Source organism: Leisingera sp., assembly GCF_982940295.1.
The window spans coordinates 1-46,101 of the sequence record NZ_CEYXRG010000028.1 but is presented as its reverse complement, the minus strand read 5'-3'; the positions used below and the strand labels follow the sequence as shown (position 1 = coordinate 46,101).

The following is a 46,101-nucleotide window of genomic DNA, read 5'->3' as shown; positions in this document are numbered from 1 at the left end:
AACAACACCGTGATGACCTCGCTGACCAACATCAACTCGCCGATGACCTTCGACGACGTGATGATGGGCTCGCTGGAAGTCTACGCGCAAAACATGCAGGCCTGCATCATCTCGCCGTTCATCGTCGGCGGCGCGATGGCGCCGGTGTCGGTGGCCGGCACGCTGACCCAGGTTCTGGCCGAAGTGCTGACCGGCGTTGCCTACAGCCAGCTGGTCCGCCCCGGCGCGCCCGCGATCTTCGGCGCCTTCGTGTCCTCGATCGACATGAACTCCGGCGCGCCGACCTTCGGCACTCCCGAGGCGTCGCTGGTCACCTATGGCGCAGGCCAGCTGGCCCGCCGCCTGAACCTGCCGTTCCGCTCGGCCGGCTCCTTCTGCGGCTCCAAGCTGCCGGATGCGCAGGCCGCCTATGAAACCGCCAACTCGCTCAACATGGGCCTGCTGTCCGGTGTGAACTTCATGCTGCACTCCTGCGGCTGGCTCGAAGGCGGTCTGGTCGCGGACTTCGAGAAGTTCGTGATGGACGCCGACCAGTTGGGCACGCTGCACGGCCTTGCCAAGGGCATCTCGGTTGACGAAAACGGCCAGGCGATGGAAGCCATCCGCGAAGTCGGCCCCGGCGGCCACTACCTCGGCTGCGCCCACACCCAGGCCAACTTCAAATCGGCCTTCTGGAAGTCCGACCTGCTGGACTACAAGCCGTTCGAGCAGTGGGAAGAGGAAGGCAGCCGCGACACCTATGCGCTGGCAACCAACCGGGTAGAGAAACTGCTGGCCACCTATGAGCAGCCGGCTCTGGATCCGTCCATCAAGATGGCTCTGGACGAATACGTCGCCGAGAAGAAAGCCTCGATGCCCGACGCGTTCATGTAAACGCCCGGCGCCAGTCTCAGGGGCAGGGGCCTGCGCTCTCTGCCGCAATGGAACGGCGGTCCGTATGGGCCGCCGTTTTTGCATCGCCCGAGCGCCCTGATGCGCGCAGATAGCCCGCTTCGCCCGCCAGCGCGATCAGAACATCCACATGGCGGATCATCGAATACCCCGCTTCGCCGGCCTTGCGCGCCGCGTTCAGGGCGCTTTCCATTTCCAGAAGCCGCATCACCGCCGCGGCTGGCTTGGGCAGGTTCCCATAGCCCAGAATCCGCCGCAGGTCGCGCTGGCGGCAATAGCTGCCGGCCCCCAGACGGGCCGCCCGTGACAAGATCCGCGGGCGGCGGAGCATTGTGACCCGGCTGAATACATCCTGCATGTGTCCTCTCCTTTCCAATCTCTGTGCCGGACCTGCTATAACACAACCTATCGTGGTGTTGCGGAGAGGGTGCTACCGGCGAACGGTCCGTTTTGTGATGATTATTCATTTTCTGGAAACAATAGCGCCTGATCTGAATTTCTTTTCAAAACCAGTCGGGTGACCGTGGAGGAGCCTCCGGGCGCAGTGCGCGCGCCCGGCGGGCGGGCCCGATTGACGACCGGGGGTCTGAAAATGCAAAACGTACCGCACGCACCCTTTCCTGGCTGGGTGCCGCTTGAGACATGCCGTTATCTTCAGCATACGGAGGCGGGCCGCCCGATCCGGCAGCTGGCCCGCAAGGCGGGATGCCATCCTTCCACCATTCTGCGGCAGGTGCGCCGGGTGGAAACCCTGCGGGATGACCCGCTGATTGACGAGGTTCTGAATTATCTTGCCGGGCGCTTTCGGGCCGCCGCCAAGCCCGGCGCGGCTGCGGACAGGCCCGCGCCGCGCGGCCTGACAGCCGGGTTTGAGCGCGAAGCCGCCAGCGTTCTGACCCTGCTCAGCCGCGGCGGCGCGGTTCTGGCAGCGGCGGAAGGTATGGAAATGGCAGTTGTCGTGCGCGAGAGCGAGCATAGCGATGGCCAGAAGGTTGCCGTTTCGAGGCCGCTGGCCGGGGCACTGGCGCTCACCGGCTGGATTTCCTGCTCCCGCAGGGGAAGGATCAGCCGCTATGCCATAACGCCTGCCGGCCGAAACGCCCTGAAAGGGATCATTGCCGATCAGGAAAACCGGGCGCGGGCGCGGCTTGAGGGCGGGTTTGCCGAGGCCCAGGCCCCGTTCCAGGCCCCCGGCGGCGCCGGCAAGTCCGGCTATGGCCGCAAACCGCGTTATGGCACGTCGGAAACCCCGCTGGAGATGCTGGCGCGGCTGTCGGACAAGGACGGCAAGCCGTTTCTTTCTCCGGGGATGGTGAGCGCGGGCAAGAGGCTGCGCGAAGATTTCGAGCTGGCGCAGATCAGCAGCCACCTGACGCAGGAGAAGCTTTATTTCACGCCCGGCAGCCAGGCCCTGCGCAGCAACAGTCACGAGGCCGGCGCCGCCGCGCAGCAGCGGATGACAGAGGCGTTGCAGAAACTGGGGGCTGGCCTTGGCGACATTGCCCTGCGCTGCTGCTGCCACCTGGAAGGTCTGGAAACCGCCGAGCGCAGCCTCGGCTGGCCGGCCCGCTCCGGCAAGGTGGTGCTGCGCATCGCGCTGCAGCATCTGGCGGATTACTACGGCGAAACCAGCGCTCAGGCAGCGGAGCTGATCGGCTGACAGGACGTTGCCCGCAAAAAGAAAACGGGTCCGCACTTGGCGGACCCGCAATACTGCCTGAAGAGGCTAAGCCTTAGGCGGCGACTTCTGCCTTGGCTTCTTTCAGGTGCTTCAGCACGGTCTCCGGGGAGGAGACGCCATAGGGATCTTCGCCGTGGTTGTCGGACAGGCCCGGCTCTTCGAACCATGCTTCAACCACGCCGTTGTTGACGATCGCCGCATAGCGCCAGGAGCGGTTGCCGAAGCCCAGGTTGTCCTTGGCGACCAGCATGCCCATCTTGCGGGTGAACTCGCCGGAGCCGTCGGGGATCACTTCCACGTTTTCCAGCTCCTGGGCACGTGCCCATGCGTTCATCACAAAGCTGTCGTTCACGGACATGCAGTAGATCGCGTCGATGCCCTCGGCCTGGAAGTCGGCAAAGCCTTTTTCAAAGCCCGGCAGCTGATAGGTGGAGCAGGTGGGCGTGAAGGCGCCCGGCAGCGAGAACAGCACAACGCGCTTGCCTGCAAAGTAGTCAGCGGTGGTCTTGTCTTCCCAGCGGAACGGGTTCGGGCCCTCGATCGACTCGTCACGGACACGGGTGCGGAAGGTCACGTCGGGCAGCTTAACGCCAGCTTTCATCTCTGAATCTCCTGAAGGTTCATGCTCGTTCGGCGCGCAGACTTAAAATGATTCTAAGCCGGTATCAACACGTCCATGAATCCAGGATGCAGGTTAAATTTCTGCGCCGCGGCAAGCAGCGCAGATGCGTCTTTCAAGGCGCGGATCGCGGCATGTGCCTGCCGCCGATCCTCGCTTTCAGCCGCCGGGCGCGGCGCTAGGCCGCAGCTTTCTTGATCGTCACCGTGGTGCCGCGCACCTTCCGCTCGGCCGCGGCGGTGAGGTCATTGAATTTCTTCAGCGTCGCCAGCAGCTTCTTCTTGTCCTTGGAATCCTCAATGGCGCCCGGGAACTTCTTCTTGGCGGTCTGGTACTGGTCATTGATCTTCTTCAGATCCTTGTACTTTGCCGCTGCCGCCTTGAGATCCGGCGCCGCCGCCTTGAGATCCTGGCCCGCCTTGTCGATCGCCGCCACGCAATGGGCGTTGATCGCCTTCACCAGCGCGCCGACCTGGTTGGTGTATTTCTTAAGGTTCCGGTCCACCAGCAACTGCGGCAGCTCGGTCGCGTCCTTCTTCTTGTCATGGCTGTCCGGCGTTTCCTTCATAATCTTTGCCACGTTCTTCTGGAAATTCGCCGCATACAGCTTCTGCATGGCGTTCAGCTTGCCCTCGTATTCCGAAGCCTTCTTGACCCCGGCAATCTCCTTGGCCAGCGCGGCCTGCAGGGCCTCTATGTCCTTCTTGGAGTCCGAGGTCTTGGACCGCTTTTTGAGGTCCTTTTCGATATCCGCCGCCAGTTTGTTCATCTTGGCCAGATGCGCCTTGGCCTCCGTGCAGAAGCCTTTCATCGCGTCGACCTCGCCCTGATGAATGTCCACTGCCTTGTTCCAGGTGGTCATGCCGTCCTTGAAATGCTTGTTCTTCTGAAAATCCGCCATCTTGCCGGAAGTCACCCCGTCGGCCCGCGCCTTGGCCAGGCTCTCGCGGAAATAATCCTCGCCCTCCCAGGCGTTGCCCAGCGAAATCCCGATCCGTTTCTTCAGTTTGTCGCCCTCAGCGGTGGTGAATTTCTTGGTGCCCGCAGCCAGCTTCTTGTGCTCCGCCTTGAACTTCTCCAGCTCCTTGGCCATCACGTCCTCCCTGTACCATTTAACCGTGCGTTTGCCCTGTACAGCTAGACTATGTGCGGCGATGCGGCGCTTTGGCAAAGGAAAACGGCATGTGTATCAGGTGACCCCAGCCATGATCTCGCCGCAAGGCAGGGTTGACGATATGCCCGTGCCAAGCCACATCAGCTATGGTACACCCGCTCAGAAGCCAGAGGCCGGAAGGGAAACCCACGTGAGAGACCTAAAGATCCCGGAGCAGCGCCACCCCGAAAAGGCGCATCGTCCCGATAACGCTCAGCCCAAGAAGCCAAGCTGGATCCGGGTCAAGGCGCCGGGCGGCAAGGGCTATGCCGAAACGCACAAGATCATGCGCGACAACAAGCTGACCACGGTCTGCGAAGAGGCGGGCTGCCCCAACGTCGGCGAATGCTGGAGCCAGGGCCACGCCACCATGATGATCATGGGCGAGATCTGCACCCGCGGCTGCACCTTCTGCAACATCGCCACCGGACGCCCCGATGCGCTGGACGCGTTTGAGCCCGGCCGGGTGGCCCATGCGGTCGAAAAGCTGGGTCTGAACCACGTGGTGATCACATCGGTGGACCGCGACGACCTGCAGGACGGCGGCGCCGAGCATTTCGCCCAGACCATCCGCGCGGTGCGCCACCGCAGCCCCAAGACCACCATCGAAATCCTGACGCCCGATTTCATCAAATGCGATGACAGCGCATTGGAAAAGGTGGTCGAGGCCAAGCCCGACGTCTTCAACCATAACCTGGAAACCGTGCCTGGCCTCTACCCTGAGGTCCGTCCGGGCGCGCGCTACTTCCACTCCCTCCGCCTGCTGCAGCGGGTGAAAGAGCTGGATCCCTCGACCTTCACCAAATCCGGCATCATGGTGGGCCTGGGTGAGGACGCGCAGGCGGTGAAACAGGTGATGGACGACATGCGCGCCGCCGACGTCGATTTCCTGACCATCGGCCAGTACCTGCAGCCGACGCCCAAGCACCACGCGGTCGACCGTTTCGTGACGCCGGAGGAGTTCAAGACCTACGAGAAAGCCGCCTATGGCAAGGGCTTCCTGATGGTCTCGGCGACGCCGCTGACCCGTTCGTCCTATCACGCCGGCGACGATTTCGCCCGCCTGCGCGAGGCCCGCAACAAGAAGCTGGGCCTGGCATGACGCCGGAGCGCCTGGCGCGGCTCACCCGGCTGCGCCACGCCCTGCATCAGATCCCCGAAGTCTCCGGCGCCGAGGAAAAGACCGCTGCCATGGTGGCGGGCTACCTGCGCCAGCATCAGCCCGACAAGCTGCTGACCGGTCTTGGCGGCCACGGCGTCGCTGCCGTTTTTGAGGGCAGGGCGGAAGGCCCCACCGTCCTGATCCGCTGCGAGCTGGACGGCTTGCCGATCGAGGAACTCTCAGACCAGCCCTACCGCTCCACCCACACAGGCCGCGGGCACCTCTGCGGCCATGACGGCCATATGACGATGGTTGCCGCCCTGGCTGAGGATCTGTCGGCACAGCGCCCCGAAAGGGGCCGCGCCGTGCTGCTGTTTCAGCCCGCCGAGGAAACCGGCAAGGGCGCGGCGGCCGTGATTGCGGATCCCGCATTCTCACAGATCGCTCCAGACTATGCCTTCTCGCTGCACAACCTGCCGGGGCTGGCGGTGGGGCAGGCGGCGCTCCGTTCTGGCGCCGCCAACTGCGCCTCCCGCGGAATGCGGATCAAGCTAACCGGTAGAACCTCCCACGCCGCCGCGCCGCAGGACGGGGTGTCGCCTGCCGGAGCCATCGCGCAATTGCTGCCGGGTCTGGTGGCTCTGGGCAGCGGTGGTGATCTGGGCCCGGAATTCGCCCTTGTCACGCTGACTCACGCCCGGCTGGGCGAGGCCACATTCGGGATCTCGCCCGGCCAGGCAGAGGTTTGGGCCACCCTGCGCACCGTCACCGATACGCGCATGGAACAGCTGATCACCGCGGCCACTGTATTGGTGGAACGGACCTGCGCGGCAGAGGGGCTGGGGCACGCGATCGAATTCGACGACGTGTTTGACGCCTGCACCAACGACCCGGAAGCTGTTGAGTTGCTGCGGGCAGCGGCAGCGGATGCGGGCTATCCAATGCAGATGCAAAACCAGCCCCAGCGCTGGTCCGAGGACTTTGGCCAGTTCGGCAAGACCGCCAAGTCTGCGATGTTCTGGCTCGGTTCCGGAGAAAACCAGCCGCAGCTGCACAACCCGGACTATGATTTCCCGGACGCGGCGATCCCGGCCGGCGCCGGGATCTTTCTGCACACGGTCAGAAACCTGCTGGGCTGACCGTCACTTCGTCAGCGCGTCGACGACGGCCACCGCGCCGATGATCGCAAGCGTGTCCTTGACGACCTCAAAGATCTGGTTGTCCTGGCGGACATAGCGGTGCCCGTCGCGCGGCGGCTCCAGGCCCCAGCGCTGGTAGTCTTTCACGTAAGACCAATCATCACCGCGAATGTAGCGGTGGTGGGAATGGCGTTTCTTTACCTGGCCAGGCGCATGGTGGGCGGCGCTGTTATTGTGGCCCGGCGCCCATTTCGGCGGCCCGGCATGGGAGGCTGCGGGGGCGAGGGCAAAGCCCGCGGCTGCGGCTGCGGCCAGCATCAGACTTTTGTGCATCTGCGGATTTCCTGTGATCTCTGCGTTCGGAGACCAGATGAGCGTGCTGGACAAAAAAGGCAAATCCGCTGCGCCGGAATGTGCCGGCCGCGCGGCCAAACCGGCGGACGGGCGCCGGTTTCCGCGTGGGTACAGGTTCTTGGTTTCTGTGGCATTTCTGCAAACCGTCTGCGGCAGGGCGCACCGGCGGTGTACAGGGGGTGCACGCATGGCACCCCCGGTTTCGGGCTCGATCAGCCCTCGCCGGTGAACCGCACCTTGCCGATGTGCGGCAGGTTCCGGTTGCGCTGCGCGTAATCGATTCCGTAACCCACGACAAATTCGTCCGGGATCTCAAATCCCACCCAGTCGGAGCGGAAATCCACCTCGCGCCGCGACGGCTTGTCCAGCAGCGCAATGGATTTCAGACGCGCGGGATTGCGGCTTTGCAGCAGATGGGTGACGTGGTTCAGCGTGTGGCCAGTGTCGACGATATCTTCCACCACCAGCACGTCGCGACCTTCAATGGCGCCGCGCAAGTCTTTGAGAATACGCACTTCCCGGCTGCTTTCCATTGCATCGCCATAGGACGACGCCTCCAGGAAATCGACCTCGATCGGCAGATCCAGCTCGCGCACCAGATCGGCGATGAACACGAAACTGCCGCGCAAGAGGCCGACCACGACCAGCTTGTCGGTGCCCTCGAATTCACGCTGAATTTCCGTGCAAAGCTCCTCGATCCGTGCTGCAATCGCCTTGGCCGAGATCATCACATCAATGACATATGGACGCTGTGTCATGGCTGCCCCCTTGAATTTCCCGCGCGTACATAGGACATGACGCCCGGTAATTGTAGCAGAAAATCAGCGGACAGATGCCCACACACTCGGAAACCCGCCAGATGCCTTACACGGCGCAGCAGATGTACGATCTGGTGGCCGATGTCGCGCAATACCCCAAATTCCTGCCCTGGTGCGCCGCCGCCCGCATTCGCAGCCGTGCGCCGATGGGCGAGGCGGAGGTGATGGAGGCGGATCTGGTGATCTCGTTCAAAGTCTTCCGCGAGCGCTTCGGCAGCCGGGTAACTCTTTACCCTGGCGAGAAAAAGATCGACACGGAGTATCTGGACGGCCCGTTCCGCTACATGAAGTCGAACTGGTCCTTTGCGCCGCGCGAGGACGGCACCTGCGACGTGTCCTTCTTTGTCGATTTCGAGTTCAAGAACGCGGTGCTGCAGGGCATCATCGGCGTGGTGTTCAACGAGGCGATGCAGCGCATCGTGCGCGCGTTTGAACGCCGCGCGGCGGAACTGTACCGGTAAAGCCCGGCGGTCCTGAAACTTGTTGACCTAAAGCTGGCTTCAATTGGTACCCCCACGGGGCGTTTGGTTTTTGGCGGAAGGAACACCCAAAATGGAGCAGGATTTCTGGCAGGCGCGCTGGCGCGAAAACCGTATCGGCTTTCACGAAGCAGCGCCCAACACATTGCTGACCAATCACTTCTCCCGGCTCGGGCTGGAGGCCGGGCGGGCCGTCTTTGTGCCGCTCTGCGGGAAAGCGCTGGATCTGGACTGGCTGGTTTCTAAGGGTCTGCGTGTTACAGGCGTCGAATTCAATCAGGGCGCGGTGGAAGAAGTGTTCGCCCGCCAGGATCTGGAGCCGGAGGTGGAGCAGACAGGTGCTCTCACACGGTATCAGGCGGGGGAGCTGACGCTTTATGCGGGGGACTTCTTTGCCCTGAATTCAGCACATACGGGTCCGGTGGACGCGGTCTATGACCGTGCTGCGCTTGTTGCCGTAAAACCCGAAGACCGAAAGGCATACGCCGCACATCTGAACCGGATCACAGCCAATGCCAGGCAGCTCCTGATCGGTTTCGATTATGACCAGTCCCTGATGGAGGGGCCGCCGTTTTCGGTGCCTAGCAGAACGGTGGAAGAACTCTATCGCGGCAGCCATTCAGTCACCCTGATAGAGGAGCGCGCCGCCGGTGGCCGGATCGGCGAACGGTGCCAAGCGCTGGAGCAGGCCTGGCTGCTGGAGCCTCTGTCCTGAACCTTTTGGCCTGAAACGAAAAACGGGTCCCTGAAGGGACCCGTCCGGCGCCAGAATTGCGCCCTCTGCCGTGAGTGGTGGCATTTGCCTCAGCAGGGATCAGCTGTTCATGTCGTATGCGCGCTCGCCGTGAACGGACAGGTCGAGGCCATTGGTTTCGCTCTCGAGATCCACGCGCAGGGATGTGATCGCGGCGGAGACTTTCACCAGCACGATGGTCACCACCACGGTGAAGATCCCGACGATGACCAGGGCACCCAGCTGCGCGGCCCAGGCGCCAGCGCCGAAGACGGCGATCATGATGGTGCCGAAGATGCCGCCTACGCCATGCACCGCAAAGACGTCCAGGGTGTCGTCGATCTGCATCTTGTTGCGGATAAGGTTGACCATTTCCTGGCACAGCACGCCGGCGACGGCACCGATGATTAGCGCTTCCACCGGGCCGACAAAGCCGGAGGCCGGGGTGATCGAGGCGAGGCCTGCAATGGTGCCGGTCACCAGGCCCACAAGAGAGGCCTTGCCGTATTTGATCTTCTCCCACAGCGCCCAGGAGAGGGAGGCGGTGGCGGCAGAAATGTGGGTGACCGTCAGCGCCATCGCCGCGCCGCCGTCAGCCGCCAGCTGCGAGCCGCCGTTGAAGCCGAACCAGCCGACCCACAGCATTGCGGCACCGATCATCACATAGCCGGGGTTGTGCGGCGGGATGGTGCGGTTTTTGCGCGGTCCCAGGAAGAAGGCGATGATCAAGGCTGCGAGGCCTGCGGTTTCATGCACCACGATGCCGCCGGCAAAGTCTTTGACCCCAGTGTCGCCGAAGATACCGCCGTCAGCCAGGAAGCCGCCGCCCCAAATCCAATGCACCACGGGCGCGTAGCACAGCAGCATCCAGAGGCCGGAGAACACCAGGACAAAGCCAAAACCCACCCGCTCCACATAGGCTCCGACGATCAGCGCGGGCGTGATGATGGCGAAGGTCATCTGGAAGGCAAAAAACAGAACCTCGGGCAGGGTGCCCGACAGGCTGTCGGCAGTGACACCGTTCAGGAACATCTTGTCGAGCCCGCCCCACAGGCCGCTGGTGCCGCTGCCGAAGGCGATGGTGTAGCCGAAAGCCAGCCACAGAACGCTCATCAAACAGGCAATGGCGTAGCAATGCATGAAGACGCTGAGCACATTACGGGCACGCACAAGCCCGCCGTAGAACAGGGCCAAGCCTGGCAGTGTCATGAAGAGGACCAGGGCCGTGGCCACTATGATCCATGCGGTATCCGCTCCGTTCATCCGATTGTTCCTTCCCCTCAAAAACCGGTGAGGTCAGGAGAAAGCGCAGGTCGGGCGCAGAAAAAAGCGGCAGCGGGTTTGAAAGCGCCCAAAATCGGGGCTTTTTTGCAAATGCCGAAAAAATGGGCGCTTCAGCGGGTCAGCTGCCCGTTTCGCGTTCGATTTGGGAAATGGCCTGTGAGAGCATCTCCAGCGCGCGGTCGCGGGTGGCGGCGCGGACCTTGTCCCGGCCGATGGCACCGAATTCCACCGTTTCTGTGACGGTGTCATGGCCAGAACGCGCGAGGCCAAAGCAGACGCGGCCCTCGGGCTTGAACTCCGACCCGCCGGGGCCGGCGATGCCGGTGACGGAGACAGCGAGGGTGACACCCGCGTTCCGCACCGCGCCTGCGGCCATTTCTGCGGCGACCTCTTCGCTCACTGCGCCCACCGCATCCAGCGTCTCCGCCTTGACCCCTAGCATCTGCATTTTGGCGTCATTGGAATAGGTGACAAAGCCGCGGTCGACCACGGCGGAGGAGCCGGGAATATCCGTCAGCGCCGCAGCGATCATGCCACCGGTGCAACTCTCGGCGGTGGCGATGGTGATGCCTGCGGCGGTGGCGCGGCGGATGAGCTCGGCGGTGTCCATGACTACATCCCTAGAACACCGTGGGACAGGAAGGCCAGCGCAACAACGCCGATGGCGGCCATGAAGCCGGCGATCACGTCGTCCATCATCACGCCGGTTGCCCCCTTCTGCCGGTCGGCCCAGCCGACCGGGCCGGGCTTCCAGACGTCGAACAGGCGGAACAGCACAAAGGCGGCAATCCAGCCCGGCCAAAGCGCGGTGATCTCGATATCATGCGCCCAGGCCGGATAGGACACGGCCCACAGCGCGGTGAACTGGCCCGCGACCTCGTCCAGGACGAATTCCGACGGGTCCATGTTCTCGCGGTTGCGGGTCATCGCTTCCGCCGCCCAGACACCCACGACCATGCAGACTACGGTCGCCAGCGCCAGAAGGAGAAACCCGCCCAACTGGTGCAGCGCATAGGCCATTGGAAGTGCCGCAAGCGACCCCCAGGTGCCGGGTGCGGGGCGCAGGTAGCCGATGCCGCCTACGGTGCCGATCAGGAAAGCCAGACGCGATGTCTTCATGCCTTCACCAGAGCTGCGGTTGCAATCGCAGCGATGCCTTCGCCGCGGCCGGTGAAGCCGAGGCGTTCGGAGGTGGTGGCTTTGATCGACACGCGGACTGCGCTGATGCCAAGGATCTCGGCCATGACTTCGCGCATCTTGGCTGCGTGCGGGCCGACTTTGGGGTATTCGCAGACCAGGGTGCAGTCGACGTTGGAGAGGGTGAAGCCCATCTCGCGGGCCAAATTGGCGGCATGGCGCAGGAAGATCTCGCTGGCGGCGCCCTTCCACTGCGGGTCAGAGGGCGGGAAGTGCTGGCCGATGTCGCCCTGCGCCAGCGCGCCATAGATGGCGTCGGTGACGGCGTGCATGCCGACGTCGGCGTCGGAGTGGCCTTGCAGGGTCTTTTCATGCGGGATTTCGACACCGCAGAGGATCACGCTGTCGCCAGGGCCAAAGCGGTGCACGTCGTAGCCGTTGCCAAGCCTGATATCCATGTCTGCTCCCAGAATGCGTTCCGCCCGGGCGAAGTCCTCGGGGCGGGTGATTTTAATGTTGTCGGGCTCGCCCGGAATGATGCGGACGTCAAGCCCTGCAGTGCGGGCAACCTCGACATCATCGGCGGCCCCGCCCGGGTGGGCAAGATGTGCGGCCAGAATGTCCAGATAGCGGAAGCCCTGCGGCGTTTGGGCGGCGAACAGGCCATTGCGGTCCTGGGTGCCGGTCACGCTTCCCGCGGTGCCGGTCCACAGCGCATCGGTGACGGCAAGCGCGGGAGCCGCTGCAGGTCCGTCGTCCAGCGCATTGATAATGCGGTGAATCAGAGCGGTGCTGACACAGGGGCGGGCGGCGTCATGGATAAGCACCTTGGTCACGCCGTGCTGTTCCAGCGCCTTCAGCCCGTTCAGGACCGAGGCCGCGCGTTCGCTGCCGCCCTCGGTCAGGATCAGGCCGGGCTTGCCGGAGAACTCCGCCCAGGCCTGATGATCATCTGCCGAAAGAACCAGAACGGTGAGGTCCACACCTGCCTTATCAAAGGCGTCCAGCGTCCAGTCGATTATCCTGCGGCCCTTGAGCGGGCGCCATTGTTTGGGCGTTCCGCCGCCTGCGCGGGTGCCGCGTCCGGCGGCGACGATCAGGGCGGCTGTGGTCATGATGGCCTCATTGCAAATCCGGCCTTTGTTTATGAGGTGGCGCAGGGATAGGCAATCACCTGGCGGAATGTGCCTAAAAAATAGGCAAAATGTGGTTGACGGTGCCTTGCAGAGGGCGGTTTCATTGCTGCATAGCAGGGACTTGGGCTAAATACGCTTCAGTTGCACAAGGATTAGGCAGTTGTCCTTCACGCTAGGAACCACCTCTATGTCTCCGCCGATTGCATTGGCGCCGATGGCTGGAATCACCGACCGTCCGTTCCGGGATCTGGTCCGCTCCTTCGGGGTGGGGCTAATGGTGAGCGAGATGGTGGCCAGCCAGGAGATGGTGCAGGCCAAGCCCGGCGTGCGCGAACGGGCCGAGCTGAGCGCCGATGTGGAAAACACCGCGGTGCAGCTGGCCGGGCGTGAGGAATACTGGATTGCCGAAGCCGCCAAGCAGGTTGCGGGACAGGGTGCGCGGATCATCGACATCAACATGGGCTGCCCGGCCAAGAAGGTGACCAACGGCTATTCCGGTTCAGCCCTGCTGAAAACGCCGGACCATGCGCTGAAGCTGATCGAGGCGGTTGTTGGCGCGGTGGATGTGCCCGTCACGCTGAAGACGCGGCTGGGCTGGGATGACAACTGCCTGAACGCACCGGATGTGGCGTGCCGCGCGGCGGAAGCCGGGGTGCAGATGGTGACAATCCACGGTCGCACCCGCTGCCAGTTCTACAAAGGCTCCGCCGACTGGGCGGCGATCCGGGCCGTGAAGGACGCGGTGAATGTGCCGCTTCTGGCCAATGGCGATATCGTAGACACCGCCTCTGCCAGGCAGGCGCTGGAGCTGTCTGGTGCGGACGGCGTGATGATCGGGCGCGGGGCCGAAGGCAAGCCGTGGCTGCTGGCTGAGGTGGCGCATCACATCTGGGGCACCCCGGCACCGGACGTGCCGGAGGGCGATGCGTTTATCGAAATGGTTTCAGAGCATTACAAGGCAATGCTCGCCTTTTATGGGCATGATCTGGGTGTGCGCGTCGCGCGCAAGCATCTGGGCTGGTACATGGATGTGGCCGGGACGGGCCCGGCAAAGCGCCGTGCTGTTCTCACAGAGAAAAACCCGCAAGAAGTGCTGGCCCTGCTGCCGGAGGCGCTGAGCGCGCAAGATGCGGAGGCCGCCGCATGATGGACAGTGCCGCCCTCTGGGCCTCCCTGCCGGTGCCTGCGTTTCTGATCGACGCTTGGGACAATATCGCGGACGTGAATGCGGCCGGAGAAGGGTTCCTCAATACCTCCCGCAAGGCGCTGCTGGGGCAGCCGGTCTGGGACACGCTGGCGATCGACGCGCCGATCGAGGAGGCCTTTGCCCGCGCGCGGGTGCAGGGCACGCCGCTGTTCGTGAATGACATTGACGTGGGCTCCGGCAGCCGGGCGCCGCTGCAATGCGGGGTGCAGATCGCATCGCTGCAGGGGCAGGATGGGGTAATGCTGCTGATGGTCACCCCGCGGGAGCTGGCCGGGCGGATGACCCAGACCCATTCGGCCAAATCCGCCGCGGCCTCTGCCATCGGCATGGCGGAGATGCTGGCGCATGAGATCAAGAATCCGCTGGCAGGCATCACCGGTGCGGCGCAGCTTCTGAGTATGAATCTGGGGGCGGAGGACCTGGAGCTGACGGATCTGATCGTCAGCGAGAGTCGCCGCATCGTGAAACTTTTGGAGCAGGTGGAGCAGTTCGGCAACCTGACCGAGCCGGAATTCAAGCCAGTGAACTTGCATGACGTGCTGGACCGCGCGCGCCGTTCCGCCCTGCTGGGATTCGGCGCCCATATGACCATCACCGAAGGTTATGACCCGTCGCTGCCGTTGGCCTGGGGAGATGCGGACCAGCTGCTGCAGGTGGTGCTCAATCTGCTGAAGAACGCCTCGGAAGCGGCGGATCCCAAAGGCGGGCATATCCATATCCGCACCTTTTACGAACATTCCTTCCGGCTGCGCCGCAGTGACGGAACCGGCAAGCTGCTGCCCTTGCAGATCGAGATCATCGACGACGGGCCGGGGTTGCCGGACAATATCAGGGATGACATTTTCGACCCGTTTGTGTCGGGCCGGGAGAATGGCACCGGGCTGGGCCTTGCTTTGGTGAGCAAGATCGTCTCGGAGCATAATGGCTGGATCTCGGTAAGCTCGGTTCCCGGGCGCACGGTGTTCCGGCTGTCGCTGTCGCGCGTGCCGCGTGACGCAAAACCTCAGGAGAGCTGATTCATGGACGGCACCGTTCTGGTCGCTGACGACGACCGCACCATCCGCACCGTTCTGACACAGGCGCTGACCCGTGCAGGCTGCAAGGTGCATGCGACCTCCTCGCTGACCACGCTGATGCGCTGGGTGGGCGAGGGCAAGGGCGACGTCGTGATCTCGGATGTGATGATGCCGGACGGGAACGGGCTGGAGATGCTGCCCAAGATCCAGTCCGACCGCCCCGGCCTGCCGGTGATTGTGATCTCGGCGCAGAACACCATCATGACGGCGATCAAGGCGGAAGAGGCGGATGCCTATGATTACCTGCCCAAACCGTTTGACCTGCCGGAGCTGATGAAGCGCACCGCCAAGGCGCTGTCGGCCAAGCGGGTGGCGCCGGCGGCGGTGAAAGGCGAGACGCAGGAGCGTCCGGAAGAGCTGCCGCTGATTGGCCGCAGCGAGGTGATGCAAACACTGTACCGGCTGATTGCACGGGTGATGAACACCGATTTGCCGCTTTTGATCACTGGTGAAAGCGGCACCGGCAAGTCCCTGATTGCGCAAGCCATTCACGATTTTTCCGACCGCCGGACCCTGCCGTTTGTGCATGCGGATGCCGCCACCCTGATTGAGCTGGAAGGCCCAGCGCGTCTGCTGGCCCAGGCCAAGGGCGGTACGCTGGTGATTGATGAGCTTGCCGACCTGCCGGAAGAGGCGCAGGCGCGGCTGGTGCGTATGATGGACAGCCCTGGCGACCATGCGCCGCGCTTCATCGCCTCCAGTCAGAAGGATCTGGAGGCAGCCATGGAAGCGGGTGAGCTGCGCCAGGATCTGTATTACCGGATCTGCGGCACCGCACTGCATGTCCCTGCCTTGCGTGAGCGGGTGGAGGATATTCCGCTGCTGTCGGAGCATTTCCTGATCCGGGCGGAAAACGAGGGCGCGCCGCACCGGATGCTGAGCGAAGGCGCGCGCGAGGTGCTGCGCCATTTCGCCTGGCCGGGAAATGTGCGCCAGCTGGAAAACGCGGTGCGCCGCCTGGCGCTGACCGCCCGCGGCGAGGAGATCACCCAGGCCGATGCGGCCGCGGTCTTGGGGCCGCAGACCGGGCCGGAGCCTGCGGCCGCCGGCTTTTCCAATGAGAAACTGTCGGAATCCGTCGGCCGTCATTTGCAGCGCTATTTCGACCTGCATGGCGACATGCTGCCGCCGCCCGGCCTGTACATGCGGCTGCTGCGCGAAGTGGAGACGCCTTTGATCGAAATCGCGCTGGCGGCGACCGGCGGCAATCAGGCGAAATGCGCCGAATTGCTGGGGATCAACCGGAATACCTTGCGTAAGAAGATCACCGATCTGGATATTGAGGTGACACGCCGCCGCAAACTGATGTAATATCGCCACAGAAATGTGGCTTTGCCGTGAATTTCCTAGGCAGGGCCACGAGATATGGCGGTGACTCGCAAAGAGTCGCACATCAGAATGAGGGCAGTGGGTGGCGTATAAGTCACATCTGAGGGCGGCATACGGGCCACTTGCGGCTTTTGACCGGTGGCGGCGAACCCGCCGCGCCCGAAATATCGGCACCATCGGCCTGGTCTTGCTGGGACCGGTTCTTGCCTTGGCGACTTTCCTGATTATCGGCCCGCTGGGGCAGGGGGCGTCCTCGAGGTCGCTGCGGCTGATCCTGCTCGCCGACCTGGTCTATATCCTGACAATTGCGGCGCTGGTGATGGCGCAGATCGTGCGCCTGTTTGCAGCGCGCCGGTCGAAATCGGCCGGCTCCCGCCTGCATCTTCGTCTGATCGGCGCCTTTGGCTTTCTGGCGCTGATCCCGACCGTCATTGTTGCCGTCTTTGCGGTTCTGACCGTGAATGTCGGGCTTGAAGGGTGGTTCTCGCAGCGCGTGCGTCAGGTGATCGGCAGCTCGCTGGCCGCCGCCGAAGCCTACCAAGCGCAGCAGAAGGGCGATCTGACCGAAGATGCCCAGGCCCTGGGGCGCTATCTGGATAACAGCCGCGCGCGCAGTTTCTTTATCAACGACGCGGAATTGCGGCAGGTTCTGGCGCAGGGCCAGCTGCAAATCCAGCGCGGCCTGCGCGAGGCCTATATCGTCGACAGCGGCGGGCAGATCCGGGCGCGCGGCGAGCGATCCTATGAATTCGATTTCGAGCAGCCCAACAGCCGCCAGCTGGAGGCGGCCCGCCAGGACGGCATGCTGCTGATCGAGGATTGGGACAACAGCGAATTCCGCGCCCTGGTGCAGCTGAATGCCTTTGTAGACAGGTTCCTGTACATCAGCCGTGATGTGGACGGAGAGCTGCTGAACCTGCTGGACGACACCCAGGAAACCGCACATCTGTATCAGCAGCTGGAAAGCGAGCGGGGCCGGGTTCTGTTTGAATTTGCGCTTCTGTATATCGGGTTTGCGGTGATCCTGATCCTGGCGGCGATGTGGCTGGGCATGTGGTTTGCCGAACGGCTTTCGCGCCCTGTCGGGCGGCTGACAGTTGCGGCGCAGCGGGTGGGCGCCGGCAATCTGGACGTGCAGGTGCCGGTCGATGACGGCGGCGACGAGATTTCCCAGCTGGGCCAGTATTTCAACCAGATGACCCGCGAGCTGAAGGCGCAGCACAGCCGCCTGCTGGACAACACCCGGCAGATCGAACGCCGCCGCCGCCTGTTTGACTCGGTACTGTCGTCGGTGACCTCGGGTGTTGTTGGCCTGGACGAGGACGGACGGGTGACATTTGTGAACCGCTCTGCGGAGCGGCTGCTGGACTGGCAGGAGGACCAGCAGTCGCTGGCGCTGGCCGTGTCGGTTCCGGAGTTCGGGCCGCTGTTTTCTGAGCTGATCGACACAGGTGCCGAGGTGGTGCAGGAAGAAATTAAGGTGACCCGCCAGGGACGGCTGGAAAACCTGCTGGTCAGGATGTCGCCGCGCCGCTCTGGTGAGGGCGGGCTGGAAGGCTATGTCGTGGCCTTTGACGATGTGACCGATCTGGTCAGCGCGCAGCGGATGGCGGCCTGGGGCGATGTGGCCCGCCGCATCGCGCATGAGATCAAGAACCCGCTGACACCGATCCAGCTGAGCGCGGAGCGGATCAAGCGCAAGTTCGCGCCCAAGCTGGGTGAGGAGAACAGCGATCAGCTGCAGTCTATGACCGATGTCATCGTGCGCCAGACCAATGATCTGCGCCGGATCGTCGATGAATTCTCGAAATTCGCCCGCATGCCGGAACCGGAGCGGCGCGAGGAGGATCTGGTCAAACTGGTTCGGGACGCGGTGATCCTGCAGCAGCAGGGGCAGCCGGGCGTCCGGATTGCGGCGGAGCTGCCAGAGGAGCAGATGCCGTCGGATCTGGATGCAACGATGATTGGCCAGGCGCTGACCAATCTGATCAAGAACGCAGGCGAAGCCATCGAAAGCCTGCAGAACAAGGGGGCGCCGGACGGCCTGGTGCCGGAAATCCGGGTGACAGCCCAGAAGGCGGGCAGCTTCTATGAAGTCCGCATAGCCGACAATGGCATCGGTCTGCCCGAAGACAGGGCGCGGCTGTTTGAACCCTATGTGACCACGCGGGACGCGGGCACCGGGCTGGGGCTGCCGATCGTCAAGAAAATCATCGAAGAGCACGGGGGCACGCTGACGCTGGAAGATGCCCCGGTGTTCGAGGGACACGCGCATAATGGCGCAATGGCGGTGATCCGCCTGCCTGCCGCAGCCAAAAGAGCGGCGGCACCTAACAAGAGCACAGTGAAAGCAGGTCTGACATGAGTGACATTCTGATTGTAGATGATGAGCGGGATATCCGTGAGCTGATCTCGGACATTCTGGAGGACGAGGGCTATGCCACGCGCAAAGCCGGCAGCTCTGATGAATGCATGGCCCGGCTGGAGGAAGCCAAGCCTGCGCTGATGATCCTGGATATCTGGCTGAAGGACAGCCAGATGGATGGCATCGACATCCTGAAAACCGTCAAACGCGACACGCCGGACATTCCGGTGGTGATCATCTCCGGCCACGGCAACATCGAAATCGCCGTCGCCGCGATCAAGCAGGGCGCCTATGACTTTATCGAGAAGCCCTTCAACATCGACCAGCTGATGGTGGTGATCCGCCGCGCGATGGAAACCTCGCGCCTGCGCCGGGAAAACTCCGACCTCAAGCGCAAGGAGACCGGCCCGGCGGATATGATCGGCACCTCCGCGTCCTTCCGTACCCTGATCGGTCAGCTGGACAAGGTGACCAAGTCCAACGGCCGTGTGATGCTGACCGGCCCTGCCGGCAGCGGCAAGGAGATTGCGGCGCGTTATATCCACGCAAACTCCAACCGTGCGTCGGCGCCTTTCATTACCGTGAACTGCGCCAGCATTGAGCCGGACCGGATGGAAGACGTGCTGTTCGGCCGCGAGTCATCTGAACGCGGGGTCGAGCCGGGCCTGCTGGAACAGGCGCATGGCGGTGTGGTGTTCTTTGACGAAGTGGCGGATATGCCGCTGGGCACCCAGTCCAAGATCCTGCGGGTGCTGGTGGACCAGCAGTTCCAGCGGGTCGGCGGCTCGGACAAGATCCGCGTTGACTTGCGGGTTGTGTCCTCCACCAACAAGGATCTGGATGCGGAGATCGAAGGCGGCACCTTCCGGCAGGAGCTGTATCACCGTCTGAACGTGGTGCCGGTTGCGGTGCCGTCGCTGGCGGACCGGCGCGAGGATATCCCGCTGCTGGCCAATTATTTTATCTCCCAGTTCAACGAGGCCCAGGGCCTGCCGCTTCGGGAGCTGACCGAGGAGGCGGTGGCGCTGATGCAGACGATGCCCTGGCCGGGCAATGTGCGCCAGCTCAAGAACCTGGTGGAGCGGGTGCTGATCCTGGGCGACGGCAGCGGCCCGATCGAGGCCAAGGATCTGCCGCGCGAGGAGGAAAAGACCGAGGAGGAAGGCCGGGTGGTGCTGTCCGGCGCGCTGGCAACCCTGCCGCTGCGCGAGGCGCGGGAGGCGTTCGAGCGGGAATACCTGCTGACCCAGATCAACCGCTTTGGCGGCAACATCAGCCGGACGGCGTCTTTCGTCGGCATGGAGCGCTCGGCGCTGCACCGCAAGCTGAAGTCGCTGGGGGTGGTGACATCCAACAAGGCAGGCGCCCGGGTGGCGCATGTGGAAACCGAAGAAGAGCAGGCCTGATCTGGCGGCCGTTGCGCCCGGGAATACCGGGCGCAGGCGGGGTCAGAATAAGTCCTGGCGGATCGGGTTCATCGCGAAATGGATCTGCGCGGCCAGTTGCAGCCGGCTGATCGGATCTTCGGGAACGATGGCGGGCAGGCCTGCGGCCCGCGCCTGGTCTTCAAGCTGCTTGCGGGACGCCGGGCCGAACTGCCCGTCGACCGAGGTGCCAGAGCCTAGCTGGCGCAGGATATACTGGGTGCCCGCGTCCACGTCGCGCTGAGGCATGCCGGATAGCAGCTCTCGCGCGGCGGCGCGGGCGTCCGGGTCGTTCAGCGCCATCGCCTTGCCTGCCCGTGCGGCGGCAGCGTGGGCGGGAACCCGGTCGGACAGCCGGTTCAGGGCAACCCAGGCGCCATTGGCGCCGCCCCAGGCATCGCCGCGGGACAAGCCCATGTCATACCATTCCAAAGCCTCCGCCGCGTCCCGTCCGGGCAGGTCGCCGCCCATGATCATCCGTCCGATCTCTGCCGGGGCGTGCGGGTGGCCAAGTTGCGCGGCTTCGGCAAACAGGGCCCGGGCTTTCTCCTTGTCGACCGGCTTGCCCGCGCCGCCGTCGCGGTAGACATAGCCGAGGTTGGCGGTGCCATAGATATCGCCGCGCCCCGCGGAGGCCTCCAGATAGGACAGCCCGCGTTCCGGCTGCGCCAGCTCATCGCCGCTCCACAGGAAGAACACGCCCAGCTCATTCATCGAATAGGTATGGCCCAGCTCCACCGCGCGGCTGAGAAGATCGAAGCCGCGCTGCTTTTCCTCGGGCGTGCTGCTTTTCCGCAAAAGCCGCTTGCCACGGGCGTGCATCGAGAACGGGTCGCCGGCCTCGATCCCCTTGTCCCACAGGGCAAAGGCCTTGTCCGGGTTGTAGGGGATCGGCACGGTTTCGCGGTCGACATTCGGGGTGACATGCAAATAAGCCACCGCGTTATAGGCGCGAACATGGTTCAGTTCTGCTGCCTTTTCAAAGGCTTCATAGGCTTCGATCAAGCGGCCCTGGCCCTGCAGCGCACGGCCCAACTGGTAATGCAGGCGGCCGAGTTCCGGTGCGGCCTGCAGCGCCTCGCGGCAGGCGGCCTCTGCCGCTTTCAGATCAATCTCATTCGGGTAGCGGTACAGGCCAACCCCTTGCAGATCCAGCAGATCCCCGGCTTCCAGGTCGCATTGGCGGGCAATCATCTCCAGGTTCACAGTCACGTCGCGGACCGTGTCAGCCTGGGCCAGCCGCAGAACCATCCGGTCCTTGCGCACCTGGCCGCCGTCTTGCCGCGCGTTCAGTTCCTCCAATTTGGGCGCATAGCTGAGGCTGAGCGCGCTGCCGTCGCCAGATTGCAGCGAGGTAACGCCGGAGGAGGGGGATTCCACAATTGTCACCGTAGTGCCGGACCGGACATAGGGGCTGATCTCCGGCGCGAGTTCCAGCGAGCGGCCCAGCGGGATTTTCACTGAAAGCTGATCCGGAAGCTGGTCCAGGCTGGCCGGTGTCGCTTCAGGCTCCGCCATAGCGACGTTCAACGACCGTTCCGCCGGGCGCAGGTAGATCTTCTGCATCAGCGTCGAGCTTTCCCAGGGCACCTGAGTGTTGCCGGTCGCGCTGTAGACATCGCCGCGGATCGCGGCGAGCACCGTCATCGCGTCTTCCTCCGGGCGGTCGGGGAAGTGGCGCACGACCGAAGCCGTGTAGGGGCTGTTGCCGCCCGGCTCGCCATCCAGTGCGGTGGCGCCGGGGGAGGTGGAGAAGGCGACCAGCGTGTTAAGCGGCGGGCGGAACACGTCAAATCCTTCGCGCGCCTCATAAAGCTGAGCGCCGACCTCGGCGTTCAGTTTGACGTCGGGCACCGGGTTGTCGCGGCAGGAATCCAGCATCAGGATCTGGCTTCCCGCCTTGCCGCCGAGAATGGCAGATACCCGGTCCAGGGTGACCGATTGGAAGGGCAGGTCGTGAATGCCCGACAGTTCCGCATCGCTGGTCAGCAGGTAATTGCGCCGTCCCAGCTGGATGCCGTGGCCCGCGTAGTAGAAGAACACCTGGCTGCCGTCGCGGATGTTGAGGGCGGCCTGGCGCAGCAGCGCCTCAAACCCGCGCTTGTCCAGATCATAGCCTTCAAAGACTGTATAACCAAAGGACCTGAGCATTTCTGCCATCGCCTTGGCGTCGTTGCGGGTGTTGGTCAGGTCAGTGACGTGGTCATAGTCCTGAATGCCGATCACGATGGCAGTTTCGGGCGCAGAAGCCCGCTCGCTGGTTTCATAGGCAGCCTGTGCCGGCACGGCGCGCAGCAGCGCCGCGCAAGCCAAAACCGCGGCTGCCGGGGTAAGTGGTCTGATAGTCAAGGCTGTCATGGCGGTGTTCCGGGTTAACCCCAGCCCCCGCCGCCGCCAGAGCCGCCTCCTCCGCCGCCAGAGCCGCCGCCGCCTCCAGCGCCAGCACCGCCGCCGCCGGGCGGGCCGACCGGTTCAGGTGCCGGGGCGGGCGCTTGTGCCGGAGCGGGTGCCGGTACAGGTGCGGGCGCGCGGTATGTCGTAGGCGCGCTGTACGTCGCGGGCGCCGGTGCAGGAGCGGTTGCAGAGGTTGGAGGCGGGGCAATGGGTGCTGTCGGCTCGCAGGCTGCTGTGACAGCGGCCAAGGGCAGCGCGGCAAACAGGAAATGTATCCGCATGGGGTACCTTTCTCTTTGGAAATACTGGTCAACAAACAATCCGGTAAACAGCCTACTTGATATGGCGGTGCAAATCAAAGTTAACCCGCCGGCCGCCTCCGGCCAGTGCCTAAGCCGAACAACCGGGCTCAGCCGTAGGGCCGGATAACCACACTGCCATCGCGGTTGCGCTGCGCGCATGCGGCTTCGCTCAACGGTGCCAGCCGCGGACCCGGGGCTGCCGCCGCATTGCGCTGTGTGCAGCGTTTCAGGGCGATCTGATGATAGCCTTTGGCGGCCATGCAGGATCTTTCCAGCCGCTGGCGCAGCGGCTTGTTCACATCCACCGTGTAGATCCCGCCTTCGGCCCAATAACCGGGGTAGTAATAGCAATTTCCGCCATGACAGACCTTACGGCCCGGGTAGAAGACAGGCGGACGCTGGCGGATTTCGTTGGCGACCGGTGCGTCCTTCAAAGCTTGGGTCTGGCAGACGAGCTCGTCGGTTTGCAGGCGGGACACCTCCGCGCCCTGCTTGTAGTAGACCGGCACCGGGCCGCAGGCTGCCGTGCTCAGCAGCAGGGCAAGGCCCGCCAGGATCTTGAGATCGCCTCGCATAGGGAAAGAATGGCTGCAATCAGAGGAAGTTACAATTAAATTGACCGGCAAAGCGGCTTCTGTCATTCACTTCGGGCGAAACTCCGCCCGAATTTCCGCCAAGGGATACGCGTATGAAGGTCATTATCTGCGGCGCTGGCCAGGTCGGCTGGCAGATCGCCCGGCACCTGTCCGGCGAGCACAATGATGTGACGGTTGTCGACAACAACGCAGAGCTGGTGCGGCGGGCCACCGATACGCTGGACGTACAGGGGATACACGGCTTTGCCTCCTACCCGGACGTGCTGGAGCGGGCCGGAGCGCGGGATGCTGACATGATCATTGCCGCGACCCATTCGGATGAGGTCAACATGGTGACCTGCCAGGTGGCGCATTCGGTGTTCAAGGTTCAGCGCAAGATCGCGCGTCTGCGGGCCAAGAGCTATCTGACCGCAATTTATTCCGATCTCTATCAGCGTGAGCATCTGCCGATTGACGTGGTGATCAGCCCGGAACGCGAGGTGGCAGCGGCGGCGATGCAGCGGCTGTCGGCGCCGGCGGCTTTTGACACTGAGACCTTCATGGGCGGGATGGCGCAGCTTCTAGGCATCCAGATCGACGCCGATTGCCCGGTGGTGAACACGCCGCTGCGGCAGCTGACAGACCTGTTCTCGACGCTGCGGGCGATTGTGGTGGGGGTGCGCCGCGACGGCACCCTGTTCGCGCCGGAGCCGGGCGATCAGCTGTTCGTGGGCGACAGCTGCTATGTGTTCTGCCACGTGGACGACGTGCCCCGCACGATCGAGGTGTTCGGCAAACAGGAAAAACGCCAGGACCGTGTGGTCGTGGTTGGCGGCGGCAATGTCGGGCTGGAGGTCGCGAAGGCGCTGGAGAGCAGCACCGCGCGGATCCGCGCCAAGGTGATCGAACGCGACCGCAGGTCCGCGGAACGCGCGGCAGAGGAACTGGAGCGCACCATCGTGCTGAACGGCGACGGGCTGGACCGGGCGCTGATGATCGAGGCGGGCATCGACAAGGCGGATGCGATGCTGGCGGTCACGGATGACGACAAGACCAACATGCTGGCCGCCGTGCGCGCCAAGGCCGAGGGCTGTCCGCTGGCGATTGCGCTCATCAACGACCCGACCCTGGTGCCGCTGCTGCCGCACCTTGGGATCGACGCCTATATCAACCCGCGCTCCACCACCGTAAGCTCGATCCTGCGCCACATCCGCTATGGCCGGGTGCGGCAGGTCTACTCGCTGGGCGATGCCGAGGCTGAGATGATCGAGGCCGAAGTGCTCTCGACCTCGCCGATTACCGGGCAGATGATCCGGGACACCGACTTCCCCGAAGGCGTTCTGGTTGGCGGGGTGCTGAAGAACGGCGAGATGCTGCGCCCCTCCGGCGAGATGCGGATCGAGGAGGGCGACGTGATCGCGCTCTTTGCCATGGCGGATGACGTGCCGGAGGTCGAACGCCTGCTGCAGGTGTCGATCGACTACTTCTAGGATGCGCCGCCCGGTCCAAGCTCCCATCGGCGTGCTGCGCCTGCCGCTGTTCCTGCTGATCTGGGGCACCGCTTCGCTGGCGATGTGGCTGCCCGCCGTGCATGCGCTGGTGCTCGATGATCACCAGACCTCGCGCAGTTTTTTCTATGCCGGGCTTGCCGGGATAATCCTGGTGGTGCTGATTGCCCTGTCGATGGGCAACCGGGTGCCGCGTTACAGCATGCCCGGGCAGCTGCTATCCCTGCTGGCAACCTTTGCCGTGCTGCCTCTGTTCCTTGCGGTGCCGGTGCAGGATGCGCTGGTCAGTGCCCATTATTTGAATGCCTACTTCGATATGGTCAGCGCGATCACCACCACTGGCGCCGATATCTGGGCCGACCCCGCGCGGCTGCCGCCCAGCGTGCATCTGTGGCGGGCGATTGTCGGCTGGCTGGGCGGGCTGCTGATGTGGATTGCGGCCTCGGCGGTGCTGGCGCCGATGTCGCTCGGCGGGTTTGAAGTCACGACCAAGGGCGAGCCCGGCGGCGGCACTGCGTCACCGCTGCATATGGAGAAGGCCGATCCGCGGCGTCAGCTGGTGCAGGTCACCAGCACGCTGGCACCGGTTTATGCGGGGCTGACATTGGTGCTGTGGATGCTGCTGATCATCACCGGCGAGGAGGCGCTTGCCGGGTTGAGCCACGCCATGTCGGTGATGGCAACCTCGGGCATTTCCGCAACCGGCGGGGTGGAGAACGCCCACAGCGGTATTGCCGGCGAGATGGTAATGTTTCTGTTCATGTTCTTTGCCCTGTCCCGGCTGACTTTTTCCAGCGACACGGTGACGGCCGGCCAGGGGCGTCTGGACAAGGACCCAGAATTCCGCACCGGGCTTCTGATCGTATTCGGCGTGCCGCTGCTGTTGTTCCTGCGCCATTGGGTGGCGGCCTATGAAGTGGATGCCGGCGAAGACCTGCCGCAAGCGCTGTACGCGCTGTGGGGGACGCTGTTCACGGTGATGTCGTTCCTGTCGACCACCGGGTTCGAAAGCGCGCACTGGGAAGCCGCGCGGACCTGGTCGGGGCTGGAAACTCCCGGCATGATCCTGCTGGGGCTGGCGGTGTTCGGCGGCGGTGTCGCCACCACGGCGGGCGGGGTCAAACTGCTGCGGGTCTATGCGCTCTATCTCAACGGACTGCGCGAGATGGAGCGGCTGGTGCATCCCAGTTCCGTCAGCGGCGAAGGCGATCGCACCAAGCGGCTGCAGAAGAATGGTGCCTTTGTGGCTTGGGTGTTCTTTATGCTGTTTGCCTTGTCGCTGGCCCTGGTCAGCACCGCCCTGGCCGCGGTCGGCAACGATTTCGAGCAGTCGATCGTGCTGGCGATTGCCTCGCTTTCGACCACTGGACCGCTGACAGAAAGTGCCGCCAGCGAACCGATTGTGCTGAGCCTGCTGACAACACCGGCAAAACTGATCCTGTGCATCGCGATGGTGCTGGGGAGGCTGGAGACACTGGCCTTTATTGCGCTGCTTTCACCAAATCTGTGGCGCAGCTGACAACGGCTGGGAAGCGAGACGTGTTTTTCGGGTAGAAACTTGTATTTTCTCCGGTCATAGTGATTTTCACCGTGCGTGCTGGTCCGCAGCGCGTGGCAAGAACAAAGGCGAGAAAATAAAAAATGGCTTCGGACAGACAGAATCTTCAGGATGCCTTCCTGAATCACGTTCGCAAAACCAAGGTTCCGGTTACAATCTTTCTGATCAACGGGGTCAAGCTGCAGGGTGTAATCACCTGGTTCGACAATTTCTGCGTGCTGCTGCGCCGCGACGGACAGTCGCAGCTGGTCTACAAACACGCGATTTCGACCATCATGCCGGCCCAGCCGATCAGTCTCTATGAGGGTGAAGACTCCAATTGATGGAGCATGAGAGGAAGCGCACCCGTGCCTGGGTGCTGCATCCGGAAATCAAATCCGACAGCGGGCGCCGTGACGCAGCTCCCGCGCTTGAGGAGGCCGTTGCGCTGGCAGCGGCCTTGCCCGATCTAGATGTGATCGGCTCCAACGTCGTGCGCTTGCCCAAGGCGCATCCGGGAATGCTGTTCGGCTCCGGCAAGATCGAGGAGCTGGGGGGCGTCCTGAAGGCAAATGAAATTGAGCTGGTCCTGATCGACGGGCCGGTTTCCCCTGTGCAGCAGCGCAATCTGGAAAAGGCCTGGAAGGTCAAGATCCTGGACCGGACCGGGCTGATCCTGGAGATCTTCTCGGACCGCGCGGCAACCCGTGAAGGCGTGCTGCAGGTCGAAATGGCGGCGCTCAGCTATCAGCGGACGCGGCTGGTCAGGGCCTGGACCCACCTGGAACGCCAGCGCGGCGGGCTGGGGTTTGTCGGCGGACCCGGCGAAACCCAGATCGAGGCGGACCGTCGTGCCATCGACGACCAGCTGGTGCGGCTGCGCCGGCAGCTCGACAAGGTGGTGAAGACCCGGACACTGCACCGCGCATCGCGCGCCAAGGTGCCGTACCCGATTGTGGCGCTAGTCGGTTATACCAATGCCGGCAAGTCGACGCTGTTCAACCGCCTGACGGGGGCTGAAGTGATGGCCAAGGACATGCTCTTTGCCACCCTGGACCCGACCATGCGGCGGGTGCAGATCCCGGACGGGCCGGAGATTATCCTGTCCGACACGGTGGGCTTCATCTCGAACCTGCCGACGGAACTGGTTGCCGCCTTCCGCGCCACCCTGGAAGAGGTTCTGGCGGCGGATGTGATCCTGCACGTGCGCGACATCAGCCACGAGGACAGCAAGCAGCAGGCGGAAGACGTCGAGGCGATCCTGGCGTCGCTGGGGGTGGATGAAAACCGCGCCCGGATTGAGGTCTGGAACAAGCTCGACCAGCTGCCGGAGGAAGAAGCTGAAGCCCGCCGCCAGCGTGCGGAGCGTGAGGATGGCATTCATGCGATTTCGGCTCTGACGGGTGAGGGTTTGGATGGCCTCTTGGCCGACATTGCCGAAAAGCTGCAGGGCGTCCGCCACGAGGAGATCCTGACCCTGACCTTTGCACAGGGCAAGCAGCGCGCCTGGCTGTTCAAGGAGGACCTGGTGCAGCAGGAGGAGCAGACCGAGACCGGGTTTGACATCACCGTGTTGTGGACGGACCGCCAGAAGGCCAAGTTCGACAGGCTTTGAAACGAACCTCGAAGCACAAAAGGAAACGGGCGCCGCAGCGCCCGTTTTTTATTGCTCCGTTCTGGTTACCGCGGGGTGATCCGGGTGATGCCAACCGCAGCCGCGCGGGCCAAGTCCTCGTCCAGTGACATCGGGATATATTCACCGCGGCGCCACAGCTGTGCCATGTCGTCGTAGTAGCGCGACAGCGGGTGGCCGGACTGGCCGGTGGACACAATGAAGACCGAGCTGTCCGGGTCCGCAAAATCATAGACACCGCGGTAGCCGGCGGCGTGGATGTTCTGGAACGGATGCGGATCCCTGCCAGAGCTTTTGCCGCGCTGGAGGGTGTTGTCGCTGCCGCTGGTGGACTGGCGGATATTCACGAAATAGCGCAGAAGCGGCACCTTGCCGAGGACGGCATGGTCCTGCGTGGCCTGGTGGGCGTCCCCCCAGCGCAGCGATTCCAGCGCGCTGCCATAGCGTTCCTCGATCCAGATCAGCGCATCGTCCAGCGCCAGCCGGGCCATGTCGGTGCAGCTTTCCTTTGGTGCGCTTTGGCGGACGTCGCACCACGCGGAGGCACCGTCCACATCACGGTAGACACGCTCGATGAACAACGGCTCCACATGGCGGAAGGACTTGGCCACCGGCCCCAGTTCATCGGTGATCAGCCGGGCCTGCAGCGCCCGCACCCAGGCGGCATAGATCAGCGGCTCCGGCAGATGCTCGTTCATTTCGCCGTTCCACTCCGACAGCAGGGTCAGGGCAATCTGGCGCTGGCGCTCGCGGGTGCCTGCGGGGGCGGCTTCCCCTGTGAACCACAGGTCGGCGCCGATCAGCGGCAGCAGGGTGCGGGCGGTGTAGGAGACGGTGTCCAGCTGCGCCTCGATGAAGCTGTCTCGTGTGTGAACCTCGCGGTTCTGCATCAGCTTTTGCCAGCGGTGGATGCGCTGGGTGTCGCCCCAGTCGAACGAGACATGCTGCGGGAAGGGCCGGTCCAGGATTTTGTTGTTGGTGTTGCCCAGGATGCCGCCGGCAGGGCGGATAAATTCCGGGTTCTCCGCATAGGGGGCACGGCCCTGCCAGCGGTTTTCCGGGTGCCAGCCCTGGCTGGGCATCCGGCCTTTGCTCTGGTGTCCGGGGTCGCGTGCGGGGAAGGCGCCAACGGTCTTGAGCGCGATCGATTCCCGGTCCGCCAGCGTCAGGTTCTGAGAAGGCGCGATGAAATCCTCGCCCGCGTCGATAGCCTCTTGCACTGAGGTGCTGCGCATCAGGTTGATGGCAGCGCTCATCGAGGTGTCGTTTGGGCTGAGCACGGTCCAGCTGAGCGACACCACGTGGCCGGGCGGGGTGATCTCTGCAAGTTTGAACATGGAACCGGGCAGAACTGGGCCGTTGTCGGTCCAGCGCAGCGTCAGGGTGACCGGGGTTTCGTCCTTAATCTTGATGATCGAGGGGCGGGTGACGAACTCCTTATAGCCGTCAACGCTCAGATATTCCTGGCGGTTTTCCGGGTTCAGCCTTTCGATAAACAGATCCTGGTCGTCCAGGTAGGAGGAGGTGACACCCCAGCCCAGGGTGTCCGACCGTCCCGTGATGACCGCCGGAATGCCGGGTATGGTGCCGCCGATCACGCCGCCGGTGCCCAGCTCCAGCCGCGCCAGGTACCAGACGCCGGGGGCGCTGAGGCCCAGGTGCGGGTCATTGGCCAAAAGCGTGCCGCCAGCGGCTGAGCGGCTGGGATCGGCGGCCCAGGCGTTGGAGGCCCCGGCCAAACCGCGCGGCGCGACCGGGAACAGCAGGCTTTCCTCCTCAGCGCTCTCCGCGGAGGCGAAGTGGCGGGCGCCGGGCACAAGCTCGGCATATTCGGGCAGGGCGGTGATGCCGGTTCCCGGCGCATCCGGCAGGATATCCGTGATCCGGGTTTCGTCAGTCAGCGCCAGTGAGGTGCGGGCGCGCAGGATCTCTTCCCGCATGTGGCCGGACAGCTGCAGCGCCATCAGCTTCATAATGGCGATACTGTCGGCAGGCTGCCAGGGCGGCAGCGGCATGCCGAACAGGAACATTTCCGGCGCGCCGCGGCCAAGCGCGTCTTCGTTGATCTCCAGCAGCCGGGCGTTGACGCCGGCGGCATAGGCATTGAGCGCGGCCATTGCCTCAGGCGATTGCACTTGCACCGATTGCTGCGCCAGACGGTAGATATCCAGGCGCCGCAGGTAGGTGTCGGTTTTCACCGTGCGGGTGCCAAATATCTCCGACAGGCGGCCTTGCGCGGTGCGGCGCATCACCGCCATCTGCCACAGCCGGTCCTGAGCATGGGCATAACCTAGGCCGAAATAGACATCCTCGTCGCTGGCGCCGTAGCTGCCGAAAATATGCGGCACGTTGGCGTTGTCGCGGACAATTTCCACGGGCGAGGAGAGGCCTGGCAGGTCAAGCTCCTTGCTGTATTCGGGCAATGACTGCGAGGCGAGGTAGTACACCAGCGCAAAGGCCAGAACGCTCAGCAGAATCAGCCCCGCAGCAATGCGCAGAAGCCAGCGGAAAAGGTGTCCCATCAGCGGTTGTTTCCCATTGGGTTTTTGTCATTTCCACCGGCTGGCAGATTGCGCCCCGCGGCGGCGGTGTTAGGGTTGGCGCCAACATATGCGAAGACAGATCAGGGGAAAAGCAGATGGCAAAAATCGCGTTTCTGGGGCTCGGCGTCATGGGCTATCCGATGGCGGGGCACCTGCAGGCCGCGGGCCATGAGGTCAGCGTCTATAACCGTACTGAGGCCAAGGCCAAGGCCTGGGCTAAAGAGCATGGCGGCCATTTTGCGGCGACCCCGCGGGCGGCAGCCTCGGGCGCGGAGTTCGTGATGGCCTGTGTCGGTAACGATGACGACCTGCGGTCGGTTTGCCTGGGCGCGGATGGCGCGTTTGCCGGAATGGCCAAAGGCGCGGTGTTCGTCGATCACACCACGGTTTCGGCCAAGGTAACGCGCGAACTCTATGCGGCCGCGCAGGAGCAGGGGATCTCCTTTGTGGATGCGCCGATCTCTGGCGGCCAGGCCGGTGCGGAGAACGGCGCTCTGTCGGTCATGTGCGGTGGTGATGAAGAAGCCTATGCCAAGGCGGAGCCGGTCATCGGTGCCTACGCCCGCATCTGCCGCCGGATTGGCGAAAGCGGTGCCGGCCAGATGACCAAGATGTGCAACCAGATCGCAATTGCCGGTCTGGTGCAGGGACTGAGCGAGGCGCTGCATTTTGCGGAGAAGGCCGGGCTGGACGGGCGTGCAGTGGTGGAGGTGATCAGCCAGGGCGCGGCAGGCAGCTGGCAGATGGCCAACCGCTATGAGACCATGCTGGATGATCATTTCGAGCATGGCTTTGCGGTGGACTGGATGCGCAAGGACCTGGGCATCTGCCTGGACGCCGCGGATGAAACAGGTGCCAGCCTGCCGGTCACTGCGCTGGTCGATCAGTTCTACAAGGATGTGCAGAAGATGGGCGGCGGGCGCTGGGACACCTCGTCGCTGTTCAAGCGGCTGCGCAAACTGGATGGCTGAAACGAAAATGGCCTTTCCGGGTGGAAAGGCCATGCCTCCGGCGGGGATATTTGGGGCCAGATGAAGGAGCGGATCCTTTCCGGCCGGTTTCCGGTCAGGGGATGATGCGGGTGTATTTGGTGCCTTCCAGAGTGGCGCCCACACGCAGGCCGGCCTGCCCGAAAACGGCGGCAAGCACCGGCGAGGTCAGGGTATTTGTGTCGGCGGTCAGCGAGTTGCCTTCGTCCTTGATCACATATTCCACATCGGCGCCTGCCGCCCAGCCGGAGGAGCGGCGGAAGCCGGCCAGCGCGTCCTCGGTCATGAAGAACAGCACATGGGCATACTGCTGGGCGCCGATCTGAAGCCCTGCGTTGCCCTTGACGGTGGAATAGTAATCGACGGTCACGCCGTTGATCCGCAGCGCGCCGCGCCCGTATGCGCCGCCAAAGACAAAGCCGGCCTCAGTCACCAGCGGCATCACCAGCATCCCGGTTGCCTTTTCGGCCAAGGTGCGGGTGTTGGGGTACTGGCTGTACATCTGGTTCAGCGTTGCATCGACACGGGCGTCGATGGTGGCGGCGTTGCTGTTGCCGACGCCGTTGCCGCAAGCGGCGGTTACTCCGGCACCGGCCAGGGCGGCCAGGGCAAAGCCGCGGCGGGTCATGCGGGAAGAGGAAAAACTGCTCATTTCTCAGGTGCCTGTAATGATTTGCTGCAAGGCCGGTTTGGTCCGGCTCTGGGCTATGGTATACGCGGAAAACCGCTGCCTGTCATCAACTGCAAAGCGGTTATTGGCGGCTTCCCGCTGAATTGGCCGGGCGCAGATGTTAGCCGTTCAGCAGCTTGGCCGCGGCCGGGGCGAAATAGGTCAGGATGCCGTTGCAGCCGGACCGCTTGAAGGCCATCAGGCTTTCCATCATCACCTTTTCTCCATCAATCCAGCCGTTCTGCGCTGCGGCCTGGACCATCGCGTATTCGCCGGAGACCTGATAGGCATAGGTCGGCACGCCGAAAGCGGATTTCACGCGGTGGCAGATGTCCAGATAAGCGATGCCGGGTTTGACCATCACCATGTCTGCGCCTTCCATCAGGTCGCGCTCGATCAGCCGCAGCGCCTCGTCGCTGTTGGCCGGATCCATCTGATAGGTCTTCTTGTCGCCCTTCAGCGCCCCGGAGGCTCCGACCGCATCGCGGAAGGGTCCGTAGTAGGCGGAGGCGTATTTGGCCGCATATGAGAGGATTGCCACGTTGTGGTGGCCCGCCTTTTCCAGCGCGCTGCGCATGGCGCCGATGCGGCCGTCCATCATGTCGGACGGGCCAATGATGTCGGCGCCGGCGTCGGCCTGTGCGAGCGTCATCTTGACCAGCGCCTCGACGGTGGCGTCGTTGACGATCTCGCCATCCACCACATAGCCGTCGTGACCGTTGATATTATAGGGGTCCAGCGCCACGTCGGTCATCACCGCAATATCCGGGGCTGCATCCTTGATCGCGCCGATCGCACGGTTGGTCAGGTTGTCCGGGTTCCAGGCCTCGGCACAGTCCTCAGTCTTGAGCGAAGCGTCCGTGTAGGGAAACAGGCAGATGGCAGGGATCCCGAGCGCCTGCGCCTCAACCGCCGCTTCGGCGATCTTGTCTACTGAACGGCGCATCACGCCGGGCATGGAGGCGACCGGCTCTTCCATGCCTTCTCCATCGCGGACAAACACAGGCCAGATGAAGTCGGACGGGGTCAGGGTGTTCTCCCGGACCAGATCACGGATGGACTGGGTGGCACGGGTGCGGCGCAGGCGGGCGGCGGGGAAGGGCGCGACGGTGGGCTTCATGGCGGTCTCTCGTTTTGACTGGCCCATGGGTGGCATGGATGCTGTCCCGGGAACAAGAGGCACAATCGCCGCGTTGGAAAACTTGTGTGCCTTGCGGGGCTTGTCTGCGCGGGATTCCCGGTTGATATAGGGCCGGTTGAAGACTTTCCGGCCCGGAGCCAAGCGGGCAAAAAATGGGGGCTGGCGTGGATCTGCTTCACATTATCTATGAGATGATTGAGCTGCGGTCATTCTCCAACCTGTGGTACTGGATTTCGCTAGCAGTGCTGTGGTCCTCGGCCAGCCATTGGATTCTGGGCGTGCCCTACGACATGGTCTACCGGGCGCAGCGCAAGGGCGGCCAGGCGGAGCGGGATCTGGAAGACATCGCCCGGGTCAACGTGAACCGGCTGATGTATATCTCCGAGGTGTCCGGGCCCTGGCTGGTGGCGCTGTCCTGTTTTCTGCTGACCGGCCTGGCGATGCTGGGCTTTGTCTATCTGCTGGAAATCGCTCAGGCGGTGTTCCTGCTGGCCTTTCCGATGGCGGTGGTCGGGGTGATCAGCTATTTCACCGCCCGCCGGATCGCACGTGACGGGTCCACGGGAGAGGACCTTCGCAAACGGCTGGCCTTCTGCCGCCTGTATGTTCAGTTTGTTGGTGTGATATCGATTGTGGTCACCGCGTTCTGGGGCATGTATCAGAACTTGTCGATCGGAGCATTGTGACAGGCGGGCAGGGCAACTGGCTACTTGGCGCCCCTGGTGGATTTCTGAAGAGGATAACGCATGGCACAGCGTGCAATCACCATGGGCGGCGCGCCCGAAGGCTTTGACGCCCGGCTGATCCTGAAAGAGGTGCAGTCCTCCGGTGCGCCCGTGCTGCATGTGGCGCGCGACGACAAGCGGATGGAGGCGATGCGGGCGGCACTGGCTTTCTTCGCGCCGGACATGCCGGTGTTTGTCTTCCCGGGCTGGGACTGCCTGCCGTACGACCGGGTGTCGCCCAATGCCGATATCTCGGCCGCGCGGATGGCGGCCCTGGCGGCGCTGGTGCATCAGATGCCCAAGCAGTTCGTGCTGCTGACCACGCTCAACGCTGCCAGCCAGCGGGTGCCGGCACGCGAAGTGCTGCGCGAGGCCGCCTTTACCGCCCGCGTCGATCAGCGGATTGATGAAGAGGCGTTGCGCAACTTTCTGGTGCGTATGGGTTTTACCCAAAGCCCGACAGTGATGGAGCCGGGCGATTACGCGATCCGCGGCGGCATCATCGACATCTTCCCGCCGGGCGAAAGCGGCCCGGTGCGGCTGGACCTGTTCGGCGACGTTCTGGACGGCGCGCGGCGCTTTGACCCGGTGTCGCAGCGCACTACGGAAAAACTGGAGGTGGTGGAACTGGCGCCGGTCTCTGAAGTGATCCTGGATGAGGCGGCGATCACCCGGTTCCGTCAGAACTACCGGATCGAATTCGGGGCCGCCGGGACCGATGATCCGCTGTATGAAGCGGTCAGCGCAGGGCGCAAGCATCAGGGGATCGAGCACTGGCTTCCGTTTTTCCATGAGAAGCTGGAAACCCTGTTCGATTACCTGCCGCAGGCGTCTGTGACGCTGGATGACCAAGTGACGCCGGCGCGGCTCGCGCGCTGGGAGACCATCGAGGACCAGTACCAGACCCGCAAGCACGCGATGGAGCAGAAGGGGCGGATTGATACGGTCTACAAGCCCACGCCGCCCGGGCTTCTGTATCTGGATGATGCGGCCTGGGAGGCCGCGGTTTCTGGAATGCGTGTGGTGCAGTTTCATCCGCTGCCGCAGGCCTCCGGCCCTGGCGTCGTGGATGCCGGCGGCCGTATCGGGCGCAATTTTGCACCTGAGCGGCAGCAGGAAAATGTCAGCCTTTTCGGCTCTTTGGCTGCGCATATTAAAGCGCGGATGCAGGAGGGGCCGGTTCTGGTCGCCTCATACTCTGAAGGTGCGCGGGAGCGTCTGTCCGGGCTGATCGAGGATGAGGGCCTGGCCGAAGCGATCCCGGTGATGGACGGCACCCGCATCGGTAAGTCCGGCCTGCACCTGGCGGTCTGGGCGCTGGAGCACGGATTCGAAGCGCCCGGACTGACGGTGATCTCGGAACAGGACGTGCTGGGCGACCGGCTGATCCGGGCGCCGAAGAAACGCCGCAAGGCAGAGAACTTCCTGACCGAGACCCAATCTCTCACCCCCGGCGATCTGGTGGTGCATGTGGACCACGGCATCGGACGCTACAAAGGGCTTGAAGTGGTGACCGCGGCGGGTGCAGCGCATGAATGCATACTGCTGGAATACGCCGAGCAGGCCAAGCTGTACTTGCCGGTCGAGAACATCGAGCTGCTGTCCAAATACGGCCACGAGGAAGGCCTGCTGGACCGGCTTGGCGGCGGTGCCTGGCAGGCCAAGAAGGCCAAGCTCAAGGAACGCATCCGCGAGATGGCGGACAAGCTGATCCGCATCGCGGCTGAGCGCGCGCTGCGCAAGGCGCCGGTGATGGATCCGCCGCCGCACGCCTGGGAGGAGTTCTCGGCCCGCTTCCCCTATCAGGAGACCGACGACCAGTTGCGTGCCATCGAGGACGTGATGGAGGATCTGCACTCGGGCCAGCCGATGGACCGGCTGATTTGCGGTGACGTGGGCTTTGGCAAGACCGAGGTGGCGATGCGTGCAGCCTTTGTGGCGGCCATGTCCGGGCTACAGGTCGCGGTGGTGGCGCCTACCACGCTGCTGGCGCGTCAGCACGCTGCTTCCTTTGCAGAACGCTTCCGAGGTTTCCCGTTGCAAGTCAGGCAGTTGTCACGCTTTGTTAGTGCGAAGGAAGCAAGCCAGACACGCGAAGGGCTCGCAAAAGGCACCGTCGATATCGTGGTCGGTACGCATGCTGTTCTGGCCAAGAACATCAAGTTTCAGAACCTCGGCCTGCTGATCATCGACGAAGAACAGCACTTCGGCGTCGCCCACAAGGAACGCCTGAAACAGCTGCGCAGCGATATCCATGTGCTGACCCTGACGGCGACCCCGATCCCGCGGACGCTGCAACTCAGCCTGACCGGCGTGCGCGACCTGTCGATCATCGGCACCCCCCCGGTGGACCGCCTGGCAATCCGCACCTACGTTAGCGAGTTCGACAGCGTCACCATTCGCGAGGCACTGCTGCGGGAACACTATCGCGGCGGTCAGAGCTTCTATGTTGTGCCGCGGATCACCGATCTGCCGGAGGTCGAAGAGTTCCTCAAGGCGCAGTTGCCGGAACTCACTTATGTGGTGGCGCACGGTCAGATGGCGGCGGGCGAGCTCGACGACCGGATGAACGCGTTTTATGACGGCAAATACGACGTGCTGCTGGCAACCACGATTGTGGAAAGCGGGCTGGATATTCCGACCGCCAACACGATGGTTGTGCACCGCGCCGACATGTTCGGCCTGTCTCAGCTCTATCAGATCCGGGGCCGGGTCGGCCGTTCCAAGACCCGTGCGTATGCATACCTCACCACCAAACCGCGCCAGCGGCTGACGCCCGCAGCAGAGAAACGCCTGCGGGTGCTCGGTTCACTCGATACGCTGGGGGCCGGCTTTACCCTGGCCTCGCAAGACCTTGATATCCGTGGTGCCGGCAACCTGCTGGGTGAGGAACAGTCCGGCCAGATGCGCGACGTGGGCTATGAGCTTTACCAGTCGATGCTGGAGGAGGCGATTGCCAAGATCAAGGCGGGCGAAATGGAAGGCCTGTCGGACGCCGACGAGCAATGGGCACCGCAGATCAATCTGGGTGTTCCGGTTCTGATCCCAGAGGATTACGTGCCGGATCTGGATGTGCGCCTCGGCCTCTACCGCCGTTTGTCGTCGCTCTCGACCAAGGTGGAGCTGGAGGGCTTTGCGGCGGAACTGATCGACCGCTTCGGCAAGCTGCCCAAGGAAGTGAACACGCTTATGCTGGTCGTTCGGATCAAGGCTATGTGCAAACGCGCAGGCATTGCCAAGATGGACGGCGGTCCCAAGGGCGCCACGATCCAGTTCCACAACGACAAATTCGCCTCGCCTCAGGGGCTGGTGGAGTTCATTCAAGGTCAGAACGGCCTGGCCAAAGTGAAAGACAACAAGATCGTCGTGCGCCGCGACTGGAAAAAGGACAGCGACAAAATCAAGGGCGCCTTTGCCATCGCCCGCGACCTGGCGGAGAAGGTCGTGGCCGAGAAGAAGAAGGCGAAAGCCGGGTAATAGGCGCCAAGGAAATTCGAATTTCCTTGGCATATTTCTTCGCAAGAAATTCGCTCAGCCGCAGCAGCTGTCCGGCGCCATCGCAGCTTGAGCGCAGAAACAGGACGCGCCCACGGCCCGGTCTGCGCGTGCCAGCGCCCGGTCAAGCTGCTGTTCAATGTGCCTGATTTCAATCGTTTCGCCGCTGGCCTTCAAGCAATCGTGCAGTCCTTTGAGGCTCCAGATATTGGCGGGATGCACAGAGGCACGCGACAGGGTGTCGTCAAGCCCCAGGTCGGCGCGGTAGACGGCCTCGGCTTCTTCGGCATGGCCCTGCTCAAACAGCAGCGCGCCCAGTGCGTGGCGCGTGGGTTGCATCCAGCCCCAGGGCTCATCATAGGGCAGGTTGTCTTCCAGTTCCGCCGATCGGCGCAGATGGGCAAAGGCCGCGTCGTAGTTCTGTTTGCGGTACTCGATCTCACCGCGCAGCATTTCAGCTCCGATTTCAAGCAGGTCCACAACCTTGTTGTTGTGAAGCCGGCGCGTGTCCGGCATCCGGGCCTTGGCAGCCAGGAACAGCTTTTCTTCCGCCTCGGCCTTTGCCACACGTCCCGACGCGGCATAGGCGATGGCCCGGGCATAGTGGGTGTTTGCGGTCAGGGTGCAGTACAACTGCTGATCTTCGGGCAGGTCCAGCGCCATTGCCTCGTCCCAGCGGCCGAACCGCACCAGGATATGCGGATGCATCGCCAGATAGCTTTCAAAGAAGTCCGCAATGGGCGGGCTTTCGACCAGCAGCATCTCCGCCGGCGTGGTGTCCAGTATGCCCTGATTGGCCTCAAGCGCGGGTTCGATCTGGCCCAGGAACATCGCGCCGTAGATGACGAAATGGTAATTATGCTGGCGGTATCCGGTGTAGATGTTGAAGGCGCCTTCGCGTTCGTAGAACTTCAGGTCTGCCTCAATCGCCTTCCGGTTCCAATGCACCACGTTGTGGTAGTCGCCGCACAGCACGTCAATGTGCGTCGGCATATGCACCAGGTGGCCAGCATCCGGCACCAGCGTGCGCAGGGCATCCGCAGCCTTCAGCGCCTTTTCTGGGGTGGGCGACATTTCCATAAGATGCACATAAAGATGCAGCAGACCGGGGTGCTGCATGGCGTCCGTGTCATTCTCCATCACCCATTCCAGCACCTCTTGCGCCTCCTGCGTGGCTGCGCCCTCGGCAGGCAGGCCGGTCTTCAGGTCCCACATCTTCCAGGGAGTCAGGTTCAACAGGCTCTCAGCATAGACGGTACGCAGGTCCAGGTGATCCGGGCAGGCGGCAAAGGCTGCGCGCATGGCCCCGGCAAAATCGTAGTCCCAGGCGTGCATGTCCTCTCCCGGCTCGCGCTGCGGATAGCGGGTCTGGATGGCGCGGATCAACTGTTGTTCAGTCTCGGTGCAACCGTCGATGCACTTCAGTGCGGACTGCGCTGCGTCAAAGGCCGCTGCCAGTGCCTCGGCGCGGCTTTTGGCGTCCCGAAGGTCCCAGGGCAGGTTGTAGTTCGGGCCAGCCGCATAGGCGGCACCCCAATGGGCCATGGCGCAGTTCGGATCATGCTCCAGCGCGCGCTGAAAACAGGCGATGGCTTCTTCGTGATTGTAGCCATAGGTCCAGACCAGGCCGCGGTCGAACCAGCGCTGCGCCTCTGGTGAAGTTGTGGTCACCGGGCAGGAATAGCTGCCGAGATCATAATCGTAGCCCATGAAAAAAACCTCCCCAAATGATTGGAGAGGTTAGGATCAGGCAGGCGCACCGGCAAGGCCGTTATTCGGCAGGCAAGCGCGCCTCGGCTCTGGCCATTTGCAGCATCAGCACAAAGGCGAGGGACGCCATGGTCAGCAGACCTGCACTCAGCGGCAGCAGGGAACCGTCAAACAGCAGTCCGACCGGCGCGGCGATTGCGGCAGCCAAAACGGTGGAGATCGCGCCGATAACCGAGGCCGCCATGCCGGCAATATGGCCCATCGGCTCCATCGCGATGGCATTCAAGTTGCCAAGGGTGGTGCCCGCCAGGAAGAACACGCTGGTCTGCCAGGCGATGAACAGGCCGAACAGAAGCCCGCCCGGCAGCGGGCTGGAGCTGAGGAACAACATGGCGGCAGAGGCCAGGATCTGCACGGCAAGCGACCAGGTCACGATGCGCCGCATACCGACCCGGACAACGATGGCGGCATTCAGCAGGCTTGCCGTTCCCGCCATCAGCGCGACAAAGCCGAACCAGAACGGGAAGCTTTCGGCGCGGTCAAAGATCACGTCATAGACCGGCTGAACCATGGTCAGCATGGTGAACAGCATACCCAGGCACAAGGTCTGCACCATGATCGACAGTCGCACGGTGGGATGGCCCAGCATCTCCTTCACCGCGCCCAGCAGCAGGGGCAGGCGGAACGGGCGGCGGTTTTCCCGGGCTAGGGTCTCTGGCAGCCGCAGACCCATCCACACCACGATGATAACGGCGAAGATGGCAAAGGCCAGGAAGATGCCGCGCCAGCCGGAGAATGCGATGATGCCGGCGCCCAGCATCGGTGCGAAGGCAGGAACCAGAGTGAAGATCATCATGGCAATAGACATGAGGCGGGCCATTTCCCGGCCTGCGTAAAGGTCGCGCACGATGGCGATGCCAACAATGCGCGGCCCGGCGGCCCCCAATCCCATCACGACACGGGAGGCCAGCAGAAGCTCCAGCGATTGCGACCGCCAGGCAACGGCGGCGGCAAGGATATACAGCACCGCTCCGCCTGCAATCACGCGCTTGCGGCCAAAGGCATCAGACAGCGGGCCGGTGAAGAAAGTGCCAATCCCCATGCCCAGCACAAACGACGTCAGCACCAGCTGCGCGCGGTTGACGTCATCGGGGCTCAGCGCCTGACCGATCTCGGGCAGGGCGGGCAGCATCGCGTCGATGGAAAAGGCAATGGTGGCAAACATCATCGCAATCAGCGCGATGAATTCAGCCTTGGCCATGCCATGGGCGGGGGACTGTGACATCTGAAACCTCTAACAGCTCTTCAGATGGTTCCGGGGAATAGGGCCGGTCTGGGAGCTGTCCGCTTCCGCTACCACAATCCTCCCAGCCGTGCCAGCGCCCGGTTGCACAGGAAGCTGTGCATAGTTGCGATGCTAAGCAGTCTCGCGGCGGCCTAGTTGCCCTCGGCCTCTTTCAGCTGCTTTTGGATGTCCTCAATCACCTGCTTCCACAGTTCCGGCGGCTGGGCGCCGGGCACCGCGTGCTGATTGGCGACAATGAAGGTTGGCACCGAGCTCACGCCCATCTCCCGGGAATGGGCGTCGCGGTCGCGGATTGCCTGCACATCGCTGTCGCCCTCCAGAAGGCGGGCAGCGACATCTGCCTCCATGCCTGCTGCCTGCGCGATCTCCGCCAGCACCGCTTGGTCGCCGATGTCCTTGGCGTCCACGAAGTAAGCCTGGAACAGGGCGTCCACGACCTGGCCCTGCTTGCCCTCGATCCCGGCCCAGTGGATCAGCCGGTGCGCGTCCAAGGTATTCGGGGTGCGCTTCATCGCTTCGAAGTTGATCGTCAAACCTGCTTTTTCCGCGTGTTCCACGACGGGCGCATAGGCCTTGACCGCGCCTTCCTTGCCGCCGAACTTGCGCTCCAGATACTCACGCCGGTCCATGCCTTCACGCGGCATGTCCGGGTTCAGCTGGAACGGGTGCCATTCAATGACGAAAGGATGGTTCGGGACCTCCGCCAGCGCCTTGTCCAGATGGGTCTTGCCGATATAGCACCAGGGGCAGATCGGGTCTGACAGGATGTCGAGTTTGACAGTGGCCATTTGGGTCATCCTTTGAACAGGGCAGGCAGGGCGCGGCGCAACAGTTTGCCATTGGCGCCGGTGGGCAGCGCGTCCAGATGGACATAGGCGCGCGGCTGCTTGTAGCGGGCCAGGCGCTGGGATGCAAAGGCCTGCAGGTCCTGCGCGTTCAACTCTTCGGGACCGGTGTAAAAGGCAGCGATGATATAGGTTTCTTCCTTCACCTCCACCGCGGCAGCGCCGGCCTGAGCGATGCCGGGATGGGCGGCAAGCGCGGTTTCGACCTCGATCGGCGACACCCGGTAGCCGCCTGCGTTCATCATGTCATCGCTGCGGCCGAGATAGCGGATCTGGCCGTCAGCCGTCATTGCCCCTTGGTCGCCGGTCAGGAACCAATCGCCCTGATAGCGTGCGGCGGTTTCCTCCGGTGCGTTCAGGTAGCCCAGCATCAGCCCCGGATCGGAGCGGTGGATCGCGATAGTGCCTTCCTCGCCCATTTGCACCGGTCCGTCCGTGCCCAGGATGGCCACCTTGCGGCCCGGTTGCGGCTGGCCCAAAGCGCCATCCTGCGCCGGGTGCGAAGGTGACGAGGAAATGAACGTCGAGCACTCCGACATGCCGAAAGCTTCATAAAGCCCGCAGCCGGTTGCTGCATCCCAGGCTTCGTGAAGGTGCCGTGAAAGCTTTTCACCTGCGCAAAGCCCATGCCGTAGGTCCGGCAGGTTCAGCGGGCCGCCGCGCAGGAACTTGCGGTAGACACCAGGGGCCGCTGCAAAGATGGTCGCGCGGTGCCGTTTGAGCAGCGCCGGCAGCTCTTCGGGCGGTGTTCCCGGAGCCGGGATCAGCGCCGTGGCACCTGCAGCCCAAGGGTCCATCAGCCCTGTGCCCAGCGTATAGGTCCAGTTGAACGCGCCCGCATGCAGCAGCCGGTCCTGCTCAGTCAGCCCGTACCATCCGTCAACCATCATCTGCCGCGCCCAGACCGCCCGGTGAGCGTGTGCCACGGCGCGCGGATTTCCGCTGGTGCCGGATGTATAGACCACATAGGCTAGGCGTTCCGGGTCTCCGGGGGCGTACTCACAAGGGGGTAGGCCGTGCATATCGAGCAACTGCCGGGTGGTGATCTCCACCGGGTGACTCGCGCAGGCCACCGCCGGATCGCGCAGGACCGCCGCAGGGTTCAGATCGGCGATTATCCGGGCGGTTTCCGGCCCGGTCAGCTGGGCCGAGGTCGGCACCGGCACCAGCCCGGCGGCAATGGCGCCGAGATAGGCAATCGGAAACTCGACCGTGTTGCCGAGCCGCATCAGCACGATGTCGCCCGGGTTCAGACCCGCCGCCAGCAGGCCGGTTCCAGTCCCGCGTACCGCGGCCTCCAGCCGGGCATAGCTCCAATCGTCGTGAGAGTCGCCCTCAAGAACCGACAGCGCAGTCTTTTCCGCCAGCCGGCCAGCATGGCGCAGCACATGGGCGGCAAGATTGAAGGGCGAGGGGCAGGGCGCGAAGGGCCCCTGATCAAAAACCGACAGCATGGCAAATGGCTAGCCTGCGCTGTCCTGCGTTGCAAGGCGCGCAGGTGCGGCTTATAGAGTGGCTATGACTGGCCGTGACCCGAAATCCCTGATCACCATCGCCCGCGCCAATGGCGGCGAAGACGACGCAGAACCGCTGGATCTGGGCGCCCGGGTGCGGGAGCTTCGCAAGGCGCGGGACTGGACGCTGGAACATGCCGCCAATCAGGCCGGGCTGGCGCGGTCGACCCTGTCAAAGATCGAAAACGGCCAGATGTCACCGACTTACGAGGCGTTGAAGAAGCTGGCCGTGGGTCTGGAGATATCGGTGCCGCAATTGTTCACCCCGCCGCAGCGGGATCAGGTGAACGGCCGGATGACGGTGACCAAATCCGGCGACGGATCGGCCCATGCCACCGCGACCTATGAGCACGAGCTGCTGGCTGATGGCCTGACACGCAAACAGATGCTGCCCTACCGGGCGCGGGTGCGGGCGCGGTCGATGGAGGAATTCGACGGCTGGGTGCGCCATGACGGCGAGGAGTTCCTGTATGTGCTGACAGGCGTGGTCAAGCTCTACACGGAATTCTATGAGCCGATTGAGATGCGCCGCGGCGACAGCGCCTATTACGACGCGGCGATGGGCCACAACGTCATCTCTGTCAGCCCCGAAGATGCAATGATCCTCTGGGTGACGTCGCTGGCCTGACGTGGCGTGCTAGTGCTTGCGGCCGTCCAGCTCTCTCAGAAGGCTTTCGATGTAGAGGAAATCGTCCACCTCCTCCTTGGCTTCATTCAAGGTAAGGTGATGGGTGCGGGCCAGATAGGCAACAAATCTGTCCCGGTCATCCAGTATGGACGGCGCATTGCTGGCTTTCAGGTGCGGAAAGCGCTGTTTGATGCGGGGCATCCTGTCAATCCAGCTGGCAGCTGCTGCTTGTACAGGCATGGGGGGAACTCCCTGACAAACGGTGTATGGTTTTTGGCCCCCCATGGTAACACTTTTCGTGTCATTTTGTAACGTCCGGGTGTGGCGCCCGGGTCAAGTCTGCCGGCCTCGGCGGGTTTCCGCCGGGGTTGAGCGCTCGGCAAACAATCGCGTCAGCACCACGTGGCCGATCCCAACCGCAATCAGCTGCATCACGATGAACATCGGAATGTGGCCCGGATAGATGCCTGCGAAGGTGTCAGTAAAGCCGCGGGCGATGGTGACCGCCGGGTTGGCAAAGCTGGTGGAGGACGTGAACCAATAGGCGCCGGTGATGTAGAGGCCGACCAGCGGGGGAACCGCGTCGGGACGCGATCGCAGCCCGCCGAAAATCACGAACAACAGGCCGAAGGTGGCCAGGATCTCGGAAAACCATTGGGCAGTTCCAGTGCGGTGCATGGTGGTCGAGCTTTGCAGAATTGCAAGATCGAACATCACGTGACAGGCCCAGACACCAAGAATACCGCCGCCGATCTGCGCCAGAACATACGGCCCGACCGCGCTCCAGGAGTGTTCGCCGCGCATGGCAAAGGCCAGCGTGACAGCCGGATTGAAATGGGCGCCGGAAACCGGGCCCAGCGTGGTGATGATCACATAGAGCATACAGCCGGTGGCAACGGCATTGGCCAGCAGTGCCAAGGCCACGTTTCCGTCAGCAAGGGTCTCCGCCATGATACCGGAGCCCACCACCCCAACCAGCAGCATGGCGGTGCCCAGGCCCTCGGCCAGAAGTTTCTGCGCGGTCATGCGATCTCTCCAATCCGCTTGAGCTGCTGTGTCAGTTCCGCCGCGCTCATGGTTTCAAATGGAAGCTCCAGCAGCGCCTTGGCGCGTTTTTCCAGCGTGGCATAGGCCGCGCGGAAGGCTGCGTCCCAGTCCGGTTGCTCAGCCGCGGCGGGATCTTCTACGCCCCAATGGGCGCGCACCGGCGCGCCGGGCCAGACCGGGCAGGTTTCACCCGCGGCTGAGGCGCAGACGGTGATGACCATGTCCATCTCCGGCGCGTCCTCGGCGGCGAACTCATCCCAGCTTTTGGACCGGGCGCCGGAGGTGTCGTGACCCAGTTCCTTGAGCAGCGCCAGCGATTGCGGATGCACTTTGCCAGTGGGGTTGGAGCCTGCCGAATAGGCGCGCACGCGGCCTGCACCAAGCGTATTGAAGATCGACTCCAGCAGGATTGAGCGCGCGGAGTTGCCCGTGCATAGGACGAGAATGTTCATGATTGATGACCGTGATTGAGGGTTAGTCGGAAGAGTTCGCGCGGCCGATATCGTCAACCCGGTGCTGAAGCGACATGCGGTCGAGGGTATCAAAAGGCAGCGCCGCAAAGGCTTTGATGCGGTTGCGCAGCAGCCCGTAGGCCTGCTGGAAGGCAAGGCGCCGTTCGGCGTCTGTGCCTGTCGCCTTCACCGGATCGGCCAGCCCCCAATGGGCGCTCATCGGCTGGCCGGGCCAGGCCGGGCATTCCTCGTTGGCGGCGTGATCGCAGACGGTGAAGACGAAATCCATCTGCGGCGCATCTTCCGCTGAGAATTCACCCAAATCCTTGGAGCGCAGTTCAGAGGTGTCGTGCCCCTTGGCCTGCAGCAGCGCAGTCACTTCCGGCCGCGGGCCGGGAGACGGGCTGGTGCCCGCGGAATAGGCGCGGAATCTGCCGCCGCCCTCATGGTTGAGAATGGCTTCGGCCAGCAGCGATCTGGCGGAATTGCCGGTGCAGATGAACAGCACGTTCAAAGGGCGCTCGGTGGTGGGAACCGGCATTACCTCAGAACTGGCGGGGGAGCAGATGTCTGGCCGGTTCCGGCAGCAGCCGGACAGCAGATCATCAAACATGCCGCGCAGACCCGGCAGGTCGGCGGCGTACATCAGCGAGGTGCCGGTCCGGTGCTGGCTGATCAGCCCGGCCTGTTTCAGCACTGACAGATAGGCCGAGGCGGTGTTGGCCTTGAATTCCAGCGCCGAGGCGATTTCCCCAGCAGGAACGGCGTCCGGATAGCGGCGCATCAGCAGGCGGAACAGGGCTAGCCGGTTGGGGTGCGCCAGGGCACCAAGCTTATCTGTGATCTCTATTTCCATAATTCGCGAAATACGGAAATGAAAAGCGGCTGTCAACTCAGTTCGCGGCTATCGGCCCACAGCGTCAGGCCGTCAATCGGCCTCGTACCACCAGACATCTGGCATGAAGCCGGTGCGGTCGCCGTAGATCGGGAGCTTATCCGGGTAGCGCATTTCCTTGATGTGGGCGATCCGTCCGGCATCGTATGTCCAGAACGGGATCACGTAACGCCCCGCGGTCAGCACCCGGTCCAGCGCCCGCACGGCGGCGGTGAAATCCTCGGGCTCCTTGGCGGTCAGCATCGCGTCGATCATCGCTTCGGCG

41 protein-coding genes and 1 pseudogene are annotated in these 46,101 nt (G+C 63.5%); 19 read left to right on the top strand and 23 right to left on the bottom strand.

Features of this window, described 5'->3' with window-relative positions:
- The coding region (locus tag AC4HIX_RS19275) for a trimethylamine methyltransferase family protein (RefSeq protein WP_490400177.1) at positions 1-873 on the top strand (873 nt) is incomplete at its 5' end.
- Between the two features lie 16 nt (positions 874-889).
- On the opposite strand, the gene AC4HIX_RS19270 is transcribed toward AC4HIX_RS19275, so the two are convergent.
- Positions 890-1,249: a DUF6477 family protein gene (locus AC4HIX_RS19270; RefSeq protein WP_490400176.1), complete on the bottom strand. Its 360-nt coding sequence runs from the start codon at positions 1,247-1,249 to the stop codon at positions 890-892.
- Positions 1,250-1,483: 234 nt separating this feature from the next.
- On the opposite strand from AC4HIX_RS19270, the gene AC4HIX_RS19265 reads away from it, so the two are divergent.
- The gene (locus tag AC4HIX_RS19265) at positions 1,484-2,551 is read left to right on the top strand and encodes a DUF6456 domain-containing protein (protein WP_490400175.1); all 1,068 of its coding nucleotides are present in this window, start codon (positions 1,484-1,486) and stop codon (positions 2,549-2,551) included.
- 73 nt (positions 2,552-2,624) lie between these two features.
- Here the strand turns inward: AC4HIX_RS19265 and AC4HIX_RS19260 are convergent, their stop codons facing one another.
- Together AC4HIX_RS19260 and AC4HIX_RS19255 are read right to left on the bottom strand one after the other, a co-directional pair.
- Positions 2,625-3,173 carry a peroxiredoxin gene (locus AC4HIX_RS19260; protein WP_174147073.1) on the bottom strand — a complete coding sequence of 183 codons (549 nt, stop codon included), beginning with the start codon at positions 3,171-3,173 and terminating at the stop codon, positions 2,625-2,627.
- Positions 3,174-3,369: 196 nt separating this feature from the next.
- Positions 3,370-4,284 (bottom strand): hypothetical protein, encoded by a 915-nt coding sequence (locus tag AC4HIX_RS19255; RefSeq protein WP_490400174.1) that lies wholly within the window; start codon positions 4,282-4,284, stop codon positions 3,370-3,372.
- Positions 4,285-4,495: 211 nt separating this feature from the next.
- Here AC4HIX_RS19255 and lipA point away from each other — a divergent pair, with 211 nt between their 5' ends.
- Together lipA and AC4HIX_RS19245 are read left to right on the top strand one after the other, a co-directional pair.
- A complete protein-coding gene (lipA, locus tag AC4HIX_RS19250) occupies positions 4,496-5,446 on the top strand; it encodes a lipoyl synthase (RefSeq protein ID WP_490400173.1) in 951 nt (316 codons plus the stop codon).
- Positions 5,443-6,585: an amidohydrolase gene (locus AC4HIX_RS19245; protein WP_490400172.1), complete on the top strand. Its 1,143-nt coding sequence runs from the start codon at positions 5,443-5,445 to the stop codon at positions 6,583-6,585. Before lipA ends, AC4HIX_RS19245 begins: the two co-directional genes overlap by 4 nt.
- Before the next feature lie 3 nt (positions 6,586-6,588).
- Here the strand turns inward: AC4HIX_RS19245 and AC4HIX_RS19240 are convergent, their stop codons facing one another.
- Positions 6,589-6,918 (bottom strand): hypothetical protein, encoded by a 330-nt coding sequence (locus AC4HIX_RS19240; protein ID WP_490400171.1) that lies wholly within the window; start codon positions 6,916-6,918, stop codon positions 6,589-6,591.
- Between the two features lie 233 nt (positions 6,919-7,151).
- On the bottom strand, positions 7,152-7,697 hold the full coding sequence (gene hpt, locus AC4HIX_RS19235) for a hypoxanthine phosphoribosyltransferase (RefSeq protein WP_490400170.1): 546 nt from the start codon (positions 7,695-7,697) through the stop codon (positions 7,152-7,154).
- Positions 7,698-7,771: 74 nt separating this feature from the next.
- On the opposite strand from hpt, the gene AC4HIX_RS19230 reads away from it, so the two are divergent.
- The gene (locus AC4HIX_RS19230; RefSeq protein WP_475052310.1) at positions 7,772-8,218 is read left to right on the top strand and encodes a type II toxin-antitoxin system RatA family toxin; all 447 of its coding nucleotides are present in this window, start codon (positions 7,772-7,774) and stop codon (positions 8,216-8,218) included.
- Positions 8,219-8,309: 91 nt separating this feature from the next.
- On the top strand, positions 8,310-8,951 hold the full coding sequence (gene tmpT / locus AC4HIX_RS19225) for a thiopurine S-methyltransferase (RefSeq protein WP_490400169.1): 642 nt from the start codon (positions 8,310-8,312) through the stop codon (positions 8,949-8,951).
- Positions 8,952-9,050: 99 nt separating this feature from the next.
- Here tmpT and AC4HIX_RS19220 read toward each other — a convergent pair whose 3' ends face one another.
- From AC4HIX_RS19220 to AC4HIX_RS19205, 4 genes are all read right to left on the bottom strand, one after another.
- Positions 9,051-10,232, bottom strand: coding sequence for an ammonium transporter (locus tag AC4HIX_RS19220; protein WP_475052306.1), 1,182 nt, complete (start codon positions 10,230-10,232; stop codon positions 9,051-9,053).
- Positions 10,233-10,371: 139 nt separating this feature from the next.
- On the bottom strand, positions 10,372-10,863 hold the full coding sequence (locus AC4HIX_RS19215; protein WP_490400168.1) for a CinA family protein: 492 nt from the start codon (positions 10,861-10,863) through the stop codon (positions 10,372-10,374).
- A gap of 2 nt (positions 10,864-10,865) precedes the next feature.
- Positions 10,866-11,372 (bottom strand): phosphatidylglycerophosphatase A family protein, encoded by a 507-nt coding sequence (locus AC4HIX_RS19210; RefSeq protein WP_490400167.1) that lies wholly within the window; start codon positions 11,370-11,372, stop codon positions 10,866-10,868.
- Positions 11,369-12,505, bottom strand: coding sequence for a bifunctional 2-C-methyl-D-erythritol 4-phosphate cytidylyltransferase/2-C-methyl-D-erythritol 2,4-cyclodiphosphate synthase (locus tag AC4HIX_RS19205; protein WP_490400166.1), 1,137 nt, complete (start codon positions 12,503-12,505; stop codon positions 11,369-11,371). The genes AC4HIX_RS19210 and AC4HIX_RS19205 overlap by 4 nt, the downstream gene beginning before the upstream one ends.
- Positions 12,506-12,686: 181 nt before the next feature.
- Between AC4HIX_RS19205 and dusB the strand changes: the two genes are divergently transcribed.
- The 5 genes from dusB (at position 12,687) to ntrX (ending at position 19,909) form a co-directional block, all read left to right on the top strand.
- Entirely contained in the window at positions 12,687-13,673 is a 987-nt protein-coding gene (dusB, locus tag AC4HIX_RS19200; protein ID WP_490400165.1) for a tRNA dihydrouridine synthase DusB, read from the top strand.
- Positions 13,670-14,749, top strand: a complete 1,080-nt coding sequence (locus AC4HIX_RS19195; protein WP_490400164.1) for a two-component system sensor histidine kinase NtrB — start codon at positions 13,670-13,672, stop codon at positions 14,747-14,749. The genes dusB and AC4HIX_RS19195 overlap by 4 nt, the downstream gene beginning before the upstream one ends.
- Positions 14,750-14,752: 3 nt before the next feature.
- On the top strand, positions 14,753-16,120 hold the full coding sequence (locus AC4HIX_RS19190; RefSeq protein WP_490400163.1) for a response regulator: 1,368 nt from the start codon (positions 14,753-14,755) through the stop codon (positions 16,118-16,120).
- 100 nt (positions 16,121-16,220) lie between these two features.
- A complete protein-coding gene (locus AC4HIX_RS19185) occupies positions 16,221-18,503 on the top strand; it encodes a sensor histidine kinase NtrY-like (protein WP_490400162.1) in 2,283 nt (760 codons plus the stop codon).
- Positions 18,500-19,909, top strand: a complete 1,410-nt coding sequence (gene ntrX / locus AC4HIX_RS19180) for a nitrogen assimilation response regulator NtrX (RefSeq protein WP_490400161.1) — start codon at positions 18,500-18,502, stop codon at positions 19,907-19,909. Before AC4HIX_RS19185 ends, ntrX begins: the two co-directional genes overlap by 4 nt.
- A gap of 42 nt (positions 19,910-19,951) precedes the next feature.
- Here ntrX and AC4HIX_RS19175 read toward each other — a convergent pair whose 3' ends face one another.
- The gene (locus AC4HIX_RS19175; RefSeq protein ID WP_490400160.1) at positions 19,952-22,285 is read right to left on the bottom strand and encodes a caspase family protein; all 2,334 of its coding nucleotides are present in this window, start codon (positions 22,283-22,285) and stop codon (positions 19,952-19,954) included.
- A 445-nt stretch (positions 22,286-22,730) separates the two neighbouring features.
- Positions 22,731-23,198 carry a hypothetical protein gene (locus tag AC4HIX_RS19170; RefSeq protein ID WP_490400159.1) on the bottom strand — a complete coding sequence of 156 codons (468 nt, stop codon included), beginning with the start codon at positions 23,196-23,198 and terminating at the stop codon, positions 22,731-22,733.
- 113 nt (positions 23,199-23,311) lie between these two features.
- Between AC4HIX_RS19170 and trkA the strand changes: the two genes are divergently transcribed.
- The 4 genes from trkA (at position 23,312) to hflX (ending at position 27,858) form a co-directional block, all read left to right on the top strand.
- On the top strand, positions 23,312-24,688 hold the full coding sequence (trkA, locus tag AC4HIX_RS19165) for a Trk system potassium transporter TrkA (protein ID WP_475052289.1): 1,377 nt from the start codon (positions 23,312-23,314) through the stop codon (positions 24,686-24,688).
- A 1-nt stretch (position 24,689) separates the two neighbouring features.
- Positions 24,690-26,225, top strand: a complete 1,536-nt coding sequence (locus AC4HIX_RS19160) for a TrkH family potassium uptake protein (protein ID WP_490400158.1) — start codon at positions 24,690-24,692, stop codon at positions 26,223-26,225.
- Between the two features lie 122 nt (positions 26,226-26,347).
- Positions 26,348-26,587, top strand: a complete 240-nt coding sequence (gene hfq / locus AC4HIX_RS19155; protein WP_005611588.1) for an RNA chaperone Hfq — start codon at positions 26,348-26,350, stop codon at positions 26,585-26,587.
- On the top strand, positions 26,587-27,858 hold the full coding sequence (gene hflX / locus AC4HIX_RS19150; RefSeq protein WP_490400157.1) for a GTPase HflX: 1,272 nt from the start codon (positions 26,587-26,589) through the stop codon (positions 27,856-27,858). The genes hfq and hflX overlap by 1 nt, the downstream gene beginning before the upstream one ends.
- A gap of 65 nt (positions 27,859-27,923) precedes the next feature.
- On the opposite strand, the gene AC4HIX_RS19145 is transcribed toward hflX, so the two are convergent.
- Positions 27,924-30,398 carry a penicillin acylase family protein gene (locus AC4HIX_RS19145; RefSeq protein ID WP_490400156.1) on the bottom strand — a complete coding sequence of 825 codons (2,475 nt, stop codon included), beginning with the start codon at positions 30,396-30,398 and terminating at the stop codon, positions 27,924-27,926.
- Here AC4HIX_RS19145 and AC4HIX_RS19140 point away from each other — a divergent pair.
- Positions 30,299-31,390: an NAD(P)-dependent oxidoreductase gene (locus AC4HIX_RS19140; protein WP_490400155.1), complete on the top strand. Its 1,092-nt coding sequence runs from the start codon at positions 30,299-30,301 to the stop codon at positions 31,388-31,390. The two genes, AC4HIX_RS19145 and AC4HIX_RS19140, sit on opposite strands and share 100 nt — an antisense overlap.
- 94 nt (positions 31,391-31,484) lie before the next feature.
- Here the strand turns inward: AC4HIX_RS19140 and AC4HIX_RS19135 are convergent, their stop codons facing one another.
- Both AC4HIX_RS19135 and hemB read right to left on the bottom strand, forming a co-directional pair.
- Positions 31,485-32,060 carry a lipid-binding SYLF domain-containing protein gene (locus tag AC4HIX_RS19135; protein ID WP_475052279.1) on the bottom strand — a complete coding sequence of 192 codons (576 nt, stop codon included), beginning with the start codon at positions 32,058-32,060 and terminating at the stop codon, positions 31,485-31,487.
- Positions 32,061-32,199: 139 nt separating this feature from the next.
- Positions 32,200-33,198 carry a porphobilinogen synthase gene (hemB, locus tag AC4HIX_RS19130; RefSeq protein ID WP_490400154.1) on the bottom strand — a complete coding sequence of 333 codons (999 nt, stop codon included), beginning with the start codon at positions 33,196-33,198 and terminating at the stop codon, positions 32,200-32,202.
- Positions 33,199-33,383: 185 nt separating this feature from the next.
- Here hemB and AC4HIX_RS19125 point away from each other — a divergent pair, with 185 nt between their 5' ends.
- Both AC4HIX_RS19125 and mfd read left to right on the top strand, forming a co-directional pair.
- A complete protein-coding gene (locus AC4HIX_RS19125) occupies positions 33,384-33,905 on the top strand; it encodes a component of SufBCD complex (RefSeq protein ID WP_490400153.1) in 522 nt (173 codons plus the stop codon).
- A 60-nt stretch (positions 33,906-33,965) separates the two neighbouring features.
- The gene (gene mfd, locus AC4HIX_RS19120) at positions 33,966-37,421 is read left to right on the top strand and encodes a transcription-repair coupling factor (RefSeq protein WP_490400152.1); all 3,456 of its coding nucleotides are present in this window, start codon (positions 33,966-33,968) and stop codon (positions 37,419-37,421) included.
- A 54-nt stretch (positions 37,422-37,475) separates the two neighbouring features.
- On the opposite strand, the gene AC4HIX_RS19115 is transcribed toward mfd, so the two are convergent.
- The 4 genes from AC4HIX_RS19115 to AC4HIX_RS19100 all read right to left on the bottom strand — a co-directional run bounded on the left by AC4HIX_RS19115 (position 37,476) and on the right by AC4HIX_RS19100 (position 42,754).
- On the bottom strand, positions 37,476-39,149 hold the full coding sequence (locus AC4HIX_RS19115) for a tetratricopeptide repeat protein (RefSeq protein ID WP_490400151.1): 1,674 nt from the start codon (positions 39,147-39,149) through the stop codon (positions 37,476-37,478).
- 61 nt (positions 39,150-39,210) lie between these two features.
- A complete protein-coding gene (locus AC4HIX_RS19110; RefSeq protein ID WP_490400150.1) occupies positions 39,211-40,434 on the bottom strand; it encodes a multidrug effflux MFS transporter in 1,224 nt (407 codons plus the stop codon).
- A 152-nt stretch (positions 40,435-40,586) separates the two neighbouring features.
- Entirely contained in the window at positions 40,587-41,252 is a 666-nt protein-coding gene (locus AC4HIX_RS19105; RefSeq protein WP_490400149.1) for a DsbA family oxidoreductase, read from the bottom strand.
- Positions 41,249-42,754 (bottom strand): class I adenylate-forming enzyme family protein, encoded by a 1,506-nt coding sequence (locus AC4HIX_RS19100; protein ID WP_490400148.1) that lies wholly within the window; start codon positions 42,752-42,754, stop codon positions 41,249-41,251. Before AC4HIX_RS19100 ends, AC4HIX_RS19105 begins: the two co-directional genes overlap by 4 nt.
- A 64-nt stretch (positions 42,755-42,818) precedes the next feature.
- Here AC4HIX_RS19100 and AC4HIX_RS19095 point away from each other — a divergent pair, with 64 nt between their 5' ends.
- Positions 42,819-43,442, top strand: a complete 624-nt coding sequence (locus AC4HIX_RS19095; RefSeq protein ID WP_475052260.1) for a helix-turn-helix domain-containing protein — start codon at positions 42,819-42,821, stop codon at positions 43,440-43,442.
- Between the two features lie 9 nt (positions 43,443-43,451).
- Here AC4HIX_RS19095 and AC4HIX_RS19090 read toward each other — a convergent pair whose 3' ends face one another.
- The 5 genes and pseudogenes from AC4HIX_RS19090 to AC4HIX_RS19070 form a co-directional block, all read right to left on the bottom strand.
- Entirely contained in the window at positions 43,452-43,682 is a 231-nt protein-coding gene (locus AC4HIX_RS19090) for a hypothetical protein (RefSeq protein ID WP_475052259.1), read from the bottom strand.
- A 93-nt stretch (positions 43,683-43,775) separates the two neighbouring features.
- Entirely contained in the window at positions 43,776-44,468 is a 693-nt protein-coding gene (locus AC4HIX_RS19085; protein ID WP_490400147.1) for an aquaporin, read from the bottom strand.
- Positions 44,465-44,941, bottom strand: a complete 477-nt coding sequence (locus AC4HIX_RS19080; protein ID WP_490400146.1) for an arsenate reductase ArsC — start codon at positions 44,939-44,941, stop codon at positions 44,465-44,467. The genes AC4HIX_RS19085 and AC4HIX_RS19080 overlap by 4 nt, the downstream gene beginning before the upstream one ends.
- Before the next feature lie 22 nt (positions 44,942-44,963).
- The gene (locus AC4HIX_RS19075; RefSeq protein ID WP_490400145.1) at positions 44,964-45,797 is read right to left on the bottom strand and encodes an arsenate reductase/protein-tyrosine-phosphatase family protein; all 834 of its coding nucleotides are present in this window, start codon (positions 45,795-45,797) and stop codon (positions 44,964-44,966) included.
- Between the two features lie 72 nt (positions 45,798-45,869).
- Positions 45,870-46,101 (bottom strand): annotated as a pseudogene (locus tag AC4HIX_RS19070) (ABC transporter substrate-binding protein); the annotation flags it as partial.

Excerpts from the sequence above, each read along its gene's own strand:
- trkA (WP_475052289.1), top strand. The coding sequence starts at position 23,312 with ATGAAGGTCATTATCTGCGGCGCTGGCCAGGTCGGCTGGCAGATCGCC.
- AC4HIX_RS19105 (WP_490400149.1), bottom strand. The coding sequence starts at position 41,252 with ATGACCCAAATGGCCACTGTCAAACTCGACATCCTGTCAGACCCGATC.
- AC4HIX_RS19230 (WP_475052310.1), top strand. The coding sequence starts at position 7,772 with ATGCCCACACACTCGGAAACCCGCCAGATGCCTTACACGGCGCAGCAG.
- AC4HIX_RS19215 (WP_490400168.1), bottom strand. The coding sequence starts at position 10,863 with ATGGACACCGCCGAGCTCATCCGCCGCGCCACCGCCGCAGGCATCACC.
- AC4HIX_RS19080 (WP_490400146.1), bottom strand. The coding sequence starts at position 44,941 with ATGAACATTCTCGTCCTATGCACGGGCAACTCCGCGCGCTCAATCCTG.
- AC4HIX_RS19255 (WP_490400174.1), bottom strand. The coding sequence starts at position 4,284 with ATGGCCAAGGAGCTGGAGAAGTTCAAGGCGGAGCACAAGAAGCTGGCT.
- AC4HIX_RS19110 (WP_490400150.1), bottom strand. The coding sequence starts at position 40,434 with ATGTCACAGTCCCCCGCCCATGGCATGGCCAAGGCTGAATTCATCGCG.
- hpt (WP_490400170.1), bottom strand. The coding sequence starts at position 7,697 with ATGACACAGCGTCCATATGTCATTGATGTGATGATCTCGGCCAAGGCG.
- AC4HIX_RS19075 (WP_490400145.1), bottom strand. The coding sequence starts at position 45,797 with ATGGAAATAGAGATCACAGATAAGCTTGGTGCCCTGGCGCACCCCAAC.
- AC4HIX_RS19170 (WP_490400159.1), bottom strand. The coding sequence starts at position 23,198 with ATGCGAGGCGATCTCAAGATCCTGGCGGGCCTTGCCCTGCTGCTGAGC.
- AC4HIX_RS19195 (WP_490400164.1), top strand. The coding sequence starts at position 13,670 with ATGATGGACAGTGCCGCCCTCTGGGCCTCCCTGCCGGTGCCTGCGTTT.
- hfq (WP_005611588.1), top strand. The coding sequence starts at position 26,348 with ATGGCTTCGGACAGACAGAATCTTCAGGATGCCTTCCTGAATCACGTT.
- hflX (WP_490400157.1), top strand. The coding sequence starts at position 26,587 with ATGGAGCATGAGAGGAAGCGCACCCGTGCCTGGGTGCTGCATCCGGAA.
- mfd (WP_490400152.1), top strand. The coding sequence starts at position 33,966 with ATGGCACAGCGTGCAATCACCATGGGCGGCGCGCCCGAAGGCTTTGAC.
- AC4HIX_RS19135 (WP_475052279.1), bottom strand. The coding sequence starts at position 32,060 with ATGAGCAGTTTTTCCTCTTCCCGCATGACCCGCCGCGGCTTTGCCCTG.
- AC4HIX_RS19160 (WP_490400158.1), top strand. The coding sequence starts at position 24,690 with ATGCGCCGCCCGGTCCAAGCTCCCATCGGCGTGCTGCGCCTGCCGCTG.
- AC4HIX_RS19145 (WP_490400156.1), bottom strand. The coding sequence starts at position 30,398 with ATGGGACACCTTTTCCGCTGGCTTCTGCGCATTGCTGCGGGGCTGATT.
- AC4HIX_RS19240 (WP_490400171.1), bottom strand. The coding sequence starts at position 6,918 with ATGCACAAAAGTCTGATGCTGGCCGCAGCCGCAGCCGCGGGCTTTGCC.
- AC4HIX_RS19190 (WP_490400163.1), top strand. The coding sequence starts at position 14,753 with ATGGACGGCACCGTTCTGGTCGCTGACGACGACCGCACCATCCGCACC.
- AC4HIX_RS19175 (WP_490400160.1), bottom strand. The coding sequence starts at position 22,285 with ATGACAGCCTTGACTATCAGACCACTTACCCCGGCAGCCGCGGTTTTG.
- ntrX (WP_490400161.1), top strand. The coding sequence starts at position 18,500 with ATGAGTGACATTCTGATTGTAGATGATGAGCGGGATATCCGTGAGCTG.
- AC4HIX_RS19220 (WP_475052306.1), bottom strand. The coding sequence starts at position 10,232 with ATGAACGGAGCGGATACCGCATGGATCATAGTGGCCACGGCCCTGGTC.
- hemB (WP_490400154.1), bottom strand. The coding sequence starts at position 33,198 with ATGAAGCCCACCGTCGCGCCCTTCCCCGCCGCCCGCCTGCGCCGCACC.
- AC4HIX_RS19085 (WP_490400147.1), bottom strand. The coding sequence starts at position 44,468 with ATGACCGCGCAGAAACTTCTGGCCGAGGGCCTGGGCACCGCCATGCTG.
- AC4HIX_RS19090 (WP_475052259.1), bottom strand. The coding sequence starts at position 43,682 with ATGCCTGTACAAGCAGCAGCTGCCAGCTGGATTGACAGGATGCCCCGC.
- AC4HIX_RS19210 (WP_490400167.1), bottom strand. The coding sequence starts at position 11,372 with ATGAAGACATCGCGTCTGGCTTTCCTGATCGGCACCGTAGGCGGCATC.
- AC4HIX_RS19260 (WP_174147073.1), bottom strand. The coding sequence starts at position 3,173 with ATGAAAGCTGGCGTTAAGCTGCCCGACGTGACCTTCCGCACCCGTGTC.
- AC4HIX_RS19245 (WP_490400172.1), top strand. The coding sequence starts at position 5,443 with ATGACGCCGGAGCGCCTGGCGCGGCTCACCCGGCTGCGCCACGCCCTG.
- AC4HIX_RS19140 (WP_490400155.1), top strand. The coding sequence starts at position 30,299 with ATGACTGCGAGGCGAGGTAGTACACCAGCGCAAAGGCCAGAACGCTCA.
- AC4HIX_RS19205 (WP_490400166.1), bottom strand. The coding sequence starts at position 12,505 with ATGACCACAGCCGCCCTGATCGTCGCCGCCGGACGCGGCACCCGCGCA.
- AC4HIX_RS19100 (WP_490400148.1), bottom strand. The coding sequence starts at position 42,754 with ATGCTGTCGGTTTTTGATCAGGGGCCCTTCGCGCCCTGCCCCTCGCCC.
- AC4HIX_RS19270 (WP_490400176.1), bottom strand. The coding sequence starts at position 1,249 with ATGCAGGATGTATTCAGCCGGGTCACAATGCTCCGCCGCCCGCGGATC.
- tmpT (WP_490400169.1), top strand. The coding sequence starts at position 8,310 with ATGGAGCAGGATTTCTGGCAGGCGCGCTGGCGCGAAAACCGTATCGGC.
- AC4HIX_RS19095 (WP_475052260.1), top strand. The coding sequence starts at position 42,819 with ATGACTGGCCGTGACCCGAAATCCCTGATCACCATCGCCCGCGCCAAT.
- AC4HIX_RS19115 (WP_490400151.1), bottom strand. The coding sequence starts at position 39,149 with ATGGGCTACGATTATGATCTCGGCAGCTATTCCTGCCCGGTGACCACA.
- AC4HIX_RS19265 (WP_490400175.1), top strand. The coding sequence starts at position 1,484 with ATGCAAAACGTACCGCACGCACCCTTTCCTGGCTGGGTGCCGCTTGAG.